This window comes from Schlegelella aquatica (assembly GCF_026013905.1).
Classification (GTDB): domain Bacteria; phylum Pseudomonadota; class Gammaproteobacteria; order Burkholderiales; family Burkholderiaceae_C; genus Caldimonas; species Caldimonas aquatica.
In genome coordinates this window covers 732,975-790,465 of the sequence record NZ_CP110257.1, presented here as the reverse complement: position 1 = coordinate 790,465, position 57,491 = coordinate 732,975, and the positions used below count along the sequence as shown (strand labels likewise).

Annotated in this window: 49 protein-coding genes (1 of these 49 only partly in view); 17 read left to right on the top strand and 32 right to left on the bottom strand. The window is 68.0% G+C overall.

The annotated features are described in order from the left end of the window. From aspS to OMP39_RS03545, 6 genes are all read right to left on the bottom strand, one after another. On the bottom strand, window positions 1-518 hold the 5' portion of the coding sequence (gene aspS, locus OMP39_RS03570) for an aspartate--tRNA ligase (protein WP_264893434.1). The gene continues 1,276 nt to the left of window position 1, outside the view; the window shows 518 of its 1,794 coding nt (coding positions 1-518); its start codon is at window positions 516-518; its stop codon lies beyond the left edge, outside the window. A 73-nt stretch (window positions 519-591) separates the two neighbouring features. Continuing rightward, window positions 592-1,281 carry a DUF502 domain-containing protein gene (locus tag OMP39_RS03565; protein ID WP_264893433.1) on the bottom strand — a complete coding sequence of 230 codons (690 nt, stop codon included), beginning with the start codon at window positions 1,279-1,281 and terminating at the stop codon, window positions 592-594. A 34-nt stretch (window positions 1,282-1,315) separates the two neighbouring features. Then, entirely contained in the window at window positions 1,316-1,642 is a 327-nt protein-coding gene (locus OMP39_RS03560) for an FmdB family zinc ribbon protein (protein ID WP_264893432.1), read from the bottom strand. Between the two features lie 116 nt (window positions 1,643-1,758). After that, window positions 1,759-3,207, bottom strand: coding sequence for a high affinity choline transporter 1 (locus tag OMP39_RS03555; protein WP_264893431.1), 1,449 nt, complete (start codon window positions 3,205-3,207; stop codon window positions 1,759-1,761). 214 nt (window positions 3,208-3,421) lie between these two features. Then, complete coding sequence (gene ubiB, locus OMP39_RS03550; RefSeq protein ID WP_264893430.1) at window positions 3,422-4,966, bottom strand: ubiquinone biosynthesis regulatory protein kinase UbiB; 1,545 nt, start codon at window positions 4,964-4,966, stop codon at window positions 3,422-3,424. Further along, the gene (locus OMP39_RS03545) at window positions 4,963-5,517 is read right to left on the bottom strand and encodes a hypothetical protein (protein WP_264893429.1); all 555 of its coding nucleotides are present in this window, start codon (window positions 5,515-5,517) and stop codon (window positions 4,963-4,965) included. The genes ubiB and OMP39_RS03545 overlap by 4 nt, the downstream gene beginning before the upstream one ends. Before the next feature lie 331 nt (window positions 5,518-5,848). On the opposite strand from OMP39_RS03545, the gene OMP39_RS03540 reads away from it, so the two are divergent. The 5 genes from OMP39_RS03540 (at window position 5,849) to OMP39_RS03520 (ending at window position 12,395) form a co-directional block, all read left to right on the top strand. Next, window positions 5,849-7,243 carry an undecaprenyl-phosphate glucose phosphotransferase gene (locus OMP39_RS03540; protein WP_264893428.1) on the top strand — a complete coding sequence of 465 codons (1,395 nt, stop codon included), beginning with the start codon at window positions 5,849-5,851 and terminating at the stop codon, window positions 7,241-7,243. Between the two features lie 34 nt (window positions 7,244-7,277). Further along, complete coding sequence (locus OMP39_RS03535; protein ID WP_264893427.1) at window positions 7,278-8,573, top strand: porin family protein; 1,296 nt, start codon at window positions 7,278-7,280, stop codon at window positions 8,571-8,573. A 14-nt stretch (window positions 8,574-8,587) separates the two neighbouring features. Then, window positions 8,588-9,631: a UDP-glucose 4-epimerase GalE gene (gene galE / locus OMP39_RS03530; RefSeq protein ID WP_264893426.1), complete on the top strand. Its 1,044-nt coding sequence runs from the start codon at window positions 8,588-8,590 to the stop codon at window positions 9,629-9,631. A gap of 32 nt (window positions 9,632-9,663) precedes the next feature. Next, the gene (locus tag OMP39_RS03525) at window positions 9,664-11,151 is read left to right on the top strand and encodes a mannose-1-phosphate guanylyltransferase/mannose-6-phosphate isomerase (RefSeq protein ID WP_264893425.1); all 1,488 of its coding nucleotides are present in this window, start codon (window positions 9,664-9,666) and stop codon (window positions 11,149-11,151) included. A gap of 83 nt (window positions 11,152-11,234) precedes the next feature. Further along, window positions 11,235-12,395 carry a hypothetical protein gene (locus tag OMP39_RS03520; RefSeq protein ID WP_264893424.1) on the top strand — a complete coding sequence of 387 codons (1,161 nt, stop codon included), beginning with the start codon at window positions 11,235-11,237 and terminating at the stop codon, window positions 12,393-12,395. Between the two features lie 68 nt (window positions 12,396-12,463). Here OMP39_RS03520 and OMP39_RS03515 read toward each other — a convergent pair whose 3' ends face one another. The 5 genes from OMP39_RS03515 to OMP39_RS03495 all read right to left on the bottom strand — a co-directional run bounded on the left by OMP39_RS03515 (window position 12,464) and on the right by OMP39_RS03495 (window position 18,185). Further along, window positions 12,464-13,786, bottom strand: a complete 1,323-nt coding sequence (locus tag OMP39_RS03515) for a UDP-glucose dehydrogenase family protein (protein WP_264893423.1) — start codon at window positions 13,784-13,786, stop codon at window positions 12,464-12,466. 88 nt (window positions 13,787-13,874) lie between these two features. Then, the gene (locus OMP39_RS03510) at window positions 13,875-14,636 is read right to left on the bottom strand and encodes a WecB/TagA/CpsF family glycosyltransferase (RefSeq protein WP_264893422.1); all 762 of its coding nucleotides are present in this window, start codon (window positions 14,634-14,636) and stop codon (window positions 13,875-13,877) included. Next, window positions 14,633-15,838: a glycosyltransferase gene (locus OMP39_RS03505; protein WP_264893421.1), complete on the bottom strand. Its 1,206-nt coding sequence runs from the start codon at window positions 15,836-15,838 to the stop codon at window positions 14,633-14,635. The genes OMP39_RS03510 and OMP39_RS03505 overlap by 4 nt, the downstream gene beginning before the upstream one ends. After that, window positions 15,835-16,995: a glycosyltransferase family 4 protein gene (locus OMP39_RS03500; protein WP_264893420.1), complete on the bottom strand. Its 1,161-nt coding sequence runs from the start codon at window positions 16,993-16,995 to the stop codon at window positions 15,835-15,837. Before OMP39_RS03500 ends, OMP39_RS03505 begins: the two co-directional genes overlap by 4 nt. Next, window positions 16,992-18,185, bottom strand: a complete 1,194-nt coding sequence (locus tag OMP39_RS03495; RefSeq protein ID WP_264893419.1) for a glycosyltransferase family 4 protein — start codon at window positions 18,183-18,185, stop codon at window positions 16,992-16,994. The genes OMP39_RS03500 and OMP39_RS03495 overlap by 4 nt, the downstream gene beginning before the upstream one ends. Window positions 18,186-18,817: 632 nt before the next feature. Between OMP39_RS03495 and OMP39_RS03490 the strand changes: the two genes are divergently transcribed. Both OMP39_RS03490 and OMP39_RS03485 read left to right on the top strand, forming a co-directional pair. Further along, window positions 18,818-20,332: a glycosyl hydrolase gene (locus OMP39_RS03490; protein ID WP_264893418.1), complete on the top strand. Its 1,515-nt coding sequence runs from the start codon at window positions 18,818-18,820 to the stop codon at window positions 20,330-20,332. Between the two features lie 538 nt (window positions 20,333-20,870). Continuing rightward, entirely contained in the window at window positions 20,871-23,093 is a 2,223-nt protein-coding gene (locus tag OMP39_RS03485; protein WP_264893417.1) for a carbohydrate binding domain-containing protein, read from the top strand. A gap of 74 nt (window positions 23,094-23,167) precedes the next feature. On the opposite strand, the gene OMP39_RS03480 is transcribed toward OMP39_RS03485, so the two are convergent. The 19 genes from OMP39_RS03480 to OMP39_RS03390 form a co-directional block, all read right to left on the bottom strand. Then, window positions 23,168-24,622, bottom strand: a complete 1,455-nt coding sequence (locus OMP39_RS03480; protein WP_264893416.1) for an oligosaccharide flippase family protein — start codon at window positions 24,620-24,622, stop codon at window positions 23,168-23,170. 106 nt (window positions 24,623-24,728) lie between these two features. Further along, window positions 24,729-25,625: a polysaccharide pyruvyl transferase family protein gene (locus tag OMP39_RS03475; protein WP_264893415.1), complete on the bottom strand. Its 897-nt coding sequence runs from the start codon at window positions 25,623-25,625 to the stop codon at window positions 24,729-24,731. After that, window positions 25,622-26,548 carry a glycosyltransferase family 2 protein gene (locus tag OMP39_RS03470; protein ID WP_264893414.1) on the bottom strand — a complete coding sequence of 309 codons (927 nt, stop codon included), beginning with the start codon at window positions 26,546-26,548 and terminating at the stop codon, window positions 25,622-25,624. Before OMP39_RS03470 ends, OMP39_RS03475 begins: the two co-directional genes overlap by 4 nt. Next, on the bottom strand, window positions 26,545-27,729 hold the full coding sequence (locus tag OMP39_RS03465; protein ID WP_264893413.1) for a glycosyltransferase: 1,185 nt from the start codon (window positions 27,727-27,729) through the stop codon (window positions 26,545-26,547). Before OMP39_RS03465 ends, OMP39_RS03470 begins: the two co-directional genes overlap by 4 nt. Window positions 27,730-27,833: 104 nt before the next feature. Beyond that, window positions 27,834-28,799, bottom strand: coding sequence for a GDP-L-fucose synthase family protein (locus OMP39_RS03460; protein WP_264893412.1), 966 nt, complete (start codon window positions 28,797-28,799; stop codon window positions 27,834-27,836). 34 nt (window positions 28,800-28,833) lie between these two features. After that, window positions 28,834-29,739 carry a beta-1,6-N-acetylglucosaminyltransferase gene (locus OMP39_RS03455; RefSeq protein ID WP_264893411.1) on the bottom strand — a complete coding sequence of 302 codons (906 nt, stop codon included), beginning with the start codon at window positions 29,737-29,739 and terminating at the stop codon, window positions 28,834-28,836. Between the two features lie 71 nt (window positions 29,740-29,810). Next, window positions 29,811-30,926, bottom strand: a complete 1,116-nt coding sequence (gene gmd, locus OMP39_RS03450) for a GDP-mannose 4,6-dehydratase (protein ID WP_264893410.1) — start codon at window positions 30,924-30,926, stop codon at window positions 29,811-29,813. A gap of 11 nt (window positions 30,927-30,937) precedes the next feature. After that, window positions 30,938-31,627: an exosortase-associated protein EpsI, B-type gene (gene epsI / locus OMP39_RS03445; protein ID WP_264893409.1), complete on the bottom strand. Its 690-nt coding sequence runs from the start codon at window positions 31,625-31,627 to the stop codon at window positions 30,938-30,940. Beyond that, window positions 31,624-32,520 carry an exosortase B gene (xrtB, locus tag OMP39_RS03440; RefSeq protein WP_264893408.1) on the bottom strand — a complete coding sequence of 299 codons (897 nt, stop codon included), beginning with the start codon at window positions 32,518-32,520 and terminating at the stop codon, window positions 31,624-31,626. The genes epsI and xrtB overlap by 4 nt, the downstream gene beginning before the upstream one ends. A gap of 1 nt (window position 32,521) precedes the next feature. After that, window positions 32,522-33,445, bottom strand: coding sequence for a polysaccharide biosynthesis tyrosine autokinase (locus tag OMP39_RS03435; RefSeq protein ID WP_264893407.1), 924 nt, complete (start codon window positions 33,443-33,445; stop codon window positions 32,522-32,524). Further along, a complete protein-coding gene (epsF, locus tag OMP39_RS03430; protein ID WP_264893406.1) occupies window positions 33,445-34,866 on the bottom strand; it encodes a chain length determinant protein EpsF in 1,422 nt (473 codons plus the stop codon). Before epsF ends, OMP39_RS03435 begins: the two co-directional genes overlap by 1 nt. 18 nt (window positions 34,867-34,884) lie before the next feature. Then, window positions 34,885-35,694: a polysaccharide export protein EpsE gene (gene epsE / locus OMP39_RS03425; protein WP_264893405.1), complete on the bottom strand. Its 810-nt coding sequence runs from the start codon at window positions 35,692-35,694 to the stop codon at window positions 34,885-34,887. A gap of 2 nt (window positions 35,695-35,696) precedes the next feature. After that, window positions 35,697-36,668: an EpsD family peptidyl-prolyl cis-trans isomerase gene (locus OMP39_RS03420; protein ID WP_264893404.1), complete on the bottom strand. Its 972-nt coding sequence runs from the start codon at window positions 36,666-36,668 to the stop codon at window positions 35,697-35,699. 245 nt (window positions 36,669-36,913) lie between these two features. Further along, window positions 36,914-37,567, bottom strand: a complete 654-nt coding sequence (locus tag OMP39_RS15395) for a Tim44 domain-containing protein (RefSeq protein WP_425340657.1) — start codon at window positions 37,565-37,567, stop codon at window positions 36,914-36,916. 75 nt (window positions 37,568-37,642) lie between these two features. Beyond that, entirely contained in the window at window positions 37,643-38,374 is a 732-nt protein-coding gene (gene ubiE, locus OMP39_RS03410) for a bifunctional demethylmenaquinone methyltransferase/2-methoxy-6-polyprenyl-1,4-benzoquinol methylase UbiE (RefSeq protein WP_264893403.1), read from the bottom strand. An 89-nt stretch (window positions 38,375-38,463) separates the two neighbouring features. Next, entirely contained in the window at window positions 38,464-38,871 is a 408-nt protein-coding gene (locus OMP39_RS03405) for a gamma-butyrobetaine hydroxylase family protein (protein ID WP_264893402.1), read from the bottom strand. A 51-nt stretch (window positions 38,872-38,922) separates the two neighbouring features. Beyond that, window positions 38,923-40,542 carry a ShlB/FhaC/HecB family hemolysin secretion/activation protein gene (locus OMP39_RS03400; RefSeq protein ID WP_264893401.1) on the bottom strand — a complete coding sequence of 540 codons (1,620 nt, stop codon included), beginning with the start codon at window positions 40,540-40,542 and terminating at the stop codon, window positions 38,923-38,925. Between the two features lie 219 nt (window positions 40,543-40,761). Further along, window positions 40,762-41,211: an HIT family protein gene (locus tag OMP39_RS03395; RefSeq protein ID WP_264893400.1), complete on the bottom strand. Its 450-nt coding sequence runs from the start codon at window positions 41,209-41,211 to the stop codon at window positions 40,762-40,764. Between the two features lie 8 nt (window positions 41,212-41,219). Continuing rightward, window positions 41,220-45,155 (bottom strand): FAD/FMN-binding oxidoreductase, encoded by a 3,936-nt coding sequence (locus OMP39_RS03390; protein ID WP_264893399.1) that lies wholly within the window; start codon window positions 45,153-45,155, stop codon window positions 41,220-41,222. A gap of 219 nt (window positions 45,156-45,374) precedes the next feature. On the opposite strand from OMP39_RS03390, the gene ugpB reads away from it, so the two are divergent. The 7 genes from ugpB (at window position 45,375) to OMP39_RS03355 (ending at window position 52,772) form a co-directional block, all read left to right on the top strand. After that, window positions 45,375-46,694 carry a sn-glycerol-3-phosphate ABC transporter substrate-binding protein UgpB gene (ugpB, locus tag OMP39_RS03385; protein WP_264893398.1) on the top strand — a complete coding sequence of 440 codons (1,320 nt, stop codon included), beginning with the start codon at window positions 45,375-45,377 and terminating at the stop codon, window positions 46,692-46,694. 74 nt (window positions 46,695-46,768) lie between these two features. Beyond that, the gene (ugpA, locus tag OMP39_RS03380) at window positions 46,769-47,650 is read left to right on the top strand and encodes a sn-glycerol-3-phosphate ABC transporter permease UgpA (protein ID WP_264893397.1); all 882 of its coding nucleotides are present in this window, start codon (window positions 46,769-46,771) and stop codon (window positions 47,648-47,650) included. An 8-nt stretch (window positions 47,651-47,658) separates the two neighbouring features. Next, entirely contained in the window at window positions 47,659-48,507 is an 849-nt protein-coding gene (gene ugpE, locus OMP39_RS03375; protein ID WP_264893396.1) for a sn-glycerol-3-phosphate ABC transporter permease UgpE, read from the top strand. Between the two features lie 16 nt (window positions 48,508-48,523). Next, complete coding sequence (locus OMP39_RS03370) at window positions 48,524-49,597, top strand: sn-glycerol-3-phosphate import ATP-binding protein UgpC (RefSeq protein ID WP_264893395.1); 1,074 nt, start codon at window positions 48,524-48,526, stop codon at window positions 49,595-49,597. Beyond that, a complete protein-coding gene (gene ugpQ / locus OMP39_RS03365; RefSeq protein ID WP_264893394.1) occupies window positions 49,594-50,367 on the top strand; it encodes a glycerophosphodiester phosphodiesterase in 774 nt (257 codons plus the stop codon). Before OMP39_RS03370 ends, ugpQ begins: the two co-directional genes overlap by 4 nt. A 153-nt stretch (window positions 50,368-50,520) precedes the next feature. Then, window positions 50,521-51,951 (top strand): NfeD family protein, encoded by a 1,431-nt coding sequence (locus tag OMP39_RS03360; RefSeq protein ID WP_264893393.1) that lies wholly within the window; start codon window positions 50,521-50,523, stop codon window positions 51,949-51,951. Beyond that, entirely contained in the window at window positions 51,948-52,772 is an 825-nt protein-coding gene (locus OMP39_RS03355) for a slipin family protein (RefSeq protein WP_264893392.1), read from the top strand. Before OMP39_RS03360 ends, OMP39_RS03355 begins: the two co-directional genes overlap by 4 nt. On the opposite strand, the gene OMP39_RS03350 is transcribed toward OMP39_RS03355, so the two are convergent. After that, window positions 52,723-53,205: a YqaA family protein gene (locus OMP39_RS03350; RefSeq protein WP_264893391.1), complete on the bottom strand. Its 483-nt coding sequence runs from the start codon at window positions 53,203-53,205 to the stop codon at window positions 52,723-52,725. The two genes, OMP39_RS03355 and OMP39_RS03350, sit on opposite strands and share 50 nt — an antisense overlap. A 104-nt stretch (window positions 53,206-53,309) precedes the next feature. On the opposite strand from OMP39_RS03350, the gene dusB reads away from it, so the two are divergent. The 3 genes from dusB (at window position 53,310) to purH (ending at window position 56,261) form a co-directional block, all read left to right on the top strand. Further along, complete coding sequence (dusB, locus tag OMP39_RS03345; protein ID WP_264893390.1) at window positions 53,310-54,353, top strand: tRNA dihydrouridine synthase DusB; 1,044 nt, start codon at window positions 53,310-53,312, stop codon at window positions 54,351-54,353. A 70-nt stretch (window positions 54,354-54,423) separates the two neighbouring features. Further along, complete coding sequence (locus OMP39_RS03340) at window positions 54,424-54,660, top strand: Fis family transcriptional regulator (protein WP_264893389.1); 237 nt, start codon at window positions 54,424-54,426, stop codon at window positions 54,658-54,660. A gap of 32 nt (window positions 54,661-54,692) precedes the next feature. Beyond that, the gene (gene purH / locus OMP39_RS03335) at window positions 54,693-56,261 is read left to right on the top strand and encodes a bifunctional phosphoribosylaminoimidazolecarboxamide formyltransferase/IMP cyclohydrolase (RefSeq protein WP_264893388.1); all 1,569 of its coding nucleotides are present in this window, start codon (window positions 54,693-54,695) and stop codon (window positions 56,259-56,261) included. Window positions 56,262-56,310: 49 nt separating this feature from the next. Here the strand turns inward: purH and OMP39_RS03330 are convergent, their stop codons facing one another. Then, window positions 56,311-57,360, bottom strand: a complete 1,050-nt coding sequence (locus tag OMP39_RS03330) for a capsular biosynthesis protein (protein WP_264893387.1) — start codon at window positions 57,358-57,360, stop codon at window positions 56,311-56,313. Between the last annotated feature and the right edge of the window lie 131 nt (window positions 57,361-57,491).

Below are 57,491 nucleotides of genomic sequence, written 5' to 3'. Positions count from 1 at the left end.
CCTTCCGGGGTGCTCTTGGTCAGCATCGGCGTTTCGATGTCGATGAAGCCATGCTGGTCCAGGAACTTGCGCACCTCCATCGCGACGCGATAGCGCAGCATCAGGTTCTTCTGCATGTAAGGCCGGCGCAGGTCCAGCACCCGGTGCGTCAGGCGCGTCGTCTCGGAGAGGTTGTCGTCGTCGAGCTGGAAGGGCGGCGTCACGCTGGGGTTGAGCACCTCCAGCTCCTGGCACAGCACCTCGACCTTGCCGCTCGTCAGGTGGGGGTTCTCGGTGCCGGCCGGGCGCGCGCGGACCTTGCCCACCACCTTGAGGCAGAACTCGTTGCGCACGCTCTCGGCCACCTTGAACGTCTCCGGACGGTCGGGGTCGCAGACGATCTGCACCAGGCCCTCGCGGTCGCGCAGGTCGATGAAGATCACGCCGCCGTGGTCGCGACGACGGTGGGCCCAGCCCATCAGGGTCACGGTCTGGCCCAGCAGCGCTTCGCTGACGAGGCCGGCGTAGGTGGTTCTCATGGGGTCACTCCAAGGTTCGAGAGGGCGGTCGCCGCAGCGCCGCCGCACGGTCATCGGGCCGCTGGGCAGGTGGTCATTCCCGCTGGCCCGGCTCGGCACCCGCGATCGGGGGCAGTTCCACCAATCGGCGGGCCTGGCTGTCCACGATGGCGGGCGGCGCCACCACCCCCATCGAAATGATGTACTTCAGCGCCTCGTCCACACTCATCTTGAGCGGCAGCACGTCGGCGCGCGGCACCATCAGGAAGAAGCCGGACGTCGGGTTGGGCGTCGTCGGCACATACAAGCTCAGGTAGTCCTGCGGGTGCAGGTGCTCCGCGACTTCACCGCCCGGTCGGCCCGTCACGAAGGCGATCGTCCAGGACCCGTGGCGCGGGTACTGCACCAGCACCGCCTCGCGAAAGGCATTGCCGCTGCTGGAGAACAGCGTGTCGGAGACCTGCTTGACCGAGGTGTAGATCGACTTGACGATCGGGATGTTCGAGAGGATGCGGTCCCATTGGCGCAGCCACCATTGCCCGAACATGTTGGCCACGAACAAGCCCGTGAGGAACATGCCGGCCAGCGTCAGCAGCACCCCCAGGCCCGGGATGCGGCCCAGCTGCTCCAGCATGGGGCCGACCGACACCGGCAGCACCGCCTGCGCAGCCGCCAGGAGCGCCGCGAACACACCGTCCAAGACGCCGACGATCCACAGCAGCACCCAGACGGTGACGGCCAGCGGCAACCACACCAGCAAGCCGGTGATGACGTACTTCCTCACGGCGCTTCCGACCGACGGTCGGGCGCCGGCCGTTTCAGTGGCAGGCACAGGAACTGCCGCAGGCGCCGCCGGCCGCCGGGGCGGATTCCGACTTGCCGCCACCGTCCGAGGTGCTCTCGCCGCCGTGGCCGGACGACGACCCGGACGATGACCCGGACGACGAGCCCCCGGAGGACGATCCGCCGCGGAAGTCGGTCACGTACCAGCCCGATCCCTTCAACTGGAACCCGGCCGCCGTCACCTGCTTGCGGAAGGTGGACGCGCCGCATTGTGGGCACACCGTCAGCAACGGATCGGAGATCTTCTGCATCACGTCCTGCCCATGCCCGCAGGACTCGCACTTGTAAGCGTAGATTGGCATCAGCTCACCTGAAGGGGTTGGACGCAAAACCTCTCATTATAAGGAGCGCGCCCCCAAGCGGCGCCGGCGACCGCCCGCGTGCGCCGGCCGGCCGCCCCCTGTGCCAGCCTGGCGGCTTACGCCAGGTGCGGCTTCATCTCGGCGCGGTCGACCATGAACTGCGGCATCAAGGAGCCGACGATCATCCCGACACCCGAGGCGAGCAGGCCGGCGAGCTGCGCCGGGAAGGCCTCGCCCCAGGCCGGCACCGCCAACAGCAGCACCCACACCGCCACGCCGGCCACGATGGACAGCACCGCGCCCTGCGTCGTGGCCCGCTTCCAGTACAGCCCGAAAGCCAGCGGCACGAAGGCGCCGACCAGCGTGACCTGGTAGGCGGAGGACACCATCTCGTAGATCGGCGTGCCCTCCATCACCAGGGCATACGTCAGCACGAAGCCGGTGAAGCACACCACGGTGATGCGCATCGTGCGCAGGAAGGTCTTGTCGTCCATGCCCGGGCGCAGGTGCTTGTAGATGTTCTCGACGAAGGTGGTCGAAGGCGCCAGCAGCGTGGCCGAGGCGGTGGACATGATGGCCGACAGCAGCGCGCCGAAGAAGAACACCTGCGCCACCAGCGGCATGTGGTTCATGATCAGCGTCGGCAGCACCTTCTGCGGGTCGTCGGCCAGCAGCGCGCGAGTCTCCTCGGGCATGATGAGCAAGGCGCTGGTGACGATGAACATCGGCACGAAGGCGAACAGCAGGTAGAAGGTGCCGCCGAGCACCGGCCCGACCTGGGCGGTGCGCGCATCCTTGGACGACATCACCCGCTGGAAGACATCCTGCTGGGGGATGGAGCCGAGCATCAGCGTGATCGCCGCGGCGATGAAGAACAGCCAGTCGTGCAGCGTCGGCTCGGGGAAGAAGCGGAAGAAGTCCTGGCTGCGGGCGAGATCGACCACCGCGGTCGCGCCTCCGGCCATCTGCCCGGCCATCACGGCGATCGCCACCAGCCCGACGACGATGATGATCATCTGGAAGAAGTCGGTCAGCGCCACCGACCACATGCCGCCGAACAAGGTGTAGAACAGCACGATCGCCGTGCCGATGATCATGCCCGTCGTCACCGGGATCGCGCCGCTGGACAGCAGGTTGAACACCAGACCGAGCGCGGTGATCTGCGCAGCCACCCAGCCCAGGTAGCTCAGCAGGATCATCAGCGAGCACAGCACCTCGACCGCCGTGCCGTAGCGCTTGCGATAGAAGTCGCCGATCGTCAGCAGCGTCATCCGGTAGAGCTTGTAGGCGAAGAACAGCCCCACGAAGATCAGGCAGAACGACGAGCCGATCGGGTCCTCGATGACGGCGTTCAGGCCGCCCTGGACGAACTTGGCGCTCACGCCCAGCACCGTCTCGGAGCCGAACCAGGTGGCGAAGGTGGTCGCCACGATGATGTACAGCGGCAGGCTGCGACCGGCCACCGCGTAGTCGGTGGCGCTCTTCACGCGGGTGGCGGCGTACAGGCCGATGCCGATCGAGGCCAACAGGTACAGCGCGATGAACGCGATGAGCGTGGAGTTCATGGGTGTCCCCAGGGAAAACCGCAACTTCTCGGAAGGACGCCGCCCCGGCCGTCCGCTCTAGAGCGGCGCCCAACCCCTCACGGAGCCACGGCCGCGCCGCCGCTCGCTGGGCGGCGAGTGTATCCCGGATGTCTCGGAATGTGACTGCCGGCTGGGTCAAATCGCCACGCCGGAACGTGCACTTTCGCCGCGGGCGGGGCGCCCGGGCGGCGGGCTACCGCAGCAGTTGCAAGACGAGTTGGGCCAGTGACAGCAGCGCCAGGCCGCCAGCGGCGGCGCCCACCCAGGCCATCAGGCGGTTGGACCGCCTGCGCTCCTCGGCCAACTCCTCCAGCCGCAGGCGGATGGCGGGCAGCTCGGTGAGCGCCTGGTGCGCCAGACGGGGCATCTCCGGCAGCCAGCGGGCGTAGCGTGGGGCCTCGCGCACCAGCCGGTCCCGGAAGCCGCGCCAACCCACCTGTTCGTTCATCCAGCGCTCCAGGAAGGGTTTGGCCGTGCTCCAGAGGTCCAGGTCGGGGTCGAGCTGGCGGCCGAGGCCTTCCACGTTGAGCAGTGTCTTTTGCAGCAGCACGAGCTGGGGCTGGATCTCGACGTTGAACCGGCGAGACGTCTGGAACAGCCGCATCAGCACCTGGCCGAGCGAGATGTCGCGCAGCGGCCGGTCGAAATGCGGCTCGCAGCAGGCCCGGATCGCGCCTTCCAACTCGTCCACCCGTGTGCCGGGAGGCACCCAGCCCGACTCCAGGTGCAGCTCGGCCACCCGCTTGTAGTCGCGCCGGAAGAAGGCGATGAAGTTCTGCGCGAGGTAGTCCTTGTCGTACTCGGTCAGCGTGCCGATGATGCCGAAGTCCAGCGCGATGTAGCGGCCGAAGGTCTGGGGGTCGATGCTGACCTGGATGTTGCCGGGGTGCATGTCGGCGTGGAAGAAGCCGTCGCGGAAGACCTGCGTGAAGAAGATGGTGACGCCGTCGCGCGCCAGCTTCTTGATGTCCACGCCCGCCTCGCGCAGCCGGTCCACCTGGCTGATCGGCACGCCCTTCATCCGCTCCATCACGATGACCTGCTCCGAGCACAGGTCCCAGACCATCTCGGGCACGATGACCAGGCCCAGCCCTTCCATGTTGCGGCGCAGCTGCGCCGCGTTGGCCGCCTCTCGCACCAGGTCCAGCTCGTCGTGCAGGTACTTGTCGAACTCGGCGACGACCTCGCGCGGCTTGAGCCGCTTGCCGTCCGCCCACAGCCGCTCGACCCAGCCGGCCAGGGTGCGCAGGAGCGCCAGGTCCTCGTCGATGACCTTGAGCATCCCCGGCCGCAGGACCTTGACCGCCACCTCGCGTCCGCCCTTGAGCGTGGCGAAGTGCACCTGCGCGATGGAGGCGCTGGCGACGGGCTCGCGCTCGAAGCTCTCGAAGAGCGCGTCGATGGGGCGCCCGAAGGCCCGCTCGATGATGCGCACCGAGGCCTGCGGCGGGAACGGCGGCACGCGATCCTGCAACCGGGCCAGCTCGTCGGCGACGTCGGGCGGCAGCAGGTCGCGGCGGGTGGACAGCACCTGCCCGAACTTGACGAAGATCGGCCCCAGCCGTTCGAGCGCGAGACGCAGCCGCACACCGCGGGGCGCGTCCAGGCGCCGGCCGATGGTGATGATGCGCGACAGCACCCGCAGCCAGGGTTGCCGCAGGCTGGAGAGCGCGAGCTCGTCCACGCCGTAGCGCAGGACGGTCACCGCGATGAAGATGAGGCGCAGCAGCCTTCTCATGCGCCCCGGGCCGTCGTCGTCGGGACGGGCGGCTCACCGCCGCCGGGAGCGAACTGCGCCAGCGTGCGCAGCACCTGTCGCGCCGCGGCCGCCGCCGCGGCGAAGAGCCGCGCCAACTGGCCACCCACCAGGGGGCCGAAGACCCGGTCGAGGTCGTCGGCGTAGTCCCAGCGCACATGGTCCATCAGCCACGCGACATCCGCTGCCAGATGGGCGTCGCCGTCGATGGCGACCGGGGGGCGGCGGCCGTCGAGCAGCGCCTGCATGAGCACGGCCGGCTGCCCGGCATCCACCCGCATGGCGAGGTCGGCCTGCTCGGCATCGGCCGGCTCGGCGAGCTCCAGGAGCCCCGCCGGCGTGATACGAAACGCAAGAATCCCAGGCCATTGCAACAAGGCCGGCAGCCCCCCGACGGACAGACGGATGATGCGCCCGACGTGCGGACGCAATCGCGCGACGGCCTCTGTTTCAGAGGCAAGAACGTGGTTCAGCGCCAGCACGAGCCGCTGCAGCGCAGCGGGCCAGACGAGCTCGGTGAGGTGTTGCAGCATCCAACGATTGTAGGGACAGGCGGCTGTCGATCCCGCGTCTGCGTGAACACAATGCGGACCCTGACTGCCACAATGAACTTCAGACCGCTTGCCGCAGCGTCACGGAAAAAGCCCCGCTCCCCGGGGCTTTTGCAGTTGGGGGCCGTGACCCCGCGGCGGCGGCCGCCGCCTCAGGGAGCCGGCGGCTTCACGCTTGCCCGCCTCGGCAGCACGTGGCGCGCCCGCTCCGGGGGGTGCCCGATGCCGGCGTGCACGCAGCGTGGCGCCGTCGAGATCGGCGGACGGGGGCGACCCCGGCCGCCGTGGGCAGGCAAATGGACAGGCAAGTTCCATGTTTGAAGACCGAACGTACACGAGAACTTTCTACAACGCGCCGCAATCGGTCACGTCGTTCGTGGCGGCCTTCCTCGAGCCCACCATCACGGTGGCGTGTTTCCTGGCGCTGCTGCGCTACTACGACAGGCCCTTGGACGGCGCGGCGATGACGCTGTGCCTGCTGGTCTTCGCCCTGTCCTTTCCGGGCCGCAACCGCTTCAAGGACGCCCGGCTGACCGCCCTGGTCGACATCGCGATCTCCTGGGTCAGCCTGCTCGCCATCCTGGCCTTGTGCGGTTACGCCACCCGCAGCCTGGACCAGTTCGACCCGGACGTGCTGCTGTGGTGGGCCGTGCTGACGCCGTTGGCGCAGTGGGTGGCGGTGGCCATCGGTCGCAAGATCATCATGGTCGCCGCCAGCCGGCCCGAGGCCAGGCGCTCGGCGATCGTCGTCGGCGCCGGACCGCTCGGCGTCAAAGTGGCGCGGGCCCTCGTCGGCCACGAGGGCTTCGGCTCGGACTTCCTCGGCTTCTTCGACGACCGCGCCGACGCGCGGGTGCACTCGGACGCTGCGGACAAGCTGCTCGGCCGGCTGGAGGACGTGTCGGAGTACGTCATGCGCCACGGCGTGAAGGAGGTCTACATCACCCTGCCTCTGACCTCGCAGCCGCGCATCAAGGCGCTGCTCGAGTCGCTGCAGGGCACGACCGCGTCGCTCTTCTTCGTGCCGGACGTCTTCGGCATCAGCATCATCCAGGGCCGGCTGCAAGACGTGAACGGGGTGCCGGTGGTCGGCATCCTCGAGACCCCTTTCACCGGCACCAACGCCCTCGTCAAGCGGCTCAGCGACATCGTGCTGGCCTCCATCATCCTGGTGCTGATCTCCCCGCTGCTGCTCGTCATCGCCATCGGCGTGAAGCTCAGTTCGCCCGGGCCGGTCATCTTCAAGCAAAAGCGCAACGGACTGGACGGCGAGGAAATCACGGTTTACAAGTTCCGGTCCATGCGCACCATGGAGAACGGCCCGGACGTGAAACAAGCCACCAAGAACGACCCGCGCGTCACGAAGTTCGGCGCCTTCCTGCGCCGGACCTCGCTCGACGAATTGCCCCAGTTCATCAACGTGCTGCAAGGGCGCATGAGCATCGTCGGCCCCCGGCCCCACGCGGTGGCTCACAACGAGCAGTACCGCAAGATCATCAAGGCCTACATGGTGCGCCACAAGGTCAAGCCCGGCATCACGGGGTGGGCGCAGGTCAACGGCCTGCGCGGGGAGACCGACACGCTGGAGAAAATGGAGGCGCGGGTGGAGTACGACCTGGAGTACCTGCGCAACTGGTCGCTGGGCCTGGACTTGCTGATCATCGCGCGCACGGTACGCCTGGTGCTGTTCGACCGCCACGCCTACTGACAACCCACGACGACGATCTGACTGAGGAGACTTCATGCCGCACCGCACCCTTGCCTTTCGCCCTGCCGCACTGCCCGTGGCCGCCGCGCTGGCGTGCATGGTGATGGCCGCACCGGCCGCCGCCCAGCTGCGCCCTTACTTCCTGAGCGCCACGCAGGCCTTCACCCACGACTCCAACCTCTTCCGCGACCGCGAAGGCGCCGAGCGCAGCGACCGCATCTCTTCGACCGGGTTGCGCGTCGGGGTCGATCAGCCGATCGGGCGGCAGCGTCTGCTCGCCTACGCCGGGGTCCGTCGCAACAAATTCGACGAGTACTCGCAGCTCGACAACACCGAGTACGACGTCAACCTGCGGGGCGATCTGTCGACGGTGAACCGCTTGTCGGGCAGCGTGTGGTACACGAACTCGCGCAGCCTGGTGAGTTTCGGCAGCTACACCGGCACCACCGTCGTGCGCGAACGCAACCTCCAGACGCTGGAGGACTTCGGCCTCAAGGCCCGTCTGGGCGGCGACGCCCGATGGGTGCTGGAAGGCGGCTGGAGCCACCGGGACCAGAACTACAGCTCCGAGGCCTTTCGCAGCCGCGAGCAGACCTCGGACACCGTGAGCCTCGGGGTGCGTTACCAGCCGAGCGACCTCTTGAGCCTCGGTGTGGCGGGGCGCGCCACGGAAGGTCGCACCCCCGAGTACCGCACCACGGCCGGAGGCGAACCCGTCAAGGACAAGATCCGCCGCCGCGACCTGGACTTCACCGCGGTGTGGGTGCCCACCGGCCTGAGCACCTTGAGCGCGCGCTTGAGCCTGACCTCGACCGATCACTCGCTCGCCCAGCAGCGCGACTTCGACGGCGTGACGGGCGCCCTGACATGGGCCTACCGCCCCACCGGCAAGCTCGGGCTGCGCGTCGAGCTCATCCGCGAGACCAACGATCAGAGTCAGCTCGCCTGGTTGCCGGACACGCTCGACGACCCCGCCAACCTCACCCTCACGCCCTTCGAGGACACGCGCCTGTTGACGACCCTCAAGGTCGCAGCCACCTGGGATGCGACGGGCAAGCTGCGCGTGAAGGGCAACGCCCGATACACCCACCGCAACATCAAGGACGCAGTGGTGCGCGACGAAGCCGGGCGGCCGGTGCTGGCGTCCGCCAGCGGGACCGACCGCACCACGGCGCTCGGCTTCGGGGTGGACTACGCGATCACCCGCGCGTGGCTGGTGGGTTGCAACCTCGGCTGGGAGAAGCGCCGCGTGAGCGACGACGGCTCCCAGGTCAGCTTCCCCTACGAAGCCCGCACGGCGACCTGCCTGGCCCAGCTGACGCTTCAGTGACCGACACGACACACATGACAACGAAAAAGACGATTCTGCTGACGGGGGCGACCGGCTACATCGCGTCGCACACCTGGCTCGTGCTGCAAGAGGCCGGCTTCGAGGTGGTCGGCGTGGACGACTTCTCGAACAGCTCCCCGGTGGTGCTGGAGCGCCTGGAGGAGCTGTCGGGGCGCAAGCCCGTCTTCCACCGACTCGACGTCGGGGACCGGGCGGCCCTGGAGGAGGTGTTCCGCTTGCACCGCATCGACGCCGCGGTGCACTTCGCGGCCTACAAGGCGGTGGGCGAATCGGTGGCCAAGCCGCTCGAGTACTACCGCAACAACCTCGGCAGCCTGCTGACGTTGGCCGAGACGATGCGCACGCACGGCGTGAAGCGGCTCGTGTTCAGTTCGTCGGCCACGGTGTACGGGCGGCCGGAGCGGTTGCCCCTGGTGGAGGACGCCGCGCGAGCAGCGACCAATCCCTACGGGGCGACCAAGCTCATGTGCGAGCAGATCCTCGAGGACTTGCAACGTGCCGATGCGGCCTGGCAGGTCGCGTGCCTGCGCTACTTCAATCCGGTGGGGGCGCATCCGAGCGGGCGCATCGGCGAAGACCCGCGCGGCATCCCCAACAACCTCATGCCTTACGTGGCCCAGGTGGCGGTCGGCGTCCGCCCGCGCCTGCAGGTGTTCGGCGACGACTACGACACGCCCGACGGCACCGGGGTGCGCGACTACATCCACGTGATGGACCTGGCCGAGGGCCACGTGGCGGCGTTGCGCTACCTCTTCGACAAGCAACGATCGGTCACGGTCAACCTGGGCACCGGGCGCGGCTACAGCGTGCTGGAGGTGGTGAAGGCCTACGAGCGCGCCAGCGGCCGGCCGGTGCCCTACGACATCGTCGCCCGCCGTCCGGGCGATGTGGATGCCTGCTACGCCGACCCGACCCGGGCGCGCGAACTGCTCGGCTGGCAGGCCACACGCGATCTCGACACCATGTGCGCCGACTCGTGGCGCTGGCAGCGCATGAACCCGCAGGGCTACGCCCCGGCCACGTCGCCCCCTGCATAGGGCGGGCGTCTCTTTGAACAGGGAGTCGAATAATGAAACAAGTCCTTCTACCCGTCGTGATGGCCGGGGGCTCCGGCACCCGGCTGTGGCCGTTGAGCCGGGCGCTCTATCCCAAACAGTTCCTCGCCATTCACGGCAGCCGCACGTTGTTTCAGCAGGCGGTGGAGCGGTTGATGACTTTGGCCGGCGCCGAGCACGAACTCGTCGGCCCGTGCATCGTCGGCAACGAGGAGCACCGCTTCCTCACGCTCGACCAGCTGCGCGAGATGCGCGCGCAGCCTTCGGCGGTGCTGCTCGAGCCGCTTGGGCGAAACACCGCCCCCGCCCTCACCCTGGCAGCACTGTTCGCACGCGACGAGTTGAAGGACGCGGAGGACCCGGTCCTCGTGGTCACCCCTGCGGATCAGACCGTCACGGACGTGGGCGCGTTCACGCAAGCGCTGCGGCAGGCGGTGCAAGGCGCGATGGACGGGCACATCGTGATCCTGGGGGTGCGCCCGGACCGGCCGGACACCGGATTCGGCTACATCCGCGCGGCCGGAGACGGCGCCTTGCGAGCCGTGGAGGCGTTCGTCGAAAAGCCGGACTTGCCGACCGCCGAACGCTACTGCGCCGAAGGCGGCTACTACTGGAACGGCGGCATGTTCGTGCTGCGCGCCTCGGTATGGCTGCGCGCGTTGCGCCACTTCCGCCCCGACATCCTGGAGGCGACCGAGGCGGCGTGGGCCCCGCGCCGGGCCGACAACGGCTTCCTGCGGCCCGACAAGGAGGCCTTCGCCCGCGTGCCGTCCGAATCGATCGACTACGCCGTGATGGAGAAGTGCCCCGCTGACCCGCGCGCCGGCTTCTCGCTGCGCATGGTGCCGCTCGATGCCGGTTGGTCCGATCTGGGCGCCTGGGAGGCGGTGTGGCAGGTGAGCCCGAAGGACGAGAACGGCAACGTCGCCCACGGCGACGCCGTGATCGAGGGCAGCCGCAACACGCTGGTGCACGCGACGAGCCGCCTCGTGAGCGCGGTGGGTCTGGACAACGTGGTGATCGTCGAGACCCCGGATGCCGTGCTCGTGGCCGACCGCAACCGCAGCCAGGACGTCAAGCGCATCGTCGGCCAACTGGAGCAGCGCGCCCGCAGCGAGTGCATCCTGCACCGCCAGGTCCACCGGCCTTGGGGCTGGTACGACAGCATCGACTGCGGCCCGCGCTTCCAGGTCAAGCGCATCATGGTCAAGCCCAAGGCGAGCCTGTCGCTGCAGAAGCACTACCACCGGGCCGAGCACTGGATCGTGGTCTCCGGCACCGCCGAGGTCACGTGCGGAGACCGCAAGATCCTGCTGAGCGAGAACCAGAGCACCTACATCCCCCTGGGCGAAGTGCACCGCCTGGCCAACCCGGGCCACATCCCGCTGGAGATCATCGAGGTGCAGTCCGGCCCCTACCTCGGCGAGGACGACATCGTGCGGTTCGAGGACAGCTACGGGCGCCTCGAATCCACGACCTGGGACCCACCTCGCGTCCACTGAGTCGTGCCGCCCCTTCGCGCTGGAGATGATCGATGAGACGGCCCCCGCCTTTTCTTCCCCCGGCCCCGGAGCGGACAGTCCACATGTTGCGCGTGGACGCGGTCTTCGCCTTGTTCTGCTTCTTGACGATCTGGGCGGGAGTGGCCTTCGGATCGGCGATCCGCTATCTGACGTACTTCATTCCGGTCATCGGGCTGTCGGCCGCCTTCGCGACCGGCCGGCTCCACATGCCGGACCTGTACCGACCCTTCCTGCTGCTGCTGGTGGCCAGCATCGCCTTCGCCCCCTTGGCCACCGGTTGGGGCTGGCAGGACATCTACCTCATCCTCATCGGCATCCTGCCCTTCTGCCTCGGCTACCAACCCCGGCTGACGTGGTGGCAGGTCTTCTTCGGCTTCCTCGCCGGCACGCTCGTCTCGATCGCCGTGCAGCAGGCGTCCGGGTCCGGCGGCTTCTTTTCCAAGGGCCTCAAGTTCGACCCGCTCATGTCGGAGTCGACATTCGAATCGCAGTTCGGATTGGTCTTCGGGATGCTGGGCGTGTGGGCCGCCTTGAAGCGCCGGTGGGGTCTCTACCTCCTCGCCCTGGCGGCTTCGGTGCTCACGCTCAAGCGCATCGGCGTGATCGCGGCCGTCCTGTGCGGGCTGGTGTGCCTGCTGCCCCGACCGCTCACCGACAAGCTCCTGCGGCCCTGGTTCATGGTCCCGTTGAACCTGCTGCTGCTCAGCCTGGAAGTCATGTACGGCTTCGGCACCTTCGACCGCCTCATCACGGACCTGACGGGCACCAGCAGCAACCACTTCAGCATGGGGCGCAGCTTCTTGTGGCACTGGCCCTCGCGCGAGATCGTCGAAGGCTTGCCCGAGCTCGCCGTCCTCGGCAAAGGCGCGGGACACGTCTACGAAGTGCTGATGTACAAGGCCGGCATCGGCCACAAGTACCTGCTGCACAGCGACCTGATGAAGATCACGCTCGAGTATGGCCTGCTCGTCTTCATCGGGTTCTTCGGCTTGGCCTATGCGTTCAAGTCGCTGGCGGCCCGGATGTTCTGGCTGTACTTCAACATCCTGATGCTCACGGACAACGTGCTCATCTACGGCTACCTGATCTTCGCGCTCGGCCTGTGCTCGATGTGCGCGCGGCGCGAGCTGAACGAGACGGACGGCATGATGAACACGCTGTACACGAGATTCGGCCGCCCCAGGCCCGAGGCGTCCGTCTCGGCGCAGCGAGGCAGCGGGTGAGCCGTCGCCTCGTGCGAACGCCCTTCAGGAAGATGCCGCAGGGGCCGACCGCCCCTCGCTCTTGAGCGTCAGCCCCGCCCGATGCCCCGGTAGTCGAAGCCCAGCGTCTTCATCAGCTTGGGCTCGTAGAGGTTGCGTCCGTCGAAGATGCGCTTGTCGCGCAGCGAATCGCGCATCGCCTCGAAGTCCGGCGTGCGGAATTCCTTCCACTCCGTCACGATGACGAGCGCGTCGGCGCCCTCGAGCGCCGCTCGGCCGGACTCCGCGAAGCTCAGGCCCTGGACATGACCCAGCACCCGCTTCGCCGCGTCGACCGCCACCGGATCGTAGGCCTGGATCTTCGCGCCGCGCCGTGCAAGCTCGGCGATCACCACTCGGCTCGGCGCCTCGCGCATGTCGTCGGTGTTCGGTTTGAACGCCAGCCCCCACACCGCGAACGTCTTGCCGCTCAGGTTCTCCCCATAGCAGTCGACGATCTTGCCCACCAGGACCTGCTTCTGCCGATCGTTGACGGCCTCGACCGCCTCGAGCAGGCGCAGTGGCTGCCCCACCTCCTCGGCCGTGCGGATCAGGGCTTTGACGTCCTTCGGGAAGCACGACCCCCCATAACCGCAGCCGGCATAAAGGAAGTGATAGCCGATGCGCGGGTCGCTGCCGATGCCCTGACGGACCAGTTCGATGTCGGCCCCGAGCTTCTCGGCCACGAGCGCCAGCTCGTTCATGAAGCTGATCCGGGTGGCCAGCATCGCGTTCGCCGCATACTTGGTGAACTCGGCGCTGCGGATATCCATCACCATCATCCGGTCGTGGTTGCGGATGAAGGGGGCGTAGAGCGCCCGCATCAGCAGGATCGCCCGTTCGTCCTCCGCGCCGACCACGACGCGGTCGGGACGCATGAAGTCGGCGACGGCCGCGCCCTCCTTGAGGAACTCCGGGTTCGAGACGACTGCGAAGTCCAGCTTGACGCCGCGCCGGTCCAATTCCTCCTGCACGGCCGCTTTGACTTTGTCGGCCGTGCCGACGGGCACCGTGCTCTTGTCCACGACGACTTTGAAGTCCGTCATCGTCTTGCCGATGTTGCGGGCGGCGGCAAGGACGTACTGGAGGTCCGCCGACCCGTCCTCGTCCGGTGGCGTGCCGACGGCGATGAATTGGATCGTGCCGTGCGCGACCGCGTGCTCGACGTCGGTCGTGAACTCGAGGCGGCCCGCGGCCACATTGCGCTGCACGATCTCCTGGAGCCCCGGCTCGTAGATCGGGAGGCCGCCGGCGCGCAAGGTGCGGATCTTGTCGGCGTCCAGGTCCAGGCATACGACGTGGTTGCCCATCTCGGACAGACAGGCGCCGGTCACCAGCCCGACGTAACCCGTGCCGACGACAGTCACTTTCATGAGGTTCCCTCTGAGTTATCGATGCAAGTACCGGAGCGGCATGCGGATGGCCGTCTCCAGACCGAAGACCAGAACGGTCCGTGGTGAATCAGTGACGCAGCAACTGAGTCGCCGCGCGCAACACGAACACCGTGTTCGTCACAGCATAACGCTTCCACAGGCGCCGCGGCTCGCTGCACAAGCGGTACAGCCACTCCAGGCCCAGGCGTTGGGCCCAGGCCGGCGCCCGGCGGATGACCCCCGCGTGGTAGTCGAAGGCCGCCCCGACGCCGACCATCACCGCGCGTATCCGGCCCCGGTGTCGGGCCATCCATTGCTCCTGCTTGGGGCAGCCCAGGCTGACGAAGACGATGCCCGCACCCGACTCGTTGATGCGGCGCACCACGTCCTCGTCCTCCTCGGGGCTGAGCGGACGGAACGGAGGCGACCAGGCCCCGGCGATCTGCAAGCCCGGATGCGCTTGCCGCAGGCGGGCCTGGAGGAGTTCCAGCGTCCGGTCGGTGGACCCGTAGAGGTAGATGGAGGTGCCTCTTGCGGAAGCCTCGGCACAGTACTTCCACATGAGATCCGGTCCGTTGATCCGCTCCTGGCCCGCGACACCCAGGCGCCGCAGCATCCACGCCACCGGCGCGCCGTCCGGTGTGGCCATGTCGGCCTCCCGCACGACGCGTCCGAAGTCCTCGTCCTGACGCGCCGTCACCACCGAATGGACGTTGCAGATGCACACGTAGCGCGACTCCCGGCCGCGGGCCCAGCGGTGCAGACGGTCCAGGGCCTGCCGCCAGGTCACCGCGTCGATCGGCACGCCGATCACCGGTCGCGTGATCCTCGTCTCGGTCGTCGAACTCATGCCACCTTCCTGTCGGGCAGGCCCACCACCGGCGTCGCGGCCAGCACCTGCGCGTAGATCTCGGTCAATCGGCGGTAGTTCACCTCCGGTGAAAACTCGCGCAGGTAACGCCGCCGCGCCTCTTGGCCCATGCGCATCAGGGCGTCCGGGTGGGCCGCCGCCCACTTCATCTTCGCCGCGAGATCGGCAGCATTGCCGGGCTCGAACAGCAGACCGGTCACCCCATCCTCCACGAGCTCGGCCAGCGCGCCGATCCGGCTCGCGATGACGGGCAACGCGCAGGCAAACGCTTCGACCAAGGTGCGCGGGAAGTTCTCGTACCACAGGCTGGGCATCACCAGCGCCTGCGCCCCGCACATCGCCTCGCGCACCTCGGCCGCAGACAAGGCACCGAGGGACGTCACCGACGGGATCCCTTGCAAGAGCCCGGCCTGCGGCCCGGTGCCCGCCACCCGGACCGCCACGTCGGGCGCCAGGCGCGCGGCCGCGCACAGCGTCGACAGGCCCTTCTCCTCGGCCAGGCGGCCGACGAAGAGCACCCCCTCGCGCGCACCGTCCTCGGGCGCCGGGAAGTCGACGAAGTTCGGTTTGACGACGATGCGCTGCGCGGGCAGTCCGCCCTCGATGAACTTGCGTCGGCAGAACTCGTTCAGCGCGATATAGCGGTCGACCTTGCTGCCCCAGGTGCCCAGCGCGCGGTGCAGTGAGATCATGCCTGCCAACACGCCGCTCTGGGCGGCGGAGCCCCGGTAGCATCGGCGCACCACCCCTCGCCACGGCAGGCGGCCCACGCAGTCCTCGCAGATGCGGCCTTCGCGCAGCAGCATGGCCTGCGGGCACAGCAGCCGGAAGTTGTGCAGCGTCTGCACGACGGGAACACCGGCACGCGCTGCCGCCCAGTAGATCGACGGCGAGATGAGCGGAAAGGTGTTGTGGACGTGCAAGATGTCCGGCCGGAACTCCACCAGCGCCTGGCGGAAGTCGCGCACGGTCTGGCTCGACCACAAAGTTCGGGCCGCGAGCCTGGATCGCGGCATCCCGACGATGGCGTCGTTGTGGGCGACGAGCAGTCGTACCGCATGGCCCCGACTGCGCAGCAGCTCGGCCTCGGCCTCCACCACCGCGTCCTCGCCGCCGCGTTGCTGGTAGCTGTTGTGGGCGATCAGGACGCGCGGGCGCGGGTTCGAGGAGGGCGGGGTCATGTCCTCCATGCCAAGCCCCTCTCGCCCAAGGGAGGCGCTCCGAGACACTGGCCGATCCCGTCGGCAAAACGCCGCGCCATGCCCTCCACGGTGTAGCGCCCGGCGGCGATGGCGCAGCCCGACTGCAGTTGGGCGCGCAGCTCCTGTTGCGTCAGCAGCAGGCACGCGGCCTCCACGAAGGGCATCATGCCGTCCGGCACCATCCACCCGTTGCGGCCGTGCTCCAGGTAGGCGATCTCTGGGCCGTGTTTGCCGCAATCGACCGTCAGCAGCGGCACCCGGCTCACGAAGGCATCGAGAATGCCCAACCCCACCAGGCCGGGGTTCAGCATCACGTGAGCGACCGCGAGCGCCTCGGCCTTCTCGATCCCCTGGCGGTGGCCCAATGAGCGCGCCCAGGGACGGTTCGCGCAGAAGGCGTCCACCCTCCCTTGCAGCGGCCCTGCTCCGACGATGAGCAACTCGAAATCGGGCACGCGGCGCCGGATCTCCTCTGCGGCGTCCAGCAGGAAGTCGACGCGTTTGTCGGCGTACAGAGAGCCGAGGAAGAGGCCCACGTGGCGGCCCCGCAAGCCCCACTTGGCGCACAACTCGGCCTTGCGCTGCTCATCGATGCTTGCACACCAGCCGGCCAGCTGGTTCGTGTCGATGGCGTTGTCGAGGACCGTGATGCGCTCCGGCGGGAAACCCTGCTGCCGCACGAGGCCGGCGCTGAGCTCCGTGTATGCGAACCACCAGTCCACCTTGCACGTCGTCCAACGCTTGACGCGCTCTTTCCAGCTGTCGCGGTTTTCCGCCTGCAGGTTGGCCCCGTGCCCCCAGAAGGCGAGCCGCGGCGGACGCGCCACCGTCATCGCGACGAAGTTGTAGAGGAGCTTGTTCTCCTGCGTCACGACCACCAGGTCGGAGGATCGGGTCTGCGCGCCGAAGCTCTGCCAGCACAAGCGGTCGCCGGCGAGGTAGCGGGTGCGCACGTGCTCGGCCCACGGCAAGTGGCCGCCGTCGCGCTTGGTGGCCTCCAGAGGCGTCGGATCGCCGTGCAGCAGGCGCAACCGCACCCCCTCGGCCGCCAGCAAGGCGCGCAGGCGCTCGAAGAACTGCACCCGGTACCCGGTCAATCGGCGCTGCACGATGGTCACTTCCGGTCCCCGTGTCATGCCGTCCCCCCGATCGGCTTGGTCCGCCGCATCGCAAGCATCCTCCCGTACAGTTCGCGCCACGCTGTCTTGAAGGCCTCGGGATGGCAGCGCTGCACCGCCTTGCGTGCGCGCTCTCCCATGGTCGCCAGTTCCTGCGGCCGCATCCGCAGAACCTCCTGCAAGCCGCGGCACACCGCCTCGGCGCTGCGTTCCACGCCCCACCCTGCCCCACTGTCCTCGATCAGCTCCTCGATCCCGTGCAAGCCTCTCGTCGCCATCACGGGAAGGCCGGCTGCCGCGGCTTGGTGCGCCACCAGCGAGAAGGTTTCGTAAGACGAAGGAAAGACGAACACGTCCGAGGCCCACAGGTAGGGCCGCACATCGTCTTGAAAGCCGACGAAACGCAACAGGCGCTCGACCCCCGCCCTCTTGGCATGTTGGCGGAAAGCCTCGATCTCGCGCTCCTGGCCGCCGACGACGACCAGGTACGTCCTTTCGGCCTCAGGGCGGGGCAGTGCGGCCAGGGCGTCGATCAGGAGACCCAGGCCTTTGCGATGAAAGTCCCCGAGTGCTGCGAACGAGAGAAGAACGGCTTCGCCCGGCACGCCGAGCCCAGACCTCGCACCCTGCCGGTCGAAATCGGGCGGCCGGCGGTAGTGCTCCACGTCCACCGGATTCGCGATGACGCACGTCTTCGCCGCGCAGTGGGGATACTCGGCGCGGATCTCCTGGGCCAGACCGCGTGAGGGCACGACCACGCAGGCCGCCCGGCGCAATGCCCTCGCTTCGCACCACGCATTGAAGCGGTGGTTGAGCCAACGGGCCCAACGCCGCGCTCCGGTCACTCCCGACGCGGCCCATGGCCCCCGCAGGTACGCCCGGTGGCAGAAGTGCGCATAGACGATGTCCGCTCCCACCAGTTGCCCCTGGGTAGCTTGAACCAGGTCTGCGCGACCGTGCGCGAGACGGTGAGCAAGGTAAGCCAGGCGAGCGGTCACCTGGAACGAGACATAGCGCAGCAGCACGGGTCGCGGCACGATCGGCACGGCGCGGCGCTCCAGCGCGGGATGCGGCGGCAGATCGCACGAGGCCGACAACAGGGTGACCCGGTGTTGCTGCAGCAGCCCCTCGACCTGTGCGCGGACACAACTGCCGGCCGGGCTGCGGCGGATCACGGCCTGGTCCACGATCAGCACCCGCGAGTTCATGCCGGCTCCCTGGTCGATTCTTCAAGGGAGGCGCAAGACATCGCGGTGGCGGAGAGTGGCTTCATGGAAGGCGCGGCGTTTCGCAGGGCAGCAATTGAAACATCAACGCTGGCGGGATGGAGGCTTCCCATACACAGCGTTTCACGTCTAACGCCCTCGTCCCCCGCGCATGCGGGGTCGGGTGCTCGGCGACGTTCACCGAGGCGGAGGCCGTCGAGGGCGAGTACAGGCAGTTTCAACTCTCACCGGCACGGGGCTCGACGTGTGGGCTGGGGCCAATAGCATTCGCCCCGGCTTGCACATGATCGGCGACGGCGCGGCCGGGGCGGCATTCCGGGGCGCTGCGATCACCAGGAGGAGCCTCCACGTTGACCCTGTTCTCGTCCTCGTCTCGAACCGGGCCCGCCGGGAGCCTGGCCTCGTCGATCCGCCGCCCGCTGTCGCGCGTCCTGCGCGCCGGCGTCGCGGCGGCGTGGTTCGCAGCCGCCCTTCTGGCCTGGCCGCAAGCCGGAGCGCTCGCGCGTCCAGACCCGGACAAGACCCTCTCTGCGCCGGCCAGGGTGAACGCATGGGGCCGCCCCCCTGCCCGATACGAAATCCAGCAAGAGCATGCGGGCGAGCGCGGCGGCCCTGTGCGCTTTCGACTCGTCGACGAGGGAGGGCGAGGCGGAGCGCATCTCATCTTCCCCGCCAGGTTCCAGCGAGGGGAGCCCTACCGCGCGACCCTGAAGATCCGTGCGCGCGAGCCGATCCTCGTGGATGTGATGCTGCGACGCGACGCCCACCCCTACGACCCCTTCGCCATCAAGACGGTCAGCGCCGGCCGGGACTGGCAGCAAGTGAACGTCGAGGGTCGCGTGCTGGACCCGGCGACATCCTTGCGCATCGCGCCCGCGCGGCCAGGGGTGGATGTGTGGGTCGACGAAGTACGCATCGCCCCGGGCGATGCCGGTGATTTGGCGCCGCGCAACAGCGGTCCCATCCCGAGGACCTTCTTCGGCATGCACCTGATCCGGCTCGGCTCGCATACGCAGTGGCCATCGTTCTCGCCGGGCATTCTGCGTCTTTCGGACACGGGCACCACCTGGAAGGATCTGCAGCCCTCGCCGGGCTGGGACTTCTCCTCCGACGGGTTTCGCCGCCTCGACCTTTACCTCGACTTCGTTCGCAAGCACAGCCGCGACACCGAGCTGCTGTACGTCCTTGGGCAGACGCCCGCATGGGCCTCGTCCGATCCGTCGGCCAAGAGCGCCTACGGGCTCGGGCACAACGCACCGCCACGCGATCTCGACCTCTGGCGCGACTACGTGCGCACCCTCGCGCGGCGCTATGCCGGCCGCATCCGGTACTGGGAGCTGTGGAACGAGCCGGACTACTCCATCTTCTACAGCGGCCCGGTAGAGACGATGGTGGAGATGGCCCGCATCGCACGACAAGAGCTGAAGGCCGCGGACCCGGAGAACCGATTGATTTCCCCGGGACTGACGACCGCTCAGGGGCTGGCTTGGCTCCACCGCTTCCTGAGCGCGGGGGGCGGGCGCTACGTGGACGCGATCGGATTCCACTGGTACTTCGGTGACCGGCCCGAATCGATCGGCGCGTTCATCGACAACGTGCACACGCTGCTGCGCCAACACGGACAGGACGACAAGCCTCTTTGGAACACCGAGGGCGGCCTCAACGTGCCCCGCTCTCCAGGGTCGGGGTCGGCGTCGGGCTCGGCCGCTGCGTCCCTCACGCTCGAACAGCAGCGCGGCCTTGTGCTGAGGGCGATGCTGACCATGTGGTCCCGTGGCGTCGACGCCTTCTGCTACTACTTCTGGGAGGGCAGATTCCCGGGAGAACGGATGGTCACCGCCAACTACCGCACACCGACGCCTGCTGGCCTTGCCTACGCACGCGGTGCGGGTTGGATGCTGGGAGCTCGCATGAAGGCCGCCGAACGCGACGCTTCGGGCAGGCACGTTTTCACGTTCGAGCGGGACGGCCGCACGTTTCGCATCGCCTGGAGCACGGAGGGCCGACCCCCTCTGGACATTCCGGAGGACTGGCGCGCGCGTCGCATCGCACGACTGGATGGAAGCGTCGACGAGCTTGACGAAGCGGCGCGCATCGAACTGTCGGCCGAGCCGGTGCTCATCGAATAGCAGGCGTCCGGGCGGCGTCGGCCGGACATAAGCAGGGCCCCACGTAGGAGAGCGTGGGTTATTTCACAGGTGGTGGGGGAGGCGTTATCAGTTAGTTACTCAGAACGCAGCGCTGTTTCATCTTGAGGGGTCAACCGTGAACGGGCCCTGCCGCTAGAACACGTACGCTCCGGCGGCCCAACGCTCAGACGCCAGTCTGACAACGCCCAGCGGGAAACAGGGCTTCACCACGTTCCACGTCGCGTCGCTCACCGACGCCTGGCCCCAACGCGCCCGCGTTCATTTTTCCTCGTCGCCTTTTCGGCGGAGCACCTGTGTTCCGCGGGGTGGGCGTGCGCACTCAAATTTCGTTGGGACAACAATGAACACATCCACGTATCGTTGGGTAGCTTTACTTGCGGCCGCGAGCTTGGCCGCATGCGGGGGCGGAGGCTCCTCCGAAGACCTGGCGGGGAGCGATTCCTCCCCAGACCACCCCATCGCGGCCTACTACGAAGCAGGCGACGTGCCTGCCGAGGCGTCGGAGCCGACCGGTGAGATGTCCGAAGAGACGGCGCGGGCGATGACCGTGTCTTCGACCACTTCTTCCTTCACGAGCGACTTCGAGGCCCCGTTTGCCGAGCGCGCGCCCGGCTGGCAGGTCAACGCCTGGGGTTCGCCCTGGCCGTACTACAAGACCGCCCGCGAGACCTCGCCGACCAACGTCCACAGCGGCGTGGCTTCGCAGCGATTCACCGTCATCAGCCGTCCGAGCAACGGCGACGCCCATCTCATCCGTCCGTTCGGCTTCATCAACGGCAAGACCTACCGCGCGACGCTGTACCTCAAGGCGAGCGCCACGACCGCGGTGACGGTGCAGATGCGGCGCGACGCCTACCCCTGGGAGACCTTCGCGAGCAAGACCGTCACCGTGGGAACTTCCTGGCAGAAGGTCGAGATCCAGGGCACCTACAAGTGGACCAACGGCGGCTCGCTGCGTCTGGCGGTGAAGGAACTGGGAGTCAACCTCTACGTCGACGACGTGACGGTCGAGGACGTCAGCACGAGCACATCCTCCCCGACGGGCGGCATCACGCTTCCCGCCTCGGGCGGCAGCGCCACGCAAGTCATCCAGGTGGCGTCCTCCGGCCTCGAAGGCACTTACTCCGGCACCGCCCCGGGCTGGCGCGTCAACTACTGGGGCAGCGTGCCTGCACGCTGGTCCGCTGCGCGCGAGACGCGTCCCGAGTACGTCCGGTCGGGCAGCTCGTCGCAGATGTTCTACTTCGTCGATCCAGGTACCGGCGGCGCGCATCTGACCTACCCGTATGCCTTCGCCCGTGGCAAGACCTACCGCGCGACGGTGTACCTTCGCTCGGACAAGACGACCCCGGTGCAGGTCTTCATGCGCCGCGACGCGCACCCCTGGGACCCGTTCGCGTCGAAGACGGTCACAGTGACCACCTCCTGGCAGAAGGTCGAGATCACGGGCACCGCCGTCGCCGACATCGGGGGCACGCTGCGCATCGCGCCGCAGGAGCCTGGTACGCGCGTGTGGGTCGACGACATGACCCTGGCCGAAGTCGAATCGAATCCCCTCGCGCCCTTCTCCACCACGGCCACCGTGCCGGCCCACATGTTCGGTATGCACGTGAACAAGTTCGGCACGCACCAGCGGTGGCCGGGGCTGGGCAACGGCATCTTCCGCCTGTGGAACACCGGGACCTACTGGCGCGACCTCGAGCCCTCGAACGACGCCTGGAACTTCACGAGCGGCGCGGGAAAGCGGCTGGACATGCTGGTCGACTACGTCAAGCGCAACGACCCCTCGGTGGAGATCCTCATGACCTTGGGTCAAACGCCGCAGTGGGCCTCCAAGACGCCGGGCGTGGAGGGCCTAAGCGGCATGGGTGCCAGCGGCGCACCGGCGAACATGGAGTACTGGCGTGATTACGTCCGCACCCTGGCACGTCGCTATGCCGGCCGCATCCGCTACTGGGAACTCTGGAACGAGCCCGACTTCCAGCAGCTGTACAGCGGCAGCATCGCCGACATGGTGGAGATGGCCCGCATCGCCCGAGAGGAGCTGAAGGCCGTCGATCCGAACAACAAGCTGGTCTCGCCGGGTCTGACCGCGAGTCAGGGGATGCCTTGGCTGAACAACTTCCTGGCGGCAGGCGGTGGTCGGTACGTGGACATCATCGGATTCCACTGGTACTTCAACACCTCGCCCGAGCGGCTCGCGCTGGCCGTCTCGAACGTGCGGCAGATGATGGCCAACTACGGCCAGGAAGCCAAGGAGCTGTGGAACACCGAGGGTGCCCCCGGCTGCGACTCGCTGGTCTTCAACTGCTCCACCTACGTGCCCACGGCAGAGGAGATCCGGTCCACCACGGCTCGGGCGATGATGATCATGTGGATCAAGGGCGTGAGCAACTTCAACTACTACTTCTGGGAGCGGACCGAGCCTCTGGCCAAGCTGGTCGAGAGCGACTACACGACGCCGACCCAGGCCGGCCTCGCCTACAAGGAGGTGGCCTCGTGGATGAAGGGCGCCCGCGTGGTGGATTCATATCGCGTCAATGACACGATCTACGTGGTGCGCATGAACCGAGGCACCGAGAACTTCGTGGTTCTGTGGTCCAGCACCGGGAAGACGACCGTCAACCTTGCGAGCACCTGGGTCGTCTCGAAGATCCGCACCCTGCTGGGCAGCGAGAGCATGATCCCGTCCAGCCGTCAGATCACGATCGGCCTGGAGCCCGTGTTGCTCAAGCCGTAACCCCCCGAGCGGTGGGCTGGCCGGATCGGCCCGAAAAGCAGGTGGCACCGCCCGCGGCGGTGCCACCTTCTTCTTTAGTGGTCGGCGCTCACTCCGCGGCGCCATAGAAGCTCTGCGCCCTCTCGCAGGGTGTCGCGCTGGAGACACCAGGACAGCAGAAGATAAGCAAGTCCGATGACCCCGCATCCCAATCCGAGGCGCGCGACCTCTGGCCAGAGTGGAGCCAAGCGCAGAACCCCCACGCCCAGGACCCCCGACCCGACTGAACAGGCGAGCGCGGGTGCAATGCTGCGAAGGTAGGCGCGCTTGCGCAGCCCCACCACCTCGCATGTCATCCGTACGGCATATCCCCACAGCACATAGGTGCGCACCACCACGGCGATCGCGAGGACCTCGATGCCCCAGGGCACAGCAATGAGGCAGACGACGGCATTGGCTGCGCTTTGCAGGACCTGGTAGCGCGACCACAGGGCTGCGTGACCCAGTCCGCGGATGACGGAGGCTTGCAGGATGCCGATGGTCTGGATGAGACCGAGCAGCAGGAAACAGCGGTAGACGAAAACGGCCGGCGCCCACTTGTCTCCGAACACCCACGGCACGAACGTGTCGGCCAGCGCGAAAAGCGCCGCGATGACCGGAAAGACCCCGAAGCTCACGAGCCGCACGGCCTTCAGAAAAGCGGGACGCAGCCGCTGCGGTTCGCGCTGAAGCGACGAGAACACCGGCAGCGCGACGTTGCTCGCAGCACCCACCAGTACGCCGATGACGACCTCGTTGAGGCGCCGCGCGAAGCCGTACAGACCCAGCGCGGCCGGGCTGAGACGCGCGCCCACGAGCACCCGATCGAGCTGGGTGTTGAGCATCTCGACGAACTGCCACATGAGCACATGAGGCGTGTACCTGCGCAGCACCCCGAGGTCCGCCCACGCGAAATGCCGGCGCGGCCTCCAGCCTCGCCGAGGTCCCATGAGGACGAGCAGCGTCACGAGGGGAGCGACGTTCTGCGCGACGGCCATGCCCTCGACACCCAGGCCCTGGAGGATGAGCAGGATCGCGAGCGCCGAGCCGGCCACGGTGCCCGCCGCCCCCTGCACCGCCATCAGACGAAACGACATCGCCCGGTAGGCCAACGCCTGCGGCACCGAGTTGGTGGTTTCGATGAATACACGCGGCAGCATCCACAGCACACAGCGGCCCACGAGTTCATGGCCCAGGTGGATGAGCACGAGCGCGGCTGCGGCCGCCACCGCGGCGAGCACCACCCCGACACCCACCGTGAACCAGAACACCGTGCTGGCGATGCGTTCGTCGATCTCGGGCGCCTGGATCACCGGCTCCCGGTAGGCGCCGTTGGCACACCACTGGATGGCGCTCAACACCACGAGGGCGAGCAGGTACTCACCGAAAGCAGCAACCCCCACCTGCCGGCTCAATACCGTGAACGACGCGAGCGAAACGACGGCGACGCTGGCTTGGGAGCCGAGCGTCCACAGCACCGCAGACGCGGTCTTGCGAGTCAGCCCTGACACGAGAAACGAACAACTGAACCGTGGGCGCGGCGAAGCCGCGAAGGCGCGTCACGCCGGGGCGCAGCCACCGGGATGCGACAAGCGCAACGCACGGACGCAGGACCCTTCACGCCGCGCGTCTCAGCGCCTGGTCCCTGCGCAAGGCATCCAGGTGCTCGAGCATCTTCTGGTGCGCCGAGCAGATGGCCCGCTCGCTGCTCAAGCAGGGCTCGGCGCGGGCCAGCTGCGCCAGCCGCGCGGCCGCGCGTTCGATCATGTACCCAGGGAGCACACGACGCAGCCCTTGCCCGTAGCGGCGGACCCGACGCACTCGGATCGCGTCGCCGCGGGCCGCCGCGAGGGCGGCCTCGAGCAGGTTGGAGGCCGGAAGCAAGTGCGGGCGCAGATCGATCTCCAGCGCAGAAGCCCAGTCGAACCATTTCATCCGGTGGTCGCCCTGCACGGGGCGCGCCGGGACCCACGGCACGCGCAGCGCGTCGGAGACGATGGCACCATGCATCGCCTCCGCGACCACGACCTCGCTCGCGCGGATCTGCTCGAGCACGTCGTCGACCGGTCTCCTCGGATCGATGTAGTGAATGCCCGCCACCTGGCAGACCGCGTCCCATGACCCGTCCCTGGCGCTTTCCCAGTGCGGGATGAATGAGGCCTGGTATCGCTTGTTCGCAGCCGCCGGCCCAAGACAGGATCGCAAGAGGATCGCCGCATCGCCGACTGCCTTGGCTTCGGGCAGTCCCAGCGCGCGGGCCGTATGGTGGCCGCGAACGAAGTAGACCGTCCAGTTGGCATCGAGCTTGGGCGCAGCCGTGTAGCCCCCGTAACCGGCCCCGAAGACGATCTTGCGGGACCGAGCCGGAAAGCTCGGGAACAGAATCGATCCGATCCCGAGGAAGATCTCGTCTTCCCGGTCGTCGAACATGTCCGGCAACAGCCGCGGCCACATCCAGGCGTTCAGCTCGTCGCCGAAGTTGGGCTGGGAGCAACGGTAGTAGTACAGCTTCATCTTGCGGTTTCGGTGCGCTGACAATGGCGAATGCGCAGGAGAACGTACTGCAATGCTCCCCAGGTGACGAGTCGTACACGGTGCATCGATCTTCGTTTGAGCAGATCTCCGCCCAGTCGCTTGAGCCAGTAGCCCAGCATCCTGAGCCTTCTGCGATGGGAGATGACCCCCTTCGCATACACCGCCCCCTCCCCGATGGTGTAGAAGCGATTGAGCTTCCTGGCCTCGGGCTCCTTGCGACCGTGGTGGTGCCACACAGTGGGCCCGGGGAAGTAGCCTCCGTCCCATCCTGCGAAGCTCACGCGCAGCGCCAATTCCCAGTCCTCGCCGGCAAACCGCGCCCCCGCGCCGAAGTCCTCGTCGAACAGGCCCGCCTGCTCGAGCGCCGAGCGTCGAAAGGCCATGTTGGCACCCTGCACCAAGCCGTGCGGCACCACACGGCCGGCGCTGATGCGCCGAGGCTGCGGCGATTCGTTCACCGTGATCCGATAGTCGGTGGGATCGAACAGCATGATGCGTCCGGTCAGGTAGCCCACGCGCGGGTCCGAGAACACCTCCGCGATCTCGACCAGGAAATCCTCCTCGACGTAACAGTCGTCGTCCGTGAACGCCAGGATCTCCCCTCGACTCACCCGGATCGCGGCATTGCGGCCCGCTCCGTTGCCCGGTCGCGATTCATGGAGGTAACGCCCCTCCCCAGGGAACCTCGAAAGAAACTCCCGCATCACCTGCGCCGTGTCGTCCGTCGAGCCGTTGTCGACAAGGATCAGCTCCCACCGGAAAGGCACCTTCAGTCGCGCCACCCTGTCCAGGCAGGCCCTCAACTGCTGGCCCCGATTCTTCGTGCAGATGATCAGCGACACGAGAGGCGGCTCTTCTGCCTCGCGAGCACCGCTGGGCATGGCTTCAGCGTTCACGCTCATTGCGCATCTCCCTGCCATCTCGCGCCCACCTCCGAGGCTTGCTCCGTCTCTTGCGTGGGGTCGCGTCCTCTCAGCCACTCGACGAGGGGCGCCATGGTGTATCGCCAGCGCAAATGCCCGACGGTCGCACGGACCTGAGCAGCCGTCGGCCGGTCCCCACGCTCGAAGTACGCGCAGACGGTGCGCGCGATCCCGGCGGGACTCAGCTCCTCGATGAACACGCCGTTGCCGGGGTCGACCACTTCCAGGAATCCGCCCGTTCGGGTCGCCGCCACGGGCACGCCGAGCGCCAGCGCTTGCATCAGCACCCCGCTTTGGTCGATATGACGGTACGGCAGCACCACCAGCTCGGCGGCCGAGTACACGTCGGCCGTCGTGTCGTCGTCCACGTAGCCGTCGAACCAACGGATGCGGCCTGCGGCCGACAGCTGCGACAGCCGCCGGCGCATCCGCTGCCCGAACTCGTCCGTGTGACACCTGCCGGCCACGATCAACTGCACGTGAGGCATGTGGTCGAGCGCGTCCAACAGCAGGTCGATGCCCTTGAACGGCGACACGTGACCGAAGAACAACGCCGCGGGCCGATCGGCGTCGAGCCCCAACCGCCGCTTTGCGCAGGCGACATCCTCGGTGCGCCGAGCGACCGCCTCGTTCAACCCGTGAGGCACGAGGAGGATCTTGTCCGGACGGATGCCGAACTCCAGCATCAAGCGCTCGCGCGTGACCTGCGTGTGCACCAGCAGCCGGCTCGGGATGCGGTAGATGAGCCGGTAGACCCGCCGCATCTGCGGTGTGTGGCGATCGTGTGGGAGGATGTTGTGGACCACCAGCGCCAGCTTCCGCCCAGTGGCCCTGAACAGCAACCCCTCCACGACGCCCACCAGCCATTCAGGCGACGTCATGCCGATGATCACCATCGGCTGCCGGGGGTGGCGCAGTGCCAGCAGCAACAGGCGCAGGTGATAGCGCAACAGACCCTGCGCCTTCCTCCAGCGGGGGCGCCCCTCGTCCTGCGACCCCCGCAGATTCACGAACGACACGCCCTCGCGGAGCTGACCCACCAGCGTGCGGTCCGAGCCCGGCAGGGTCACGCTCAACCCGTTCTCCGCCAGGCCGTTGGCCACGCACAGCTCGTAGTGGGGCTGAAATCCATGCGAGACCAGGAGCACTTCTCGATTCATCTTTTCAGCTCCCCTGAACCTGCACCGCCGGGCCGCCTGCGACACCGTACAGCGCCTTCGCCTGCCGCAACGGTCACCGAGAACGGCGCCGGACCGTCTCTTTCCTATCGAACCTCGCCTTCGTGGCGCGCGCAGAAGTCCTGCCAACTCAGCCGTATGCCCTCCTCGAGCGGGGTGCGCGCGTGCCAGCCCAACGCGTGCAGACGCGAGACGTCGAGCAGCTTGCGCGGCGTGCCGTCCGGCTTGCTCGCGTCGAACTCGATCACGCCATCGAAGCCCACCACCCTCATCACCGTTTCGGCCAGCTCGCGGATGGTCACGTCCTGCCCCGTGCCCACGTTGACGAGAGGTCCGTCGTAGCCCCGCTCCATCAGGAACACGCACGCGTCGGCGAGGTCGTCCACGTAGAGGAACTCGCGGCGCGGTTGCCCGCTGCCCCAGACCACCAGGCGCCGGTCGCCGCGCTGCTTGGCCTCATGCGACTTGCGGATCAGCGCGGGCAGCACGTGGCTGTGGTTCAGGTCGTAGTTGTCGTTGGGGCCGTAGAGGTTGGTGGGCATCACGCTGACGTACTGGCGCCCGTACTGCAGGTTGTAGCTCTCGCACAGCTTGATGCCCGCAATCTTGGCGATGGCGTAGGGCTCGTTGGTCTGCTCCAGCGGCCCGCTCAGCAGATACTCCTCCTTGATCGGCTGCGGGCAGTCGCGGGGGTAGATGCAGCTCGAGCCGAGGAACATCAGGCGTTGCACACCAGCCAGGTGGGCGCCGTGCACCAGGTTGGCCTCGATCACCAGGTTCTGGTAGATGAAGTCCGCCCGGTAGGTGTTGTTCGCCAGAATGCCACCGACCTTGGCGGCAGCGATGAAGACGTAATCCGGCCGCTCGCGCGCCAGGTAGTCGAACACCGCCCGCTGATCCAGCAGATCGAGCTCGGCGCGGCTCGGGGCGAGGAGCCGGTCGTATCCGGCCGCTTTCAGCCGCCGCACCAGGGCCGAGCCCACCATGCCGCGAGCACCCGCGACGAGGATCTTGCTGGAAGGGCCGAGCACCGGAATGGCCTGAGAAGACATGGAGATCCCTGAGCAGTCTTGAACGTGAAGGTCTTCAGTCGGCGGTGGCGCGCGAACACACCCGCCCCACCCCCAGCACTTCGCGGTCCAGTCGGTCGAGCAGCCCGGCCGACTCCCGGGAAGTCACCTTGCGCACGAAGTACTTCGGCGACGCGACCAGATCGTCGAAATCGCGCTCGGTGTGGATCTTGCGCAGCCCCGGCGCGATCAGGTGCAGGTTGGACAGCAGGTGCACCGAGGGCGCCTGGTACGGCACGAACCCGTCCGAGCGGTGCAGGAATCGCGAGTTCGCCACCACCGTGTGGAAGAACTGCTCGTCGGGCGCGAAAGAGGTGCGCACCCACCGCACCACGTCGGGACGCTCGCGCATGTACTCGAGCACGAACTCGCAGCACTCGCGCGTGAGCGCCCAATAGGCGCTCCCCCATGCAGGAACGATCCCCTCCGGTCTGCGCTTCTTGACCACCTGGCGCAACAGCCGACCGAACCCTCGGCGCAGCTTGGTCTGCACGAGCCCGCTCGGCAGCCAGGAGATCTCCTCCATAAACCAGTAGTGTTCATGGAAGATCCGAAAGTGCGCCGGATGCGAAGCGTCAATGAAGCGGATGTACTCGTGGCGCGGATTGCTGTCGAACAAGGCCCGCAGCGCCGACGTCGGCTTGATCGGGTAGTCCAGGCCGGACAGCATCACGATCCGTGCGTAACGCTGGCGGTCTGCAAGCGCGGTGCGCATCATGCGCAGGGTCGCCTCCACCTGCGAGTACGCCGCCCACGACACCCTCACGCGGTCCTCTATGAACCGGGCGCACGCCGGCAGATTCTGATTCAGGAAGGGGCCGATGTCGCACTTGGCGTCCACGTGCACGAAGACGCCGGCCGCACCGTCGTCCAATGCCCTGCACAGCCGGGCGACCTGCGCCGGGTCCGTGTGTGCCAGCACGAGGTACGCAATCCGGGTGGACCCACCGCCCCGAGATCCGCCATCCAATGCGGCAGGAGCCACGGCTGTCCTCACTCGTGGTAGTCGTACGCCTTGAACCCCGCGAGCTTGACGAGCGAATCACGCCGCGCCGCAGCGTAGTCGCTCTCGATCATCTCGCGCACGAGCTCCTCGAAACTCGTGCGTGGCTTCCAGCCCAGCTTCTCGCGTGCTTTCGTCGGATCGCCCAGCAGCGTTTCCACTTCGGTCGGCCGGAAATAGCGCGGGTCCACCCGCACGACGACATCGCCCACCTTGCACTTGGCGCGGTCACCCTCGACCTTGGCGACGACGCCGATCTCCTTCTCGCCCTTGCCCTCGAACGAGAGCGTGATGCCCAGCTGCTGCGCTGCATGTTCGACGAACTGACGCACGCTGAACTGCTGGCCGGTCGCAATGACGAAGTCCTCCGGCTGCTCCTGCTGCAGCATCAACCACTGCATCTCGACATAGTCGCGCGCGTGGCCCCAGTCGCGCAGCGCATCGAGGTTGCCGAGGTACAGGCAGTCCTGCAAACCAAGGGCGATACGGGCGACGGCACGCGTGATCTTGCGCGTGACGAAGGTCTCGCCGCGCACAGGCGACTCATGGTTGAACAGGATGCCGTTGCAGGCGTACAGGCCGTAGGCCTCCCGGTAGTTGACGGTGATCCAGTAGGCATACAGCTTGGCCACCGCATAGGGGCTGCGCGGGTAGAACGGGGTGGTCTCCCGCTGGGGCACTTCCTGCACCAGGCCGTACAGCTCCGAGGTCGACGCCTGGTAAAAGCGCGTCTTCTTCTCGAGCCCCAGGATGCGGATAGCCTCGAGCAGACGCAGCGCCCCCAGGCCGTCGGCATTGGCCGTGTACTCGGGTTCCTCGAAGCTGACCGCGACGTGGCTCTGCGCGGCCAGGTTGTAGATCTCGTCCGGTTGCACTTTCTGGACGATGCGCACGAGGCTCGTCGAATCGGTCAAGTCGCCGTAGTGCAGGATGAAACTGCGGTTGTCGACGTGAGGGTCCTGATAGAGATGGTCGATTCTGTCGGTGTTGAAGAGCGACGTGCGGCGCTTGATGCCGTGCACCTCGTAGCCCTTGCGCAGCAGGAACTCCGACAAGTAGGCCCCGTCCTGACCGGTCACGCCGGTGATGAGTGCTTTCTTCTTCATAAGTGGGTCCGTCAATGGGCCAGGCTGCCCAGCAGCCGGCCTCGTGCCTCGGGCGAGAGGGCGTCGAGCATGTCTGCGATGAACGCATCCTGCATCTTGAACGCGGCCTGGTTGTCGTGGTCGATGGAAGACACCCGCACCAGCATGCCGTCGGGGATGCGCCCCGTGAGGCCGTACTTCAAGGTCGTCCAGCGCTGCTCCAGCCCGAAATGCGCGATCTCATCGCCCACCACGAGCCAGTAGGTGATGGGCTCGTTGCGGCGGCCCTGCCGAGCGACCAACCGCGTGACGGGCAGCTCGCCGTGAGTCAGCGAAACCGCGCCGCGCCGGGGAGCCTGAACGATGGGAAACCCTTGCGCCGGATAGCAGGTCTCCGGGCGGTGATAGTTCATCGAGTCGTCCTGGGCGGCCCCGTAGGCGATCGACAGCATGACGCGCTGCCCCTCGGCATTGCGGTACGTGCGCGACAAGACCTGGGCATACGTCTGCTCGATGACCCGCTGCACATCCGGCGACGCCTGCAGCGGAACGATGCTGCGGTCTTCTTCCCAGCGGCCGAACTGCCGCGGCACCAGGGTCTCGAGGTCGACTTTCGGCCCTACATCCGCCACTCGCACCGTCGGCCGTGCCGCCACCGCAGCGATTGCCGCCCCGACCATCAGGACGAGTACGGCCACCGGCCTCCACAGCAGGGAGCTCATGCCGCAACCCCCTTCTTCTTGCGATTCCGGAAGAACAATCCGAGGAAGGCGTCGAACGAGAAGAGCAACACGATCGCAATCACGAACAGCACCATCCCCGCCGCGCCGTGGATGAAGCCCTGACCCGCCTCGTCACCGAAGTGATACGTCACGAGCACGAGGATCATGACGCGCACGATGTTCGCCAAGAAGGCGATCGGCAAGATGCTCGCGACGATCAGTGCGTTGCGCAGGCGGCTCTTGTGCTTGGTGAGGTAGAGGTACAGCACACCGAGCGAGGTCAGACTGAACATGGAGTTCAGCCCCGAACAGGCATCGGCCACCAGCAACTGGTACTGCCCCACCATGAGCACGACGCCGCTGCGCGCAATCGGGTAGCCGATGAAGTAGAGGACGTCCTCGGCAATGGCGGACACCGCCTGCTTCAGCGACGCGGTGACCGAATCGATCACCATCTGCGGCAGCGGGACCATGAACACGAGGAACAGCAAGGGAAACGCCAGGACGCGCACGAAGCGCCAGCCGAAGGCCGCCGCCGCCGCCCCGGCCAGGGCGGGGATCAGCGCTCCCACCTCGAAGAAGAGGATGGCCTGAGACCGGCCCACCACATACAGCGCGAGCGCGGCGAGCAGCAGCGCCCACCCTCCGATCGGCGACGGGCGCGCCTCGACCGCCGCCTGCATCAGTTCCTGGCGCCGTTGCCACACCACCCACAGCGAGACGGCGAGGATCAGCGGGCCGTGCCCTTGCTCCTCGGACTGCCAGGTCGTGCGGGCGAGGTCCAGACACGTGGGCAGCAGCAGCGCCAACGCGCCCAGCCCGAGCAGGGCGATGGACCACTGCGTGGGCGAAGTCGGACGTGCGGCCATCGAAGTCGGCATCACGGTCGACATGTCAGTACTCGTTCAGGATGACCCCGGCCAGCTTGGCGGGGCTGTTGTTCAAGGTGGCCACGAGGTCCTGCAGCCGGCTCACCTTCGAGCGCCCCTGGCGGGCCAGGACCAGAGCCGCCCCGCACCGCGCCGCGATCACGGTCGCGTCGGCGCCGTAGACGGCTGCCGGAGTGTCGACCACCACGTGATCGAACTTGCTCAACAACTCCCGCATCAACAAGGCGAAGGCCGGACGCTCGACCAGCTCGACCGGGTTGGGCGGTGTCACACCGACCGGCAGGACGTACAGCGAGGGCAGGTCCGGCACCTGCTTGATCACGCTCGTCTCGGCGCGGCCCGACAAGATGCCCGACAGCCCCGAGCTGGATTCGATCCCGAACAGTTCGTGCAGCCGCGGCCCGCGCAGGTCGGCATCGACGACGAGGGTGCGCCCTCCGAGCTGGGACAGCACGACGGCGAGATTCGCGGCAAAGAACGTCTTGCCGTCTCCGGAGTCGGGACTGACGATGGCGATCGCGCGGCGCACGTCGTCCTGTGAGAACACCCGCATCATCAACTGGGTGCGGATCGCCCGGAACGACTCGGCCTGATGCGAGAACGGCTGCGTCGCGGCCACGAGTTCGTTGGAGTAGCCGCGCTTGGCATCGGGCGCGTAGAAGTAATTGAACTGCTGCGACAGCGCGAACAGGACGTCCTGCTGACTCGCCAGACCGAGGGCGACCGCCGCTTCGCCGAAGCGAACGCCTTTCTCTCGCTGGTACTGCAGGATCTGCTCGATCTGCTCCTGGCTCAGGCGCCGCTCGCGGCGGATGATCTCCCCGATGCTCAGCTCATGCGGGGCGGCCCCGCCCACCTTGGCATCCCCCACCACCGGTGGAACGGGCTGCAGGTAGGGCGCCGCGTTGGATTCGCGAAAGACAGCCATCACGCACCTCTGGGACCGGGGAGCTGCCCGAGCACGCGGCCCGGCAAGGCCGGCGACGAGCGCCGGAACGGCAGACGCGAGCGCACGGGCTTCGGCATGACGCCGAGGACCGGCAAGCCGAGCAGCTGGAACGCGTCCTCGAACGAGCGCAGGCGCCGATCGATCAGCTCGATGAGGAAGGCAGCGGCAAACGCCAGCACCCCACCCGCACAAATCGCCACCAGCGTGTTGAGCAGAATGCGCGGCGACGACGGCGACGACGGCTCCGTCGCCGGACTCAGCACCGACACGTTGGTCGCGGTGCTCTCGCTTTCCATGCTCGTCTGGTTGAGCCGGGCGAGGACGGCGTCGTAGGCCCGCTGCGCGTTCTCGACGTCGCGCAGCAGCACCGCCGCCTCGTCGCGCTGCTCCTTCATCTTCAGCACCTTGGCGCGCTGGGCCTCGAGCGCCTCCTTCAGCTCGGCCTCGCGCTGGCGGTTGATGTTGTTGGTCACGGTCACGCCGCTGGTGACGCGCCGGGTCTCGGCGTCCACCCGTGCGCGCAACGCGTCCACCGAGGCCTGCAGCTCGACCACCTGCGGGTGGTTGCGGCCGTAGCGCTCGCTCAGCTCGCGCAGCCGGACCTCCTGCCGGTTCAGGTCCGCCTTCAGGCTGGAGATCAACGGGTTCAGCAGCACTTCCTGCATCCGGTCGGCCGCGCTGCGGGCCTGGTTCTCCCGGCTGCTGGACTCGGTCGCCAGCGCTTGGATCGCCACCAATTGCGAGGACAGCTCGTTCAACCGCGCGTTCTCGATGTCGAGCCGCTCGTCGGTGGCGATCAGCCCATGCTGCTTCTGGTACTCGGACAGCCGGTTCTGCGCGGCCTCGAGCTGTTCGCGCAGTTGCTTCGCACGCTGGTCGAAGAACGTCGAGAACCGCTTGGCCGGGTCGGCTCGCAGATCCAAGTGCGTCTCGATGTACGCTTGCACGAAGGCATTGGCCATCATCGCCGAGAACTTCGGGTCCACCGACTCGTAGCGGACCTCGATCACGTTGGACTCGCCCGCCGGACCGGCCTCGAGGCTGCGCAACAAGGCCTTGGCCAGCCACGTCTCGATATTGCCGGTGCCTCCGGTGGCCTCCTTCCATTGGTCGCGGATCTGCGGTGCCTCCGTGAGCTTGAGATTGCGCACCACCCGTAACGCCACGCGCTCGCTCTGCACGATCTGCAGCTGGGTGGTGAGGTAGCTCGGGGTGCCACCCAGCACCATGCCGACGAGCGGATCGGGCGCCCGCATGTCCACCACCACGGAGGCCGTCGCGGTGTACTTCTTGGGCAAAAGCAAGCTCACTGCGACGACCGACCCCACCGTGAGCACGAAGACCGCGAGCACGACCTTCCAGCGCGCCAGCAGAATCGAAAAGAACTGACCGAGGGACACGGCTTGCTCCGCGTGGGTTCAGAAGATGCTTTCGCGCACGTACACCACGTCGCCGTCGCGCAGACGATCGTGCATGGTGGGTTCGAGCACCTCCACCTGACCGTTCGGGCCGCGGCGATGCACCTTGAGCCCGCGCTCGGTGCCGCGCAGCGAAGGGCCTCCGCCTGCGGCGAGCGCCTGCATGACCGTCATGCCGCGCTCCAGACGCACCGCGCCGGGTCGTTGCACCGCGCCGTAGATGTAGATCGTCGGCATGCGATCGACGAAGATCACGTCGCCGTTCTGCAAGACCATGTCGTCGATCGGCGCCTGGCCGGAGAACATGGCAGGCAGATCGATCTCCTTGCGGAACGGTTTGCCTGCACGCGTGCCGGTCACCACGATGACGTCGGCCCCCGTTTGCGCCACGCCCCCGGCCATGGCCAGCATGTCGGTGAGCCGCGTGCTGGCCAGCTCGAGCGGGTAGCGGCCCGGGCGGTTGACGTAGCCCAGCACCGAGACCTGATTGCCGCGCACCTGGGCCACGAGGATCGACACCTGCGGCTGACGCACGAAGTTGCCGCGCCGCAGACCATCGGCAATGCGCTGCTCGGCGTCGCGCACCGACAGGCCGCCGAGTTGCACCTGCCCGAGCAGCGGGTAACTGATCGTGCCCGCCTCGGACACGCGCGTCTCGAGCGAGAGCTCCGGCGCCTGGAAGACGTTGATACGCAGGATGTCTCCCGGGCCGATCACGTACTCGCGTGCATTGCCTGGCTGAGCGAACGCGAGGCCCGTCGCGAACAACAGGAACAAGCCGGCACACCACCGGCGCAAGTGAACGATCATGCTCATTTCAACCCCGACAGTCCCTTGCTGATGGCATCGGCATCGCTGTTCGGCTTGGCCTCTTGCTTGGCGGCCGGTGCGACTTCGGTCTTCTGGGCCACCCCACCCGAGGCGTCCGCGAACTTGCCGACGTACTCGATCTGCGCCGACTTGCGCAGATCTTTCAACTCGCCCTCGACGAGCTTGCGCTTGCGCTCGTTCATGAGGTAGTGCTCGATGGCCGCCCGGGCGCGCTCCTCATCCACGGGTGCGCTGCGGCTTGCTTGCAGCACGACCACCTGAGCGCCCGAGGGCGACGGCACGAACATCGCCTGGCCGTCCTTCAAGGCGTGGAAGGAGTCGAGCATGGAGAGCGGCAACTGCTCGGCCGCACGGGTCACCTGGTTGACGGCGAAGGGAATGTTCTTCGCCTTGAGTTGCTCGACGAACTCGGCAGGCGTCTTCGCACTCTTGAGCTGCTGCTCGAGCTCGGGCACCTGCTCCTTGGGCGCCTGGATCGCGATCTCCTGCAAGCTGTAGATGCGGCGCTCGCTGAACAGCGCGGGCTTGGAACGGTAGTACTCGCGCACCTCCTCGGGGGTGGGCTTGGCCACCCCTTCGGCCACCTTCTCGAAATAGAAGCGCGACAGGATCTCGCGCCTGGCCGCATCGAGCGCCTGCACGACCCGCGGGTCGCGGTCGAGCTTCAGCTCCTCGGCCTTCTGCACGGCGAGCTCCTGATCGATGAGGCGCTCGAGCGCGGTCTTGCTGGCCGACTCGGCCTGCTCCGGCTTCAACCCCGGCTGGCGCTGCAGCAGGTAGTTGATCTGGTGGACGGAGATCTCTTCCTTGTTGACCTTCGCGGCCACCTGGCTGGCCGGCTTGTCCTTGTCGCCGCCGCTGCAGGCGGCCAGGCCCAGGGACGCGAGCACGGCTGCGGTGACGGCCGCCGTGCGCAGCGCAGGCACACAAGCAGTACGACGCAATGTGTTCATTCGAATCTCTCCCTGCGTCCGTGCGGACGCTCAGCCGGGCGCGTCGAGGCTCCCGGGCTTTTCACTCTTGCGCAATGGATGACCTACGAGCACGGCACCTGCTGCTCAAGGTCGAAGGCAGTGTACTGGTCGGTTTTCGGGGCGAGGTAACCCGTGGTTAAGGGGCATGCCCGAAACAAAAACTCGCAGTTACGGCGAGGAGATGGTCTTAGGAGAGGCGTCGGCGGCCCGGCACGCGGGCACGCTCACTGCAGGGCTTGCACCGCGGCGAGCAACCAGCCGGTGGAGCCGTCGCGCGGCTTGGTCAGCGACCAGACTTCCCGGAAGGGCGCGGCACCGGCGCTGATTTCCTCCCGGATCATCCCGGAGAACTCGATACTGGCGAGCCAGCCCGGCCCGAGGTCTTCCACGCCGAGGAGGCGCGCTTCGAGCATCACGACGTCGGTGCGGTTGGGGCGGTCGCCCCGCTCCCGCAGCTGCTGCCGGATGTGCTCGAGCAGCTCGTCGGTCATCAGCGCGGCCAGCGCGGGGACGTCCGCCTGGTCCCACGCGGATTGCAGCAAGACGAAGTTACGTTTTGCCGCCTCGAGGAAACCGATGGAATCAAATCCCTCAGGCACGGCCGCCAGCCAAGCGCCGGTGCGCTCGCCGGGTTGTTGTCCCGTGGCCTGCGGATGCACCGACGATTCGGGCGCCAGGGTCGCCGCTTCATAGGCAGCCGGGGCATAGTCTCGCCAGACGCCCCGGCCGCTACGGCCTGCCGGCCCGCCCGGGCCCTTGCGCCAACGGCGCCCGCCCCACCACAAGCCCCCACCGGCGAGCAGCAGCGTCACGCCCAGTACAGCCATGCCGGACCATCCGGACGTGAGGGACTGCAGGGCTGGGGTGCTGATCGGCATGGACGGACTCTGCGGGCGAGGGAAGGGGCACCAGCGCCGGGGACGGCGCCGATGCTCACAGCATGCCGCCTGTCGTCAGCACTTGATGCCGACGTGCAAGGCCACCACGCCGGCGGTGAGGTTGTGCACGTCCACATGCCCGAAGCCCGCGGCTTTCATCATGGCCTTCAGTTCCTGCTGGCCGGGGTGCATGCGAATCGATTCGGCGAGATAACGGTAGCTGGCCGCATCGCCCGCGACCCACTGACCCAGCCGCGGCAGCACCGAAAAGGAATACCAGTCGTAGGCCTTCTCCAGCGGCTTGGCCACCTTGGAGAACTCGAGCACGAGGAGCTTGCCGCCCGGCTTGAGCACGCGGCACATCTCGGCCAGGGCCCGCTCTTTGTGCGTCATGTTGCGCAGGCCGAAGGCCACGCTCACGACATCGAAGCTGTTGGCCGGAAAGGGCAGGCACTCGGCGTCGCAGATGGTGGTGGGCAGCACCAGCCCCTCGTCGAGGAGGCGGTCACGCCCCGTGCGCAGCATCGCTTCATTGATGTCGGTGTGCACCACCGTGCCCGTGGGGCCGACGCGCCGCGCGAAGGCGCGCGCCAGGTCGCCGGTGCCGCCGGCAATGTCGAGCACGCGCTGGCCCTCGCGCACCCCCGAGACAGCGATCGTGTAGGCCTTCCATGCCCGGTGCAGCCCCATGGACATGAGGTCGTTCATCAGGTCGTACTTGGAGGCGACCGAATCGAACACACCGCGCACGCGACGCGCCTTCTCAGCCTCGTCGACCGTCTGGAAACCAAAGTGAGTGGTACTCATGTCTGCAATCGTAAGCGACTCGCGGTGTGGCCGGCACTCCGGCCGGGCCGCGCCCGTGAGCCGCGGGGGGTATCGCGGGCCCGGCGCCCTCAATGGCCGTGGCCGCACCCGGTGCCCGCTTTGGCCGGCATCGGGGCGTCCCGGTCCAGCCCGGCTTCGGCCAGGCGGTCGAGGTACTGGGCCCACAAGCGCTCCTGCTCAGCGCCCAGGCGGTAGAGGTAGCTCCAGGTGTAGATGCCCGAGTCGTGCCCGTCGCTGAAGGTGGGCTGGATCGCGTAGTGACCGACCGGCGCCACGGCGACGATCTCCACATCGCGCTTGCCGGTCTGCAGCACCTCCTGCCCCGGGCCGTGCCCCTGCACTTCCGCCGAGGGCGAGTACACGCGCATCAGCTCGAACGGGATGCGGAACGTCTCGCCGGTGTCGAAGCTGATTTCCAGCACGCGCGATTGCTGATGCACCGTCAATGCGGTCGGCGTTGGAGAAGAAGCGGTCATGGCAGGTGACGAAGATCGGACGGCGGCGCCCGGCCCGGGCGTTCGGAGCGTTCAGAACGAGTAGGACAGGCTCACGTGCAGTTTATCGTCGCCCTTGTCGGCGGCCTGAGCGGCATCCGAGAAGCTGCCGGTCACCACCCGGCCGTAATCGGCCACCAGGCGAGCGCCGCTCGGATGCTGGTAGCGAACCCCGATGCCCACACTGGCCAGCCGGTCTCGCGGCGGGCGGCTGGCGTCGCCGCGGTGATTCCACAATCGCCCGGCATCCACGAAGGCCAAGGCGCGCCATCCGCCCGCACTTGGCGAGTGAGCCTCCAGCGTGCCCGCGATGCCCGAGTCCCCCAAGCCCGCGCGCTCCTCGGCGCCCCGCACCGAGCTTGCACCGCCGAGCGCAAAGGACTCGGCAGCCAGCAGCGCCTGGGGGCTGTACTGGCCGTGGGCGCGTGCGACCCAGGCCCAACCCCTCGGGCCCTCGGCGCGCCACTGCACGCCGGCACGCAGCCGTTTCCAGTGCACGCTGTCGATGGCGGACCGTTCGCTGCGATGGGCGTCCAGGTCGGCCGCAGGGCCGGTGGCCAGATGGACCGAGACCTCCAGGTAGCCGTCGAGGTGCATCCCCGCGCCCCAGGGGCCGCTCTTGTGATAGCCCACCGTCGCCGGCTGGCTGCGGCGCTCACGCCCTCGGGTCGGGCGCCCGTCCTCGTCCAGCGCGTCGAGCCGAGCCTGGGACACATCCACTGTCACGCGGTCGCCCCGCCCCTGCGGCCCCGCCAGGTACTGCACATAGCCCACCCGCGCCCACCGGCCCGGCGTGCCGGCCGCCACGGGCCGCCAGTCTTCGCGCCAGGGATCGCTCGCCCGCGGGGCGTCCACGTCGTCGTAGGTGGCATACCAGGCGCCGCCCCAGCTGCGCACGGGCAGGCGGTATGCCAAGTGCCACTCGTGCACGCGGGAGGGCTCGTCGAGGGACGTCGTATACCGCACCCTCGCCTGATGGTCGCGTCCGCCCACGTCGGCGTGCCAGGCCTGCAGGGCGAGCCGGTCGCGCCCGGTGGCGCGGCTGCCATCGTCGGTCCATGCGACGGCGGCACCCCACGGCGCCGGCAACCCCTCGACCTCGACCTGGGCGTCCACCGTGTCGTGCCCGGCCATGGGGCGCAGCGTCACGGCCCACCGTCCGCCCGCATCCTGGGCCGCGGCGAGCTGTCGCGCGAGCCGGCGGGTGTTGGGCGAGCGCCCCTCTTGCAGCTCGGGCAAGGCGCGGCGCACGGCCTCGGCCTCGGCGCCACGCGCGATCACGCGGTTCACCACCGTGGGCACGACGTCCAGCATGATCGTCTCGCCGGGCGACTGGGCGGGGACGACCACGCGGTAGTAGGTGTAGCCGCGTTCATGCAAGGCCGATTCGAGCGCCACCTGCGCCTGGCGCAGCAGCTCGGCGCTGGCCGGCACGCCCAGGTAGGGCGCGAGCACCTGGCCGGTACGGGCGGCGCTCAGCGGGTTGTCTCCGCCGATCGCGTAGCCCTTGACGATGCGCAGGCCCGCGGCGCCCTCCGCATCGGCCGCAGCCACCGCGCGGGCGCCCTCGGGCGCAAGGCCGAAGCCCAGGGCCGCGCACAGCGCCCCGAGGGACGCCAGCCGGAAGGCTCGTGCCTGGAAGTTGCAGGGCATGAACAGTCCTGGTTCACGGAGGGCCGGGACACCGGCCGCCACTCGACGTGCCGACGCGTCGCGCAGCCGGGCCTACCCCGCACACGAGGGCGTGGAGTGCTTCGCCTGCGCGCTCTGTACGAGGCGCGATTACATCACCGAACCGCCGCCCGCCCAACCCCCTCGCCGCCAGGGCCGCGGCGGCCCGCTCGATGCGGTGGACGGGGCTGCGCCCGAGGGTCACGCGCCGGACGACGCCACGGCCTGCGAGGCCGCCTGGCGCACCGCCTGGTCGAGGGCGGGCAGGAGGCGCACCAGGGACTCGAGATGCGCCTCGTCCGCCTCGCGCTGGGCAAGCCCCCACAGCGGTTGGGGAAAGTGGCTGTCCCAGGCAAAGCGCGCCATCACGTGCCAGTGCACATGGGCGACGACGTTGCCGAACGACGCCAGGTTGATCTTCGACTCGGGCAGCAGGCTGCGCAGCGCCTCTTCCACGGCCTCGACGAGCGCCATCCCGACGCGCCGCTCGCCGGGGGGCACGTCGGTCCACTCCCGGTGGTGAGCCCGGCTGATGACGCGGTAGAACGCCGGGAACGAAGGGTCTGCCACGCGCACGATGCGCCACGCCGCGCCCTCCCACACCGGCAGGCCGCCCGGCTGGAGGCACAGCTCGCAGTCCGCCAAGCGCACGCAGGCCGTCACACCAGCACCCGCTCGATGCCACCCTCGTTGGCCGCGCGCACGTAGTCGGGCAGCCAATTCGGGCCGAGGAGGCGGCGGGCCATCTCGACGACGATGTAATCGGCCTCCAGCAGGCCGTTGGCGAGGTCCTCGCCATACCGTGACAGGCCCTGCAAGCAGCTGGGGCAGGAGGTCAGGATCTTGATGTTCTCCCGCTCGCTCACCGCACCGCTGGCGCGCAGCGCCGCCTCGCCCTTGCGGATCTCCTGCTCCTTGCGGAAGCGGATCTGTGTCGAGATGTCGGGTCGGGTGACGCCCAGCGTGCCGGACTCGCCGCAGCAGCGGTCGCTCTTGACGACCTGCTCGCCCACCAGGGCCTTGACGGTCTTCATCGGGTCCTGCTGCTTCATCGGGCTGTGGCAGGGGTCGTGATAGAGGTACGCGCCCTGGCCTTCCAGCTTGATTCCCTTCTCGAGCAAGAACTCGTGAATGTCGACGATGCGGCAGCCGGGGAAGATCTTGTCGAACTCGTAGCCCTGCAGCTGGTCGTAGCAGGTGCCGCAGCTCACCACCACGGTCTTGATGTCCAGGTAGTTCAGCGTGTTGGCCACGCGATGGAACAGCACCCGGTTGTCGGTGATGATCTTCTCGGCCTTGTCGTACTGGCCCGAGCCGCGCTGCGGATAGCCGCAGCACAGGTAGCCCGGCGGCAGCACGGTCTGCACCCCGGCATGCCAGAGCATGGCCTGGGTGGCCAAGCCCACTTGCGAGAACAGGCGCTCGGAGCCGCAACCGGGGAAGTAGAACACCGCCTCGCTGTCGGCGCTCGTCTTCTTCGGGTCGCGGATGATGGGGACGTAGTTCTTGTCCTCGATGTCCAGCAGTGCGCGGGCGGTGCGGGTCGGCAGCCCGCCCGGCAGCTTCTTGTTGACGAAGTGGATCACCTGCTCCTTGATCGGGGCGGTGCCCACGGTGGCCGGCGGGCGGGCCGTCTGCTTCTTGGCGAGGCCCTTGAGCAGGTCGTTGGCGAGGCGCTGCGCCTTGAAACCGACGTCCACCATCGCCGCACGGGCCAGCTTGATGGTCTGCGGATGGGTGGCGTTGAGCATCAGCATCGCGGCCTTGTTGCCCGGCCGGAAGCTCTTCTTGCCCATCTTGCGCAAGAGGTTGCGCATGTTCATCGACACGTCGCCGAAGTCGATCTTCACCGGGCAGGGCGTCGCGCACTTGTGGCAGACCGTGCAATGGTCGCCCACGTCCTCGAACTCCTCCCAGTGCTTGATCGACACGCCGCGGCGCGTTTGCTCCTCGTAGAGGAAGGCCTCGATCAGCAGCGAGGTCGCCAGGATCTTGTTGCGCGGGCTGTAGAGCAGGTTGGCGCGCGGTACGTGCGTCGCGCACACCGGCTTGCACTTGCCGCAGCGCAGGCAGTCCTTGATGGAGGCGGCGATGTCGCCGATGTCCGACTGCTGCATGATCAGCGACTCGTGGCCCATCAGCCCGAAGCTGGGCGTGTAGGCGTTGGTCAGATCGGCGTACAGCCCGGGCTCGCGCATGAGCTTGCCCTTGTTGAAGCGGCCTTCCGGGTCCACGCGCCGCTTGTACTCGACGAAGCGCGCCAGCTCCTCGTCGCTCAGGAACTCCAGCTTGGTGATGCCGATGCCGTGCTCGCCGGAGATCACGCCGCCCAGGCTGCGCGCGAGCTTCATGATGCGGCCCACCGCTTCGTGGGCCGTCTGCAGCATCTCGTAGTTGTCGCTGTTGACGGGGATGTTGGTGTGCACGTTGCCGTCGCCGGCGTGCATGTGCAGCGCCACCCACACCCGCCCGCGCAGCACCTCCTTGTGGATGCGCCGGCACTCGTCGACGATGGGCTGCAAGGCAGCGCCCGCGAACAGACCCTGCAGGGGCTTGAGCAGCTGGGTCTTCCAAGAGGCGCGCAGGCTGTGGTCCTGCAACTGCGCGAAGTAGGTGCGCCCGGTGTCCGCCTGCACCACGTCGAGGTGGTGCAGCCAGTGCGACCACAACTCGCGCGTCTCGCGCAGCAGCGCGAGCGCCTGCTGCACCCGGTCCTCCAGCAACTCGGCGCTCGGGATCTCGCTGGCGTCGTCCGTCTTGCCGAGCGGCAGCGAACCCTCGGTGAAGAACTCCTCCAGCCGCTCCACCAGCTGCAGCTTGTTGCGCAACGACAGCTCGATGTTGATGCGCTCGATCCCCTCGGTGTACTCGCCCATGCGGTCGAGCGGGATCACCACGTCCTCGTTGATCTTGAAGGCGTTGGTGTGCCGGGAGATGGCCGCGGTGCGCTTGCGGTCGAGCCAGAACTTCTTGCGCGCGTCCGGCGAGACGGCGACGAACCCCTCGCCCGAGCGGCTGTTGGCGATGCGCACGACTTCCGAGGTGGCCTTGGCCACCGCGTCGGGGTCGTCGCCGACGATGTCGCCGATCAGCACCATCTTGGGCAGCGTGCCGCGCTTGGATTTGGTCGCGTAGCCCACCGCCCTGAGATAGCGGTCGTCCAGGTGTTCCAGGCCCGCCAGCAGCACCGGAAAGCGCCCGCGCCCCTCCAGCTCGATGCCGCCCGCCTTGGCGAGCGAGAACATGTAGCCCTTGATCTCGACGATGGAGGGCACCGCGTCCTTGGCGTTGCCGAAGAACTCCAGGCACACGGTGCGCGTGTGCGCCGGCATGCGGTGCACGATCCAGCGCGCCGAGGTGATGAGCCCGTCGCAGCCTTCCTTCTGCACGCCCGGAAGGCCCGCGAGGAACTTGTCGGTCACGTCCTTGCCCAGGCCCTCCTTGCGGAACACCCGTCCCGGGATGTCGAGGCGTTCGATGCGCGTCGGCCGGCTCCAGTCGATCTTGCCGGCCGCCTCGAAGTAGCGCAGTTCGAAGCTCGCAACCTCCACGTCGTGGATCTTGCCGAGGTTGTGGTCGAGCCGCACCACCTCCAGCCATTGCGCGTCCGGGGTGACCATGCGCCAGGAGGCGAGGTTGTCGAGCGCCGTGCCCCACAGCACCGCCTTCTTGCCGCCCGCATTCATCGCGATGTTGCCGCCGATGCAGGAGGCCTCGGCCGAAGTCGGGTCCACCGCGAAGACGAAACCGGCGCGCTCGGCCGCGTCGGCCACACGCTGCGTGACGACGCCGGCCTCGGTCCAGATGGTGGGCACCGGCCGGTCCAGGCCGGGCAGCCGCACCTCCTCGACCTCGCTCATCGCTTCGAGCTTCTCGGTGTTGATGACGGCCGACTTCCAGGTGAGCGGCACGGCGCCGCCGGTGTAGCCGGTGCCGCCGCCGCGCGGGATGATGGTCAGGCCCAGCTCGATGCAGCCCTTGACGAGCGCGGCCGTCTCGGCCTCGGTGTCGGGCGTGAGCACGACGAACGGGTACTCCACGCGCCAGTCGGTGGCGTCGGTGACGTGCGAGACGCGGCTCAGCCCGTCGAACTTGATGTTGTCGCGCCGCGTGTGGCGGCCCAGCACGCGCACGGTGCGGCGGCGCAGCTCGGCCACTTCGTCGAAGTAGGCGGCAAAGCGCTCGACCGCCTGCCGGGCTGCGGCCAGCAGTTCGCCCACCAAGGCGTCGCGCGCCGCGTCGGCCGCCGGGGTGCGACGGCGCTCGATCTCGCGCAGGCGGTGCTCCAGCGCCTCGATGAGCAGGCGCCGCCGCCTGGGGTTGTCCAGCAGGTCGTCTTGCAGATAGGGGTTGCGCTGCACGACCCAGATGTCGCCCAGGACCTCGTACAGCATGCGGGCGGAACGGCCCGTCTGGCGCTCCTCGCGCAGCAGACTCAGCACCTCCCACGCCCGCGCTCCGAGGATGCGGATGACGATCTCGCGGTCCGAGAACGAGGTGTAGTTGTAAGGAATCTCGCGCAGCCGCGGGTGCGCGGCATCGCGGGCGGTCGGGCTGCTCGAAGCGAGGTCGTGGACGGGGAGCGGTGCGTTCATGGGCTCCGGGCGCGTGGGGCGGGGTTTGTAACAGCGCTTGAGCGGCAATCCTACCGCAGCGCAACATCCCGCGCCCCGGCTTCGGGCCTCCCCGGGCTGCCCCGGTTGCGGCGGCAGCGCTTCCGTGACAGAAACCCTCCTGTCACATAACAACGCTAGGCTCGCGGGCCGGCCGGGAGCCACGGTGCTCCGGCCGGTTCCCCCCTGCATGGAGATGTCATGAAGCTCACACTCGCTGCCGCCGCTGCCGCGGCCGTCGTCACCCTGTCTGCCGCGCCGGCGCGCGCCCAGGTCGAGATCCAGTGGTGGCACTCGATGACCGGCGCCCTCAACGAGCGCGTGATCGAGCTGGCCAACGGCTTCAACGCCAGCCAGAAGGACTACAAGGTGGTGCCCGTCTTCAAGGGCTCGTACCCCGAGTCGATGACGGCCGCGATCGCCGCCTTCCGCGCCGGCAACGCACCGCACATCCTGCAGGTGTTCGAGGTGGGCACGGCCACCATGATGGCGGCCAAGGGCGCGATCAAGCCCGTCCACCAGTTGATGAAGGAGTCGGGTGTCGAGTTCGACCCCAAGGTGTACGTGCCCGCGGTGGCCGGCTACTACACCGATCGCAAGGGCAACATGCTGTCCTTGCCGTTCAACTCCTCCACGCCGGTCTTCTACGTGAACAAGGACGCCTTCCGCAAGGCCGGGCTCGATCCCGAGAAGGCGCCCAAGACCTGGAGAGAGTTCGCGGTGGCGGCCGGCAAGCTCAAGGCCAGCGGCCAGGCCTGCGTGTACACCACCGGCTGGCCGTCGTGGGTGCACATCGAGAACTTCTCCGCCTGGCACAACCTGCCGATCGGCACCAAGGAGAACGGCATCGCCGGCACCGACACGCAGTTCACCTTCAACTCGCCGCAGCACGTGGCCCACATCCAGATGCTGGGCGACTTCGCCAAGAACGGCTGGTTCACCTACGCGGGCCGGCGCAACGAGGCCGAGGCCAAGTTCTTCAGCGGCGAGTGCGCGATGCTGACCTCCAGCTCCGGCGCGCAGGCCAACATCCGCAAGAACGCGAAGTTCGACTTCTCCGTCAACTTCCTGCCCTACCACGACAACGTGGCGGGAGCGCCTCAGAACTCCATCATCGGCGGGGCGAGCCTGTGGGTGATGAGCGGCAAGAAGCCGGCGGACTACAAGGGCGTCGCCGAGTTCTTCAAGTACCTCTCGCGCCCCGAGGTGCAGGCCAAGTGGCACCAGGACACCGGCTACGTGCCGATCACCCTCGCGGCCGCGGAGCTGACCCGCAAGTCCGGCTACTACGAGAAGGTGCCCGGCTCCGACATCGCGATGCGCCAGCTCAACCACAAGCCGCCCACGGCCAACTCCAAGGGCCTGCGCTTCGGCAACTTCGTGCAGGGCCGCGAGGTGATCGAGGAAGAGATCGAAGCCGTGCTGGCCGGCAAGAAGGACGCCAAGACCGCCCTGGACGACGCGGTGCGCCGCGGCAACGAGCTGCTGCGCCGTTTCGCGGCGACCGCCAAGGACAGCTGATCGTCGGCTAGACTGCCCGCCGAACCCGGCCGTGCGGCGCCGGCCGGGTTCGTTCTTTTTCGCCGGGTTCCCGCATGGAAAAACGCGTCGTCTTCCGCTCACGCTGGCTGCCCTACCTGCTGGTCGCCCCGCAGATCGCCATCACCGTCGTCTTCTTCTTCTGGCCCGCGGCCCAGGCGCTGTGGTTCGCCTTCCAGCGGCAAGATGCGTTCGGGCTGTCCACCGAGTTCGCCGGGCTGGACAACTTCGCCGACCTGCTGCGCGACGCCAACTATCTCGAGTCGTTCCAGGTCACGGCCCTGTTCAGCGTGCTGGTGGCCACGGGCGGCATCACCCTCGCGCTGCTGCTGGCCGTGATGGCCGACCGCGTGATCCGCGGCGCCACCGTCTACAAGACGCTGCTGATCTGGCCCTATGCGGTGGCGCCCGCCATCGCCGGGGTGCTGTGGGGGTTCTTGTTCGCGCCGTCCATCGGCATCGTCAGCTACGGCCTGCGCCAGCTGGGCATCGACTGGAACTGGGTGCTGCGCAGCGAGCAGGCCATGCTGCTGGTGGTGATCGCCTCGGTGTGGAAGCAGATCTCCTACAACTTCCTGTTCTTCCTGGCGGGGCTGCAGGCGATTCCGCGCTCGCTGATCGAGGCCGCGGCGATCGACGGCGCACGCCCCTTCAGGCGCTTTTGGACCATCGTCTTCCCGCTGCTGTCGCCCACCACATTCTTCCTGCTGGTGGTCAACATCGTCTACGCCTTTTTCGACACCTTCGGCGTGATCGATGCCACCACTCAGGGCGGCCCGTCCGGGGCCACGCAGATCCTCGTCTACAAGGTGTATTACGACGGGGTGAAGGCGGCCGACCTGGGCGGGTCCTCGGCCCAGTCGGCCATCCTGATGCTGATCGTCATTGCGCTGACGGTCGTGCAGTTCCGCTTCATCGAGCGGCGCGTCAACTACTGAAGGCCCCCATGGTCGAACGCCGCCCCCTTCTCACCCTCCTCACGCACCTGGGCCTGCTCGTCGGCGTGGCGATCGTCGCGTTCCCCCTGTACGTGACGTTCGTCGCCTCCACCCTCACGCTGGAGGAGATCCTCGCGGTGCCGATGCGCCTCGTGCCTGGGGATCAGTTCTGGCACAACTACAGCCAGGTGCTGCTGGCCGGCTCCACCCGTGGCGCGGGGGCCCCGGTGGGCCCGATGATGTTCAACAGCCTCGTGATGGCGCTGGTGATCGCCTTCGGCAAGATCGCGATCTCGATCATCAGCTCGTTCGCCATCGTCTACTTCCGCTTCCCGCTGCGGCGCTTCTTCTTCTGGATGATCTTCGTGACGCTGATGCTGCCCGTGGAAGTGCGCATCATCCCGACGTTCAAGGTCGCCGCCGACCTCAGCCTGCTCAACACGTACGCGGGCCTGACGCTGCCGCTGATCGCCTCGGCCACGGCCACGTTCCTGTTCCGGCAGTTCTTCCTCACCGTGCCTGACGAACTCGCCGAGGCGGCGCGCATGGATGGCGCCGGGCCGATGCGGTTCTTCTTCGATGTGCTGCTGCCGCTGTCGAAGACCTCCATCGCGGCGCTGTTCGTCATCCAGTTCATCTACGGCTGGAATCAATACCTCTGGCCGCTGCTGGTGACCAGCGACGAGAGCATGTACACCGCTGTCATCGGCATCAAGCGCATGATCGTCGGCGGCGACGCCTTGACCGAGTGGAACCTGGTGATGGCCACGGCCATGCTCGCGCTGCTGCCGCCCGCCGTGGTGGTGGTGCTGATGCAGAAGTGGTTCGTCAAGGGCCTGGTCGACACCGAGAAATAGAAAACCGCACCCTCACATGGCTTCCATCTCCATCCGTCAGGTCGTCAAGCGCTACGGGCGCGGCGCCCAGGCCAACCAGGTGATCCACGGCGTGAACGCTGAGATCGCCGACGGCGAGTTCATCGTGATCGTGGGCCCCTCGGGCTGCGGCAAGAGCACCTTGCTGCGCATGGTGGCAGGCCTCGAGGAGATCACCGAGGGCCAGATCGCCATCGGGGACCGGGTGGTCAACGACGTCGAACCGGCCGATCGCGACATCGCCATGGTGTTCCAGAACTACGCGCTCTACCCTCACATGAGCGTGTACGACAACATGGCCTACGGGCTGAAGATCAAAGGGGTGCCGAAGGACGAGATCCGCCGCCGCGTCGAGAAGGCGGCGTCGATCCTGGAGCTGGGGCATCTGATGGACCGCAAGCCTCGCCAGCTCTCGGGCGGTCAGCGCCAGCGCGTCGCGATGGGCCGCGCGATCGTGCGCGAGCCGCAGGTGTTCCTGTTCGACGAGCCGCTGTCGAACCTGGACGCCAAGCTGCGGGTGCAGACGCGCATCGAGATCCAGAAGCTGCACCGCGAGCTCGGCGTGACCTCGCTGTTCGTCACGCACGACCAGGTGGAGGCGATGACGCTCGCGCAGCGCATGATCGTGATGAACGCCGGCCGCATGGAGCAGATCGGCACTCCCGAGGAGGTGTACGCCCGCCCGGCGACGACCTTCGTCGCCAGCTTCATCGGCTCGCCGCCGATGAACCTGCTGCCGGGCCGCCTGCAAGCCGACGCCCGATTTGCCCTGGACGAACTCACGATCGACCTGCCCGGCGCGCCTCCACGGGGCCAGCCCGGCGACTCGCTCATCCTCGGCATTCGGCCCGAGCATCTCGAGCTTGGCGACGAGGGCTGGCCGGTGGGGGTGGAGATGGTCGAAGTCCTCGGCGCGGAGCGCCTGGTGTACGGCAAGCTCGGTGAGCAGACACTGGTCGTGCGTACCGACGACAGCCGGGCGGCGCCACGGCCGGGCGACCGGCTGCATGTGCGGCCGATGCCGGGGCGGCTGCATTGGTTCGATCCCGCCACCCAGGGTCGGCTGTCGTGAGCACCGCCTTCCGCCTCGAGCCCTGGCCCTACCCGCGCTGGATCGCACACCGAGGCGCCGGCAAGCTTGCCCCCGAGAACACGCTGGCCGCGTTCCGCGTGGGCGCGGCGCACGGCTACCGGATGTTCGAGTGCGACGCCAAGTTGAGCGGAGACGGCGTTCCCTTCCTGCTCCACGACGCGACGCTCGAGCGCACCACCTCCGCTCGCGGGCAAGCGGCCGAGTGGACCTGGGCGGAGCTGAGCCGCCTGGACGCCGGCGGCTGGCACAGCCGCTCCTACGCGGGCGAGCCGCCCCCGACGCTCGAAGCCGTGGTGCGGTTCGTGCTGCGCAACGGCCATGCCCTCAACATCGAGATCAAGCCCTCGCCCGGCGCGGAGGCGCTCACCGGTCAGGCGGTGGCGGAGCACTGCCGCCGCTGGTGGTCGGCCACCCCGGGTGCTGTGCCGCCGCTGCTGACCTCCTTCAAACCGGCCGCCCTGCGTGCGGCGCGCGCCGCGGCGCCCGAGCTGCCCCGGGGGCTGCTGCTGGATCACTGGTGGGAGGGCTGGTGGGACGAGGCGCAGGCCCTTGATTGCAGTGCGGTCGTCGCCCACTTCGGCATGCTGGACGCTGCCGCGGTCGAAGGCCTGCGCGCCGCCGGGATGCGCTGCCTCGCCTACACCGTCAACGACGCCTGCGAGGCAGACCGGCTGCTCCAGGCCGGCGTCGATGGACTCATCACCGACGCGGTCGATCGCTTCGCTCCCGGCGAGGGGCTGCTCGACTGACCCAAGCCTGCCCGGGCTTGCCGGCACGGCGTGCGCGCGCCCTCTGCACGCCGTGCAATAACCTCGGTGCCAGCGACGGCGCGGCTGGACGCCCGCCGCCGGCCATGCGGTAATGGCTGCTGACGCCGGGCACCGGCTGCCCGGGGGGGCGGCATGCGAGCTTCTCGTCGACGGTTCTCCACCCAGGCTGGCGCCGGCGCGCGAGGCTGGCGGAGGATCCTGCTGGCCGGTCTGTGGCTGTTGCTCATCGCCCTGCCCCAGGCCGCGGCGGCGGCCACGGTCAGCGTGGTGCAGATCCAGGGGGCGATCGGCCCGGGCACGGCGGCCTACGTCAGCCGGGCCATCGAACGCGCGGGCGCCGCGGGGCGCGAACTGGTCATCCTCGAAATGGACACCCCCGGGGGCCTGGACCAGTCGATGCGGCAGATCATCAAGGCCATCCTCGCCTCGCCGGTGCCCGTGGCCGCCTACGTGGCTCCCAGCGGTGCGCGCGCTGCGAGCGCCGGCACGTACATTCTCTACGCGAGCCACGTGGCCGCGATGGCACCGGGCACCAACCTCGGGGCCGCCACCCCGGTGCAAATCGGAGGCAGCCCGCCTCCGGCAGCGGCGCCCCCTCAGCCGGCTGGCTCGGCTGCGCCCGGGCGCGACGAGCGGGCGCCCGCCGACGCATCGACTCGCAAGCAGATCAACGACGCGGTGGCCTACCTGCGCGGCCTCGCCCAGATGCGGGGGCGCAACGTCGAATGGGCCGAACGGGCCGTGCGGGAGTCGGTGAGCCTGCCGGCCGCCGAGGCGCTGGCGATGGGAGTCATCGACCTGGTGGCGGCCGACCGAGCCGCGCTGCTCAAGCAATTGCACGGACGCGAGGTGGACGCCCGTGGCGTTCGCCGCGCCTTGCAGACCGAGGGAGCGCAGCAAGTGCAGGACGAGCCGGACTGGCGGGCGCGCCTGCTGTCCGTCATCACCGATCCCAGCGTCGCGCTGATCCTGATGATGATCGGCGTGTACGGCCTGTTCTTCGAGTTCTCCAATCCCGGATGGGGGGTGCCGGGCGTGCTCGGCGGGATCTGCCTGCTGCTCGCGCTCTACGCCCTGCAACTGCTGCCCGTCAACTATGCGGGCATCGCACTGATCCTCCTGGGGCTGGCCTTCATGATCGCGGAAGCCTTCAGTCCGAGCTTCGGCATCGTGGGAATCGGCGGTGTCGTGGCCTTCACGGTCGGCGCGGTGATCCTGATGGACACCGAGGCGCCTGGGTTCGGCATCCCGTTGCCGCTGATCGTCGCCTTGGGGGCCACGAGCCTGCTGGTGATCGCGGGCATCGGGGCGATGGCGGCCCGCGCGCGCCGGCGCCCGGTGGTCACCGGCGACCAGGCGCTGTCCGGGGCGCTCGCACGTGTCTTGCCCGACGAACCCGCCGGGCAGTGGGCCTTGATCGAAGGCGAGCGCTGGCGCATCGAGAGCGACGTTCCTCTTGCACCCGGGCAGCGGGTGCGCGTCGTCGAGCGCCGCGGCCTCGTGCTGCGCGTGGCACCGGTGGACGGCGCCTCTCCCCCTGGACTCGAGGAGAGAACTTCATGATCCTCAACTTCGGATTCGGGTTCGGCGGCTTCCTCGTCATCGCGCTCATCGCGCTGCTGGTCTCGGCACTGCGCATCCTGCGCGAGTACGAGCGCGGCGTCGTCTTCCAGCTGGGGCGGTTCTGGAAGGTCAAAGGCCCGGGTCTCGTGCTGGTGATTCCCGGCATCCAGCAGATGGTCCGCGTGGACCTGCGCACGGTGGTGCTGGACGTACCGAAGCAGGACGTGATCTCGCGCGACAACGTGTCGGTGCAGGTCAACGCGGTCGTCTACTTCCGCGTCGTCGACCCGCAGAAGGCCATCATCCAGGTCGAGAACTTCATGGTCGCCACGAGCCAGCTCGCCCAGACGACCCTGCGCGCCGTGCTCGGCAAGCACGAGCTCGATGAGATGCTGGCCGAGCGCGAACGGCTCAACGCCGACATCCAGCAGGTGCTCGATGCGCAAACGGACGCGTGGGGCATCAAGGTGGCCAACGTCGAGATCAAGCACGTGGACCTCGACGAGTCGATGGTGCGCGCGATCGCCCGCCAGGCCGAGGCCGAACGCGAGCGCCGCGCGAAGGTCATCCATGCCGAAGGCGAGCTGCAGGCCTCGGAGAAGCTGATGCAGGCCGCCCAGATGCTTTCGCGCGAAGCCGGCGCCATGCAACTGCGCTACTTGCAGACGCTGGCCTCCATCGCCCACGACAAGTCCAACATCATCGTCTTCCCGCTGCCGGTGGACATGCTCGCGGGCCTCGCCGGCGGGCGCCGGGATGAGCCGCCGCCTTCTAGGGATGCACCTGCCCCGGGAAGGCCCACAACAAGGCCAGCGTCATGACGAGGTAGCGCAAGAACTTGCCGATCGCCATGTAGGCCACACAGGGCCAGAACGACAGACGCAGCCACCCGGCCACGCCGCACAGCGGATCGCCGACCACGGGCAGCCACGACAACAGGCACGCCTTGGGACCGAAGCGCTCCAGCCAGCCGAGCACCCGGTGCTCCACCTTGCGGTGCGTGAGGTGCTCGTAGGCCCGCTCGGCGCCATAGCCCATCCACCAGGTGATGGCACCGCCCACCGTGTTGCCGGCCGTGGCGACCAGGATGCCCGGCCACAGCAGCTCGGGGTTGATCTTCACGAGCCCGAAGAGCGCGGGCTCCGACCCCATGGGCAGCAAGGTGGCCGAGACGGCGGCCACGACGAACAGCGTGCTCAGCCCGTACTCCGGCAGGGCCAGAACCTCCAGCAAGCGTTGCAACCATGCTTCCATCTCGCGCGATTATGCGTGGCCGGCCGGGAGCGGTTTCACGCCCTGCAAGGTCCAACGGCTATACTCTGCCTCCTTTTTCAGCAGTCCGCTCTCCCCGCCCCGCCATGCGCCTCGGTTCCTTCGAATTGCCGAACCCGCTCTTCGTCGCACCGATGGCAGGTGTCACGGACCGCCCGTTCCGCAAGCTGTGCAAGCGCCTCGGGGCCGGGTACGCGGTGAGCGAGATGGTGACGTCCCGCAAGGAGCTGTGGACCAGCCTGAAGACATCCCGGCGCGCCAACCACGACGGCGAAGTCGCCCCCATCGCGGTGCAGATTGCCGGCACCGAACCCATCATGATGGCCGAGGCCGCGGCCTACAACATCGACCGCGGCGCACAGATCATCGACATCAACATGGGCTGCCCCGCCAAGAAAGTGTGCAACAAGTGGGCGGGCTCGGCCTTGATGCAAGACGAAGCCCTGGCCGTGCGCATCGTCGAGGCAGTCGTCACGGTGTGTGCGCCGCGCGGGGTGCCGGTGACGCTGAAGATGCGCACCGGCTGGTGCCAGCAGCACAAGAACGCCGTGTCGATCGCCCGTGGGGCCGAGCAGGCCGGTGTGGCGATGATCACCGTGCACGGCCGCACGCGCGAGCAAGGCTACAGGGGCGATGCCGAGTACGACACGATTGCCGCGGTCAAGGCCGCGGTGCGGGTGCCCGTGGTGGCCAACGGCGACATCACTTCGCCTCAGAAGGCCGCGTTCGTGTTGCGCCACACCGGCGCCGATGCGCTGATGATCGGCCGTGCAGCCCAGGGGCGACCCTGGATCTTCCGTGAGATCGGCCACTTTCTGGCCACGGGAACGCTGCTGGAGCCGCCGCGCACGCAGGAGGTGCGCGACTGGCTGGTCGAGCACCTGCACGACCACTACGACCTCTACGGCGAATGGAGCGGCGTGCGCACCGCACGCAAGCACATCGGCTGGTATGTGCGCGGGCTGCCCGGCGGCGAGGCCTTCCGCGCCGAGATGAACGGCTTGGACGACTGCCAGGCGCAGCTGGCCGCCGTCGTCCGGTATTTCGATCGACTGGCCGAGCACCACGAGCGGCTGCCCGCCGCGCCTGCGGGCGGAGCCCCGGAAGCACTGGACAGAGAAGCAGCATGAACGCCGCCGCCCCGAAGGCGGCGTTCAGCTCGCGCGAAGAGGTGGTTGCCAAGCAACCGGAGGGTACTGAATGAGCAAGAAGCAGATCGAAGAATGCATCCGCAGCAGCCTGGAGAGCTACTTCAAGGACCTGCGCGGCGAAGAGCCGCATTCGATGTATGAGATGCTGCTGCGCATCGTCGAGAAACCGCTCCTCGAGGTGGTGATGCAGCACGCCGAGGGCAATCAGTCGCGCGCGGCGGAATGGCTCGGCATCAACCGCAACACGCTGCGCCGCAAGCTGCTTGACCACAAGCTGCTGAAGTGAATCCTTTGTCCGGCATTTCCTGAAAGTTCGCCATGCAAGCCCTCCTCTCCGTCTCCGACAAGACCGGCATCGTCGAATTCGCTCAAGCGCTTCATGCGCTGGGCGTCAAGCTCCTGTCCACCGGGGGCACCGCCCGCCTGCTGGCCGACCGCGGCCTGCCGGTGACGGAGGTGTCGGAGGTGACGGGCTTTCCCGAAATGCTCGATGGCCGCGTCAAGACGCTGCATCCACGCATCCACGGCGGCCTGCTCGCCCGCCGCGACCTCCCGGAGCACATGGCCGCGCTCAACGCGCACGGCATCGGCACGATCGACCTTCTGATCGTCAACCTCTATCCGTTCAAGCAGGCCACCGCACGGCCCGACTGCACGCTGGAGGACGCCATCGAGAACATCGACATCGGCGGCCCCGCGATGCTGCGTGCCGCGGCGAAGAACTGGCAGGACGTCGCCGTCGTGATCGACCCCGCCGACTACGAGCGCGTGCTGGCCGAACTCAAGGCGGGCGGGATCGAGCGAAGCACCAAGTTCATGCTGGCCCGGAAGGTCTTCGCGCACACCGCCGCCTACGACGGGATGATCGCGAACTACCTGAGTTCGCTCGAGGAGGGCGCCGAGCTCGCCACCGCCCAGGTGCCCCAGCGCCGCGAGTACCCCTCGGTGCTGACCCTGCAACTGCACAAGGCGCAGGACATGCGCTACGGCGAGAACCCGCACCAAAGCGCCGCCTTCTACCGCGATGCCGAACCGGTGCCCGGCAGCCTCGCCCACTACCGTCAGCTGCAGGGCAAGGAGCTGTCGTACAACAACATCGCCGATGCGGACGCCGCCTGGGAATGCGTGAAGACCTTCGACGCGCCGGCCTGCGTGATCATCAAGCACGCCAATCCCTGCGGCGTTGCGGTGGGTGCGAGCGCCGCCGAGGCCTACGCGAAGGCCTTCAAGACCGACTCGACCTCGGCCTTCGGCGGGATCATCGCGTTCAATCAGCCGCTCGACGCCGCGGCGGCGGAGCTCGTGGCCAAGCAGTTCGTCGAGGTCATCATCGCGCCGGCTTACACGCCGGACGCCCTGGCCGTCTTCCAGGCCAAGCAGAACGTTCGATTGCTGGAAGTGCCGCTCGCGCGCGATGCCAACCCCTACGACCTCAAGCGCGTGGGCGGCGGAGTGCTCGTGCAGTCGGCCGACGCGAAGAACGTCACGGCCGACGAGCTGCGCGTGGTGACGGCCAAGCAGCCCACGCCCGAGCAGATGCAGGACCTGCTGTTCGCCTGGAAGGTGGCGAAGTTCGTCAAGAGCAACGCCATCGTCTTCTGCGCGGGGGGCATGACGCTGGGGGTGGGCGCGGGCCAGATGAGCCGCATCGACTCCGCCCGCATCGCCTCGATCAAGGCGGCCAACGCGGGCCTGTCGTTGCAAGGCTCGGCCGTGGCGAGCGACGCCTTCTTCCCCTTCCGCGACGGCCTCGACGTCGTGGCCGATGCCGGGGCGACCTGCGTGATCCAGCCGGGCGGCAGCGTGCGCGACGACGAGGTGATCGCCGCCGCCAACGAGCGCGGCATCGCGATGGTCTTCACCGGCACGCGGCACTTCCGCCATTGAGACCGGGGCTGCCGCCGTGGCGGCCCCTCCCGTGCGGGGCCGCGGGTGCTCAGGGCGATGAAGCCGGATCGGTCTTGCGAGTGAGGGCGTGCAGCCGCAGACGCAGCCCGGCGGCGGCCCAGTTCAGCCTGCGTCCGATCCTCGCGACCACGGTCCTGCGCGCTCGTACGTCCGACCAATCGAAGAACGGTTCCTTGAGGTCGTAGTGCCCCCGCTGCGCGTCGGGCACGTCCCCCGCCTCGATGCGCTGGATGAGCCGCGGCAGCTCGCGATAGAAGCGCTCCGAGCGGTAGACCGGATGCAGCGACCACAGCCCCGGCGGCGAGCCCAGAAAGTCCAGCCGCACGAGACCTTGATCCTTCATCAAGGCGGTCATGCAGTCTTCCAACGCCAGGTAGGGCGGGGTGTAGTTGATGAACGCCGTCGCCCGTCCGGCCAGGTTGGGCTGGCACAACGGGATGCGCAGTTCTCCCCGCTCGAACCTGCGTCGGTCGAGCAGGAACACGCGGGTGCTGAGTGTGGAGAACTCGTGCGCCGGCGGGTCGGTGCTCACCCGGCGCAATTCGCTCGCATTGAACAGCCTCCCGTCGCTGCGGGGCGGTCCGGGATAAGGGCTGCAACTCAGCACGCGGGGGTCGCGTCGCAGGTGTTCCACGGCCTCGGCAACCCAGCTCGAGGAGCCTCCTCCGAACATCATGTCGGAGTCGAGGTGCAGCACGAAGTCATGCGTGGCCTCGCGCAGCCCGAAAAGGTAGGCATGGAAGGGGCTGCCGTTGTAGGCCTTCTTGGGCAGCCAGTCCCGGCCCACAAAGGTGCGCGCCACCTCGCGGATGTTGCCCTTGTCGTACCGCACTTCGACGACGCGCACCTTCGCGCTGCGGCTGCGCAGTTCGCCGAGCAGCGCCCTCAAGTCACGCAGCCGGGTGTCGTAGTCGTCGGCGCGATACCGGCTGGCGGGTGTCTGGTGCAGGTCGAGCGTGAACAGGATCTCGTCCACCTGCTCGCCGAATACGCGGATGTGATGCGCGAGCGTATGGACGGCGTGCGGAGCATCGAAGGGATGCAGGTTGACCTGCAGTGTCACGGGGTTGGACGGCATCACGGGCTTCCCCCTCAGTGCTGTGCGTCGCGCGGTCGCGCGCGTCGCGATGTCGAGGTCGATTCTCGTGAGCGGGCGAAGGACTGCTGCGCGCAGTCGCTTCAAGATGTAGCGCTTGTAATGCCGGCACG

Bases quoted from the DNA above. Each gene is read 5' to 3' on its own strand.
- OMP39_RS03560 (WP_264893432.1), bottom strand. From the start codon at position 1,642: ATGCCAATCTACGCTTACAAGTGCGAGTCCTGCGGGCATGGGCAGGAC.
- OMP39_RS03555 (WP_264893431.1), bottom strand. From the start codon at position 3,207: ATGAACTCCACGCTCATCGCGTTCATCGCGCTGTACCTGTTGGCCTCG.
- ubiB (WP_264893430.1), bottom strand. From the start codon at position 4,966: ATGAGAAGGCTGCTGCGCCTCATCTTCATCGCGGTGACCGTCCTGCGC.
- OMP39_RS03545 (WP_264893429.1), bottom strand. From the start codon at position 5,517: ATGCTGCAACACCTCACCGAGCTCGTCTGGCCCGCTGCGCTGCAGCGG.
- OMP39_RS03540 (WP_264893428.1), top strand. From the start codon at position 5,849: ATGTTTGAAGACCGAACGTACACGAGAACTTTCTACAACGCGCCGCAA.
- OMP39_RS03535 (WP_264893427.1), top strand. From the start codon at position 7,278: ATGCCGCACCGCACCCTTGCCTTTCGCCCTGCCGCACTGCCCGTGGCC.
- galE (WP_264893426.1), top strand. From the start codon at position 8,588: ATGACAACGAAAAAGACGATTCTGCTGACGGGGGCGACCGGCTACATC.
- OMP39_RS03525 (WP_264893425.1), top strand. From the start codon at position 9,664: ATGAAACAAGTCCTTCTACCCGTCGTGATGGCCGGGGGCTCCGGCACC.
- OMP39_RS03520 (WP_264893424.1), top strand. From the start codon at position 11,235: ATGTTGCGCGTGGACGCGGTCTTCGCCTTGTTCTGCTTCTTGACGATC.
- OMP39_RS03515 (WP_264893423.1), bottom strand. From the start codon at position 13,786: ATGAAAGTGACTGTCGTCGGCACGGGTTACGTCGGGCTGGTGACCGGC.
- OMP39_RS03510 (WP_264893422.1), bottom strand. From the start codon at position 14,636: ATGAGTTCGACGACCGAGACGAGGATCACGCGACCGGTGATCGGCGTG.
- OMP39_RS03505 (WP_264893421.1), bottom strand. From the start codon at position 15,838: ATGACCCCGCCCTCCTCGAACCCGCGCCCGCGCGTCCTGATCGCCCAC.
- OMP39_RS03500 (WP_264893420.1), bottom strand. From the start codon at position 16,995: ATGACACGGGGACCGGAAGTGACCATCGTGCAGCGCCGATTGACCGGG.
- OMP39_RS03495 (WP_264893419.1), bottom strand. From the start codon at position 18,185: ATGAACTCGCGGGTGCTGATCGTGGACCAGGCCGTGATCCGCCGCAGC.
- OMP39_RS03485 (WP_264893417.1), top strand. From the start codon at position 20,871: ATGTCCGAAGAGACGGCGCGGGCGATGACCGTGTCTTCGACCACTTCT.
- OMP39_RS03475 (WP_264893415.1), bottom strand. From the start codon at position 25,625: ATGAAGCTGTACTACTACCGTTGCTCCCAGCCCAACTTCGGCGACGAG.
- OMP39_RS03470 (WP_264893414.1), bottom strand. From the start codon at position 26,548: ATGAGCGTGAACGCTGAAGCCATGCCCAGCGGTGCTCGCGAGGCAGAA.
- OMP39_RS03465 (WP_264893413.1), bottom strand. From the start codon at position 27,729: ATGAATCGAGAAGTGCTCCTGGTCTCGCATGGATTTCAGCCCCACTAC.
- OMP39_RS03460 (WP_264893412.1), bottom strand. From the start codon at position 28,799: ATGTCTTCTCAGGCCATTCCGGTGCTCGGCCCTTCCAGCAAGATCCTC.
- gmd (WP_264893410.1), bottom strand. From the start codon at position 30,926: ATGAAGAAGAAAGCACTCATCACCGGCGTGACCGGTCAGGACGGGGCC.
- epsI (WP_264893409.1), bottom strand. From the start codon at position 31,627: ATGAGCTCCCTGCTGTGGAGGCCGGTGGCCGTACTCGTCCTGATGGTC.
- xrtB (WP_264893408.1), bottom strand. From the start codon at position 32,520: ATGTCGACCGTGATGCCGACTTCGATGGCCGCACGTCCGACTTCGCCC.
- OMP39_RS03435 (WP_264893407.1), bottom strand. From the start codon at position 33,445: ATGGCTGTCTTTCGCGAATCCAACGCGGCGCCCTACCTGCAGCCCGTT.
- epsE (WP_264893405.1), bottom strand. From the start codon at position 35,694: ATGATCGTTCACTTGCGCCGGTGGTGTGCCGGCTTGTTCCTGTTGTTC.
- OMP39_RS03420 (WP_264893404.1), bottom strand. From the start codon at position 36,668: ATGAACACATTGCGTCGTACTGCTTGTGTGCCTGCGCTGCGCACGGCG.
- OMP39_RS15395 (WP_425340657.1), bottom strand. From the start codon at position 37,567: ATGCCGATCAGCACCCCAGCCCTGCAGTCCCTCACGTCCGGATGGTCC.
- ubiE (WP_264893403.1), bottom strand. From the start codon at position 38,374: ATGAGTACCACTCACTTTGGTTTCCAGACGGTCGACGAGGCTGAGAAG.
- OMP39_RS03405 (WP_264893402.1), bottom strand. From the start codon at position 38,871: ATGACCGCTTCTTCTCCAACGCCGACCGCATTGACGGTGCATCAGCAA.
- OMP39_RS03400 (WP_264893401.1), bottom strand. From the start codon at position 40,542: ATGCCCTGCAACTTCCAGGCACGAGCCTTCCGGCTGGCGTCCCTCGGG.
- OMP39_RS03390 (WP_264893399.1), bottom strand. From the start codon at position 45,155: ATGAACGCACCGCTCCCCGTCCACGACCTCGCTTCGAGCAGCCCGACC.
- ugpB (WP_264893398.1), top strand. From the start codon at position 45,375: ATGAAGCTCACACTCGCTGCCGCCGCTGCCGCGGCCGTCGTCACCCTG.
- ugpA (WP_264893397.1), top strand. From the start codon at position 46,769: ATGGAAAAACGCGTCGTCTTCCGCTCACGCTGGCTGCCCTACCTGCTG.
- ugpE (WP_264893396.1), top strand. From the start codon at position 47,659: ATGGTCGAACGCCGCCCCCTTCTCACCCTCCTCACGCACCTGGGCCTG.
- OMP39_RS03370 (WP_264893395.1), top strand. From the start codon at position 48,524: ATGGCTTCCATCTCCATCCGTCAGGTCGTCAAGCGCTACGGGCGCGGC.
- OMP39_RS03360 (WP_264893393.1), top strand. From the start codon at position 50,521: ATGCGAGCTTCTCGTCGACGGTTCTCCACCCAGGCTGGCGCCGGCGCG.
- OMP39_RS03355 (WP_264893392.1), top strand. From the start codon at position 51,948: ATGATCCTCAACTTCGGATTCGGGTTCGGCGGCTTCCTCGTCATCGCG.
- OMP39_RS03350 (WP_264893391.1), bottom strand. From the start codon at position 53,205: ATGGAAGCATGGTTGCAACGCTTGCTGGAGGTTCTGGCCCTGCCGGAG.
- dusB (WP_264893390.1), top strand. From the start codon at position 53,310: ATGCGCCTCGGTTCCTTCGAATTGCCGAACCCGCTCTTCGTCGCACCG.
- OMP39_RS03340 (WP_264893389.1), top strand. From the start codon at position 54,424: ATGAGCAAGAAGCAGATCGAAGAATGCATCCGCAGCAGCCTGGAGAGC.
- purH (WP_264893388.1), top strand. From the start codon at position 54,693: ATGCAAGCCCTCCTCTCCGTCTCCGACAAGACCGGCATCGTCGAATTC.
- OMP39_RS03330 (WP_264893387.1), bottom strand. From the start codon at position 57,360: ATGCCGTCCAACCCCGTGACACTGCAGGTCAACCTGCATCCCTTCGAT.